At 67.8% G+C, this 55738-nt stretch carries 54 protein-coding genes and 2 tRNA genes (2 of these 56 only partly in view); 27 read left to right on the forward strand and 29 right to left on the reverse strand.

The genetic code is table 11. The annotated features are described in order from the left end of the window. On the reverse strand, nt 1–2105 hold the 5' portion of the coding sequence (gene hpnN / locus SCH01S_RS11930; RefSeq protein ID WP_046349035.1) for a hopanoid transporter HpnN. Its footprint begins 499 nt before the window's first position; the window shows 2105 of its 2604 coding nt (coding positions 1–2105); the start codon lies at nt 2103–2105; its stop codon lies off the left edge, out of view. 208 nt (nt 2106–2313) lie between these two features. On the opposite strand from hpnN, the gene hpnI (SCH01S_RS11935) reads away from it, so the two are divergent. Genes hpnI (SCH01S_RS11935) through SCH01S_RS11950 form a run of 4 tightly spaced genes read left to right on the forward strand, consistent with a single transcriptional unit; the run spans nt 2314 to nt 5802 of the window. Further along, on the forward strand, nt 2314–3486 hold the full coding sequence (gene hpnI / locus SCH01S_RS11935) for a bacteriohopanetetrol glucosamine biosynthesis glycosyltransferase HpnI (protein WP_046349036.1): 1173 nt from the start codon (nt 2314–2316) through the stop codon (nt 3484–3486). Beyond that, nucleotides 3483–4343 (forward strand): hopanoid biosynthesis-associated protein HpnK, encoded by an 861-nt coding sequence (gene hpnK / locus SCH01S_RS11940; RefSeq protein WP_046349037.1) that lies wholly within the window; start codon nt 3483–3485, stop codon nt 4341–4343. The genes hpnI (SCH01S_RS11935) and hpnK (SCH01S_RS11940) overlap by 4 nt, the downstream gene beginning before the upstream one ends. Nucleotide 4344: 1 nt before the next feature. Continuing rightward, on the forward strand, nt 4345–5325 hold the full coding sequence (locus tag SCH01S_RS11945; protein ID WP_084689541.1) for a lysylphosphatidylglycerol synthase domain-containing protein: 981 nt from the start codon (nt 4345–4347) through the stop codon (nt 5323–5325). Nucleotides 5326–5334: 9 nt separating this feature from the next. Next, nucleotides 5335–5802 (forward strand): DUF2141 domain-containing protein, encoded by a 468-nt coding sequence (locus tag SCH01S_RS11950; protein ID WP_084689542.1) that lies wholly within the window; start codon nt 5335–5337, stop codon nt 5800–5802. Here SCH01S_RS11950 and SCH01S_RS11955 read toward each other — a convergent pair. Then, the gene (locus SCH01S_RS11955; protein ID WP_052733921.1) at nt 5766–6779 is read right to left on the reverse strand and encodes an MlaA family lipoprotein; all 1014 of its coding nucleotides are present in this window, start codon (nt 6777–6779) and stop codon (nt 5766–5768) included. The genes SCH01S_RS11950 and SCH01S_RS11955 overlap by 37 nt on opposite strands. After that, a complete protein-coding gene (locus SCH01S_RS11960) occupies nt 6776–7369 on the reverse strand; it encodes an ABC transporter substrate-binding protein (protein ID WP_046349039.1) in 594 nt (197 codons plus the stop codon). Before SCH01S_RS11960 ends, SCH01S_RS11955 begins: the two co-directional genes overlap by 4 nt. Nucleotides 7370–7552: 183 nt before the next feature. Between SCH01S_RS11960 and ispH the strand changes: the two genes are divergently transcribed. Together ispH and hpnH are read left to right on the forward strand one after the other, a co-directional pair. After that, entirely contained in the window at nt 7553–8524 is a 972-nt protein-coding gene (ispH, locus tag SCH01S_RS11965; RefSeq protein ID WP_046349087.1) for a 4-hydroxy-3-methylbut-2-enyl diphosphate reductase, read from the forward strand. A gap of 7 nt (nt 8525–8531) precedes the next feature. Next, on the forward strand, nt 8532–9677 hold the full coding sequence (hpnH, locus tag SCH01S_RS11970) for an adenosyl-hopene transferase HpnH (RefSeq protein WP_046349040.1): 1146 nt from the start codon (nt 8532–8534) through the stop codon (nt 9675–9677). On the opposite strand, the gene SCH01S_RS11975 is transcribed toward hpnH, so the two are convergent. The 7 genes from SCH01S_RS11975 to hpnA are packed head-to-tail and all read right to left on the reverse strand — an operon-like array spanning nt 9652 to nt 17264. Then, nucleotides 9652–10302 (reverse strand): phosphorylase family protein, encoded by a 651-nt coding sequence (locus SCH01S_RS11975; protein WP_046349041.1) that lies wholly within the window; start codon nt 10300–10302, stop codon nt 9652–9654. The two genes, hpnH and SCH01S_RS11975, sit on opposite strands and share 26 nt — an antisense overlap. Further along, entirely contained in the window at nt 10299–12257 is a 1959-nt protein-coding gene (gene shc, locus SCH01S_RS11980) for a squalene--hopene cyclase (protein WP_046349042.1), read from the reverse strand. The genes SCH01S_RS11975 and shc overlap by 4 nt, the downstream gene beginning before the upstream one ends. Nucleotides 12258–12267: 10 nt before the next feature. After that, the gene (gene hpnE / locus SCH01S_RS11985; protein ID WP_245612250.1) at nt 12268–13506 is read right to left on the reverse strand and encodes a hydroxysqualene dehydroxylase HpnE; all 1239 of its coding nucleotides are present in this window, start codon (nt 13504–13506) and stop codon (nt 12268–12270) included. Between the two features lie 11 nt (nt 13507–13517). Next, nucleotides 13518–14357 (reverse strand): presqualene diphosphate synthase HpnD, encoded by an 840-nt coding sequence (hpnD, locus tag SCH01S_RS11990; RefSeq protein WP_046349044.1) that lies wholly within the window; start codon nt 14355–14357, stop codon nt 13518–13520. Continuing rightward, nucleotides 14354–15214 carry a squalene synthase HpnC gene (hpnC, locus tag SCH01S_RS11995; protein WP_217995434.1) on the reverse strand — a complete coding sequence of 287 codons (861 nt, stop codon included), beginning with the start codon at nt 15212–15214 and terminating at the stop codon, nt 14354–14356. The genes hpnD and hpnC overlap by 4 nt, the downstream gene beginning before the upstream one ends. Beyond that, the gene (locus SCH01S_RS12000) at nt 15178–16293 is read right to left on the reverse strand and encodes a glycosyltransferase (protein WP_046349089.1); all 1116 of its coding nucleotides are present in this window, start codon (nt 16291–16293) and stop codon (nt 15178–15180) included. Before SCH01S_RS12000 ends, hpnC begins: the two co-directional genes overlap by 37 nt. Further along, entirely contained in the window at nt 16290–17264 is a 975-nt protein-coding gene (hpnA, locus tag SCH01S_RS12005) for a hopanoid-associated sugar epimerase (RefSeq protein ID WP_245612253.1), read from the reverse strand. Before hpnA ends, SCH01S_RS12000 begins: the two co-directional genes overlap by 4 nt. 115 nt (nt 17265–17379) lie before the next feature. Here hpnA and hpnI (SCH01S_RS12010) point away from each other — a divergent pair, with 115 nt between their 5' ends. The 3 genes from hpnI (SCH01S_RS12010) to hpnK (SCH01S_RS12020) are packed head-to-tail and all read left to right on the forward strand — an operon-like array spanning nt 17380 to nt 20770. Continuing rightward, the gene (gene hpnI / locus SCH01S_RS12010) at nt 17380–18534 is read left to right on the forward strand and encodes a bacteriohopanetetrol glucosamine biosynthesis glycosyltransferase HpnI (RefSeq protein WP_046349046.1); all 1155 of its coding nucleotides are present in this window, start codon (nt 17380–17382) and stop codon (nt 18532–18534) included. Further along, nucleotides 18531–19955, forward strand: coding sequence for a hopanoid biosynthesis associated radical SAM protein HpnJ (hpnJ, locus tag SCH01S_RS12015; RefSeq protein WP_084689543.1), 1425 nt, complete (start codon nt 18531–18533; stop codon nt 19953–19955). The genes hpnI (SCH01S_RS12010) and hpnJ overlap by 4 nt, the downstream gene beginning before the upstream one ends. Before the next feature lie 23 nt (nt 19956–19978). Continuing rightward, nucleotides 19979–20770, forward strand: coding sequence for a hopanoid biosynthesis-associated protein HpnK (hpnK, locus tag SCH01S_RS12020; protein ID WP_245612254.1), 792 nt, complete (start codon nt 19979–19981; stop codon nt 20768–20770). Between the two features lie 12 nt (nt 20771–20782). Here hpnK (SCH01S_RS12020) and SCH01S_RS16535 read toward each other — a convergent pair whose 3' ends face one another. Next, nucleotides 20783–20935, reverse strand: a complete 153-nt coding sequence (locus SCH01S_RS16535; RefSeq protein WP_157032913.1) for a hypothetical protein — start codon at nt 20933–20935, stop codon at nt 20783–20785. A gap of 77 nt (nt 20936–21012) precedes the next feature. After that, a complete protein-coding gene (locus tag SCH01S_RS12025) occupies nt 21013–21312 on the reverse strand; it encodes a hypothetical protein (protein ID WP_046349048.1) in 300 nt (99 codons plus the stop codon). A gap of 74 nt (nt 21313–21386) precedes the next feature. On the opposite strand from SCH01S_RS12025, the gene SCH01S_RS12030 reads away from it, so the two are divergent. Continuing rightward, nucleotides 21387–21815, forward strand: coding sequence for an OsmC family protein (locus SCH01S_RS12030; RefSeq protein WP_046349091.1), 429 nt, complete (start codon nt 21387–21389; stop codon nt 21813–21815). Here SCH01S_RS12030 and SCH01S_RS12035 read toward each other — a convergent pair. Continuing rightward, nucleotides 21812–23071, reverse strand: coding sequence for a multidrug effflux MFS transporter (locus SCH01S_RS12035; protein ID WP_245612251.1), 1260 nt, complete (start codon nt 23069–23071; stop codon nt 21812–21814). The two genes, SCH01S_RS12030 and SCH01S_RS12035, sit on opposite strands and share 4 nt — an antisense overlap. Before the next feature lie 66 nt (nt 23072–23137). On the opposite strand from SCH01S_RS12035, the gene SCH01S_RS12040 reads away from it, so the two are divergent. The 4 genes from SCH01S_RS12040 to SCH01S_RS12055 all read left to right on the forward strand — a co-directional run bounded on the left by SCH01S_RS12040 (nt 23138) and on the right by SCH01S_RS12055 (nt 25848). Then, nucleotides 23138–23560, forward strand: coding sequence for a DUF3597 domain-containing protein (locus tag SCH01S_RS12040; protein WP_046349092.1), 423 nt, complete (start codon nt 23138–23140; stop codon nt 23558–23560). Between the two features lie 48 nt (nt 23561–23608). Beyond that, nucleotides 23609–24577 (forward strand): isopenicillin N synthase family dioxygenase, encoded by a 969-nt coding sequence (locus tag SCH01S_RS12045; protein ID WP_046349050.1) that lies wholly within the window; start codon nt 23609–23611, stop codon nt 24575–24577. 60 nt (nt 24578–24637) lie between these two features. Next, nucleotides 24638–24711, forward strand: a tRNA-Gln gene (locus SCH01S_RS12050). An 18-nt stretch (nt 24712–24729) separates the two neighbouring features. Next, a complete protein-coding gene (locus SCH01S_RS12055; RefSeq protein WP_084689544.1) occupies nt 24730–25848 on the forward strand; it encodes a DmpA family aminopeptidase in 1119 nt (372 codons plus the stop codon). On the opposite strand, the gene SCH01S_RS12060 is transcribed toward SCH01S_RS12055, so the two are convergent. From SCH01S_RS12060 to SCH01S_RS12080, 5 genes are all read right to left on the reverse strand, one after another. Then, complete coding sequence (locus tag SCH01S_RS12060) at nt 25845–26252, reverse strand: DoxX family protein (protein ID WP_046349051.1); 408 nt, start codon at nt 26250–26252, stop codon at nt 25845–25847. The two genes, SCH01S_RS12055 and SCH01S_RS12060, sit on opposite strands and share 4 nt — an antisense overlap. Before the next feature lie 25 nt (nt 26253–26277). Beyond that, entirely contained in the window at nt 26278–26967 is a 690-nt protein-coding gene (locus SCH01S_RS12065; protein ID WP_046349052.1) for a hypothetical protein, read from the reverse strand. Nucleotides 26968–27043: 76 nt separating this feature from the next. Continuing rightward, a complete protein-coding gene (locus SCH01S_RS12070; protein ID WP_046349053.1) occupies nt 27044–28243 on the reverse strand; it encodes a toxic anion resistance protein in 1200 nt (399 codons plus the stop codon). A gap of 102 nt (nt 28244–28345) precedes the next feature. Beyond that, the gene (locus tag SCH01S_RS12075) at nt 28346–28609 is read right to left on the reverse strand and encodes a hypothetical protein (protein WP_046349054.1); all 264 of its coding nucleotides are present in this window, start codon (nt 28607–28609) and stop codon (nt 28346–28348) included. 35 nt (nt 28610–28644) lie between these two features. Continuing rightward, complete coding sequence (locus SCH01S_RS12080) at nt 28645–28848, reverse strand: hypothetical protein (protein WP_046349055.1); 204 nt, start codon at nt 28846–28848, stop codon at nt 28645–28647. Nucleotides 28849–29013: 165 nt separating this feature from the next. Between SCH01S_RS12080 and SCH01S_RS12085 the strand changes: the two genes are divergently transcribed. Together SCH01S_RS12085 and SCH01S_RS12090 are read left to right on the forward strand one after the other, a co-directional pair. Beyond that, a complete protein-coding gene (locus tag SCH01S_RS12085; RefSeq protein ID WP_046349056.1) occupies nt 29014–30066 on the forward strand; it encodes a hypothetical protein in 1053 nt (350 codons plus the stop codon). Further along, the gene (locus tag SCH01S_RS12090; protein ID WP_046349057.1) at nt 30048–30842 is read left to right on the forward strand and encodes an agmatinase family protein; all 795 of its coding nucleotides are present in this window, start codon (nt 30048–30050) and stop codon (nt 30840–30842) included. Before SCH01S_RS12085 ends, SCH01S_RS12090 begins: the two co-directional genes overlap by 19 nt. Before the next feature lie 91 nt (nt 30843–30933). Here SCH01S_RS12090 and SCH01S_RS12095 read toward each other — a convergent pair whose 3' ends face one another. Further along, entirely contained in the window at nt 30934–31905 is a 972-nt protein-coding gene (locus SCH01S_RS12095; protein ID WP_046349058.1) for a Gfo/Idh/MocA family protein, read from the reverse strand. Further along, a complete protein-coding gene (locus SCH01S_RS12100) occupies nt 31905–32873 on the reverse strand; it encodes an MDR/zinc-dependent alcohol dehydrogenase-like family protein (protein WP_245612252.1) in 969 nt (322 codons plus the stop codon). Before SCH01S_RS12100 ends, SCH01S_RS12095 begins: the two co-directional genes overlap by 1 nt. A gap of 79 nt (nt 32874–32952) precedes the next feature. Here SCH01S_RS12100 and polA point away from each other — a divergent pair, with 79 nt between their 5' ends. Together polA and SCH01S_RS12110 are read left to right on the forward strand one after the other, a co-directional pair. Next, nucleotides 32953–35697, forward strand: a complete 2745-nt coding sequence (gene polA, locus SCH01S_RS12105) for a DNA polymerase I (RefSeq protein WP_046349060.1) — start codon at nt 32953–32955, stop codon at nt 35695–35697. A gap of 41 nt (nt 35698–35738) precedes the next feature. Next, nucleotides 35739–37259, forward strand: coding sequence for a lipopolysaccharide biosynthesis protein (locus SCH01S_RS12110; protein ID WP_046349061.1), 1521 nt, complete (start codon nt 35739–35741; stop codon nt 37257–37259). A 12-nt stretch (nt 37260–37271) separates the two neighbouring features. Here the strand turns inward: SCH01S_RS12110 and purH are convergent, their stop codons facing one another. The 4 genes from purH to SCH01S_RS12130 form a co-directional block, all read right to left on the reverse strand. Continuing rightward, nucleotides 37272–38837, reverse strand: a complete 1566-nt coding sequence (gene purH / locus SCH01S_RS12115) for a bifunctional phosphoribosylaminoimidazolecarboxamide formyltransferase/IMP cyclohydrolase (protein WP_046349062.1) — start codon at nt 38835–38837, stop codon at nt 37272–37274. 31 nt (nt 38838–38868) lie between these two features. Continuing rightward, nucleotides 38869–40599 (reverse strand): heparinase II/III family protein, encoded by a 1731-nt coding sequence (locus SCH01S_RS12120; protein ID WP_046349063.1) that lies wholly within the window; start codon nt 40597–40599, stop codon nt 38869–38871. Continuing rightward, nucleotides 40596–41258 (reverse strand): ribulose-phosphate 3-epimerase, encoded by a 663-nt coding sequence (rpe, locus tag SCH01S_RS12125; protein WP_046349064.1) that lies wholly within the window; start codon nt 41256–41258, stop codon nt 40596–40598. Before rpe ends, SCH01S_RS12120 begins: the two co-directional genes overlap by 4 nt. Nucleotides 41259–41322: 64 nt before the next feature. Then, nucleotides 41323–42570: an RsmB/NOP family class I SAM-dependent RNA methyltransferase gene (locus SCH01S_RS12130; RefSeq protein WP_046349065.1), complete on the reverse strand. Its 1248-nt coding sequence runs from the start codon at nt 42568–42570 to the stop codon at nt 41323–41325. 56 nt (nt 42571–42626) lie between these two features. On the opposite strand from SCH01S_RS12130, the gene SCH01S_RS16210 reads away from it, so the two are divergent. Then, the gene (locus SCH01S_RS16210) at nt 42627–42785 is read left to right on the forward strand and encodes a DUF1674 domain-containing protein (protein WP_084689545.1); all 159 of its coding nucleotides are present in this window, start codon (nt 42627–42629) and stop codon (nt 42783–42785) included. On the opposite strand, the gene SCH01S_RS12135 is transcribed toward SCH01S_RS16210, so the two are convergent. Together SCH01S_RS12135 and tsaD are read right to left on the reverse strand one after the other, a co-directional pair. After that, nucleotides 42782–43756: an NAD(P)H-dependent glycerol-3-phosphate dehydrogenase gene (locus SCH01S_RS12135; RefSeq protein ID WP_046349094.1), complete on the reverse strand. Its 975-nt coding sequence runs from the start codon at nt 43754–43756 to the stop codon at nt 42782–42784. The two genes, SCH01S_RS16210 and SCH01S_RS12135, sit on opposite strands and share 4 nt — an antisense overlap. Next, the gene (gene tsaD / locus SCH01S_RS12140; protein ID WP_046349066.1) at nt 43753–44838 is read right to left on the reverse strand and encodes a tRNA (adenosine(37)-N6)-threonylcarbamoyltransferase complex transferase subunit TsaD; all 1086 of its coding nucleotides are present in this window, start codon (nt 44836–44838) and stop codon (nt 43753–43755) included. The genes SCH01S_RS12135 and tsaD overlap by 4 nt, the downstream gene beginning before the upstream one ends. 167 nt (nt 44839–45005) lie before the next feature. Here tsaD and hemC point away from each other — a divergent pair, with 167 nt between their 5' ends. The 4 genes from hemC to queE are packed head-to-tail and all read left to right on the forward strand — an operon-like array spanning nt 45006 to nt 48099. Continuing rightward, nucleotides 45006–45917, forward strand: coding sequence for a hydroxymethylbilane synthase (gene hemC / locus SCH01S_RS12145; RefSeq protein ID WP_046349067.1), 912 nt, complete (start codon nt 45006–45008; stop codon nt 45915–45917). Beyond that, entirely contained in the window at nt 45914–46567 is a 654-nt protein-coding gene (locus SCH01S_RS12150; RefSeq protein ID WP_046349068.1) for a uroporphyrinogen-III synthase, read from the forward strand. The genes hemC and SCH01S_RS12150 overlap by 4 nt, the downstream gene beginning before the upstream one ends. A gap of 10 nt (nt 46568–46577) precedes the next feature. Beyond that, nucleotides 46578–47456, forward strand: a complete 879-nt coding sequence (locus SCH01S_RS12155; protein WP_046349069.1) for an MICOS complex subunit MIC60 — start codon at nt 46578–46580, stop codon at nt 47454–47456. Nucleotides 47457–47466: 10 nt separating this feature from the next. Then, nucleotides 47467–48099, forward strand: coding sequence for a 7-carboxy-7-deazaguanine synthase (gene queE / locus SCH01S_RS12160; RefSeq protein ID WP_046349070.1), 633 nt, complete (start codon nt 47467–47469; stop codon nt 48097–48099). 26 nt (nt 48100–48125) lie between these two features. Here queE and SCH01S_RS12165 read toward each other — a convergent pair whose 3' ends face one another. Together SCH01S_RS12165 and SCH01S_RS12170 are read right to left on the reverse strand one after the other, a co-directional pair. After that, entirely contained in the window at nt 48126–49355 is a 1230-nt protein-coding gene (locus SCH01S_RS12165) for a threonine synthase (RefSeq protein ID WP_174436040.1), read from the reverse strand. Nucleotides 49356–49395: 40 nt separating this feature from the next. Next, nucleotides 49396–50334: a DUF5996 family protein gene (locus tag SCH01S_RS12170; protein WP_046349096.1), complete on the reverse strand. Its 939-nt coding sequence runs from the start codon at nt 50332–50334 to the stop codon at nt 49396–49398. Nucleotides 50335–50444: 110 nt separating this feature from the next. On the opposite strand from SCH01S_RS12170, the gene SCH01S_RS12175 reads away from it, so the two are divergent. After that, nucleotides 50445–50518 (forward strand) — tRNA-Gly (locus SCH01S_RS12175). Nucleotides 50519–50597: 79 nt separating this feature from the next. On the opposite strand, the gene SCH01S_RS15910 is transcribed toward SCH01S_RS12175, so the two are convergent. Beyond that, nucleotides 50598–52883 carry a right-handed parallel beta-helix repeat-containing protein gene (locus tag SCH01S_RS15910; RefSeq protein WP_052733922.1) on the reverse strand — a complete coding sequence of 762 codons (2286 nt, stop codon included), beginning with the start codon at nt 52881–52883 and terminating at the stop codon, nt 50598–50600. 230 nt (nt 52884–53113) lie between these two features. Here SCH01S_RS15910 and SCH01S_RS12185 point away from each other — a divergent pair, with 230 nt between their 5' ends. The 3 genes from SCH01S_RS12185 to SCH01S_RS12195 form a co-directional block, all read left to right on the forward strand. Then, nucleotides 53114–53644, forward strand: a complete 531-nt coding sequence (locus SCH01S_RS12185) for an EF-hand domain-containing protein (protein ID WP_052733923.1) — start codon at nt 53114–53116, stop codon at nt 53642–53644. A gap of 139 nt (nt 53645–53783) precedes the next feature. Continuing rightward, nucleotides 53784–54506 carry a response regulator gene (locus SCH01S_RS12190; protein WP_046349071.1) on the forward strand — a complete coding sequence of 241 codons (723 nt, stop codon included), beginning with the start codon at nt 53784–53786 and terminating at the stop codon, nt 54504–54506. Further along, nucleotides 54503–55738, forward strand: the 5' portion of a protein-coding gene (locus SCH01S_RS12195; protein WP_046349072.1) for an ATP-binding protein. Its footprint extends 102 nt past the window's final position; the window shows 1236 of its 1338 coding nt (coding positions 1–1236); its start codon is at nt 54503–54505; its stop codon lies beyond the right edge, outside the window. The genes SCH01S_RS12190 and SCH01S_RS12195 overlap by 4 nt, the downstream gene beginning before the upstream one ends.

Raw genomic sequence — 55738 nt, forward strand, 5'->3', positions numbered from 1 at the left:
GGCAGACCCGTTGCACCGGGGGCGACCGTGCGCACGGCTGCGGTGAAGCGCGCCAGCACGCGATTGTCGTTGGTGTCGCCGCGCGGGAAGACCTCGACCAGGGCGCGGCCGTCGGGCGCGAGCCAGTCGCGCGCGATTTCGGGCGGCAGCGTCTCGGCGGAGACCGGAACGGCCTGCAACGACGCACGGATCTGATCCAGCATCGTCGTCAGCGGCGCGACGAGCACCGCCGCGGCGCGCGCCCGCGCCGAAGGACTCGCGCGGGCGAGCCGGTCGAGCGTGTCGGCAAGATGCCGCGCCGCCCGTGCGGGCCCATCCGTCCGTGCGCCGGCAACCTCTCGCAGCTGTGCCGACAGCGCGGTCAGTGCCGCGACCGTTTCCGCATCGCTGGGCGGCGGGACCATGTCGAACGGGTTCACCACCGGATCGAGCAGCAAGGCCGCGTCCTGGATCAGGGCCAGCTTTGCCGGCTGGGCACTCGGAACGAAGCTGTCGATCGAAATGGCGTCCGCCACTTCCGGCAGCTGCGACAGTCGGTCCGCGACCGTCCGCGCAGCCGTCCGATTTGGCGCAAGGACATTGATCGTGTTGGGCGTCCGCAGCGGATCCCGCATCAGATCGCCCAGCGCCCGCATCGCCGGACCGTCCGGGTTGCGCAGGTGAAGCGGATTGAAATCGAAGCGGACGAGCGGCAGCAGCGCGATGCTGACCGCCATTGCCGCGCCGAATGCCCAGAGCACCGCGCGACGGTTCCGGGCCAGCCAGTGGTCGACCGGCGCAGCGCCGGCGAAGCCGACCTCCTGCCGCGGCGCTGCGGGCGGAAGCAGCACCAGCATCGCCGGAAGCATTGTCACGCTGAGCAGCAGCGCCACGATCATTCCCATGCCCGCAATGACGCCGAGCTCGGCGATCCCGATATAGTCGGTCGGCAGAAAGGCCGCGAACCCGAGAAACACCGCGCCGGCCGCGAGCAGAAGCGGCGCGCCCAATGCTGCGGCCGCGCTTTCGAGCGCGTCGCCCGGCGCCGCTCCGGCGCGCCGCTCGGCATTGAAGCGGACGCTGATCTGGATCCCGAAATCGACGCCCAAACCCACGAACAAGGGAATGAACGCGACCGAGATCAGGTTGAGCGTGCCCACCGCGAGCAGGCCGAGCGCGGTCGTGATCGCCAGACCCGCCAGCGTGGTGGCGACAATCGCGGCCACGATCCTGCCCGACCTTGTCGCCAGCCAGAGGGTGGCGAGCAGCGCGATCGCCATCACGGCGCCGACCAGCCCGATATTCTCTTCGAGCGACGCGAATTCCTCGTCGGAGAGCGGCACTTCCCCGGTGACTTGAACCCGCACCCCGTGGGCGGCGTCCAGATGCAGCGCGGAGGCTGCGCTGCGGATGGCGGCGACCGCATTCTCGCCCGGCTGAAGCGAGCCGTAGTCGAGCCGCGGCTGAACCAGGATTAGTCGCCGCAGCGGCGCGTGCGTTCCGCCCTCGCGGGCTGCGAGCAGCTGCTGCCAAGAAAAGAAGGCCGGCTTGCCCGAAAGAGACGCGGTGAGTGCATCGTCAAGGCGCGCCAAGGGCTGCGCGATCTGCGCCAGCGAGGCCGACCCGTCCGCAACGCCGGTCAGCGCCGTCGACAACGCCGTCGCGATGCCGCGCAGCGACGGGTCGCGCGCCATTGCGCCGAGCAGCGGCTGCGCGTCGATCAGCGCCTGCGTCGTCTGCTGCACATCGGCAACCGATCCGAACAACAGGCCCTGCTGCGCGAAGAAGGGGCCGCCATCGGGTCGGCGCACCGCCTCGAAATCGCGCCGGTCGAGGGACAGCCGCTCCGACAGGCGCGCGGCGCCGGCTTCCGCCAGCTCGGGCGTCTGGCCGTCGACGATCACGACAATCGCATCGGTGAGTTGCGGGAAGGCGCGCTCGACCGCGGCTTCGTTGCGGCGCCATTCGATGTCGGGCGAAATCAGGGCGCCCGTGTCCGTCGTCATCGCAAAGCCGCGGGCCGTGTAGAGCACGGCAAGCGCCGCCAGCAGCAGGCATATCGTCAGCGTCGCGACCGGTCGTCTCGCTCCCAAGGCAACGAGCGTGCGGACCGGCCGCGCAATCATGCAGCGGTCAACGCCTTTGCGCTGACAAGGCGGGGTGGCGGCGGATCGAGCAAGGTGAGGATGATCAAACGAAACCCATCAACCGAAACACGCTCCGCATAACGCCTTTGTTCCGGTTGGTGAACCGCAGGCGATTATCATCTCCCGCCGCGTCTCCGCGCGCGCTAGTGATGCGGCACGCGTAGAGACGAAAGGCGGTCGCAGCCGAATGCCGGGCATCTCGCACATCCTGCTCTGGGCCGCCTGGGCGATCGTGGCGGCCGCGGCCGCATACCTGATGCTGGCCGCGGCCGGCATCGCCGCGCATCGTGCGCGGCGCGGGCCCGGCTGGGCTTCGCCGCCTGCAGTGACCGTGTTGAAGCCGCTGTGCGGGATCGAGGATGGCCTCGAAGCCGCACTCCGCAGCTTCCTGTCGCAGCAGGCCAATGCTTCCCTCCATTACGTCTTCGGGGTCGCCGATCCAGCCGACCCGGCGCTCGCTCTCGCGCGCCGCGTTGCCGCCGATTATCCGGGCTGCCGGATCGATTTCATCGTCGACCCGCGAACGCACGGCGCCAATCCGAAGGTCGGCAATCTGATCAACATGGCGGTCGTCGGTCTGGGCGAGGTGGTCGTCATGTCGGACGACGACATTATCGCCCCGCCCGGCAGCCTGCAGGCCCTGATCGACGGATTGGCGGTACCCGGCGTCGGCGCAGTCACCTCGCTGTATCGCGCCCGGCCCGGTGCCGCTGCCGGGGCGATCGGAAGACTCGGTGCCTTGTTCATCGACGGCTGGTTTCTGCCCATGGCGGTGCTGCATGCGCGGCTGGCGCCGCTGGCGGTGACCTATGGTCCGCTGACTGCGATCAGGCGCGACGTCCTGGAACGAGCCGGCGGGCTCGCCGCGCTGGCCGACAATCTCTCCGACGATGCGGAGCTGGGCCGCCTGGTTCGCGCCCAGGGCTGCACGATCGCCTTTGCGCCGATGGTGGTCGAGACGCTGGCGAACGACCGATCGCTGTCCGACCTGTTCAGCCACGAGCTGCGTTGGGCGCGCACGGTGCGCGGGCTCGATCCGATCGGCTATCTTGCCTCGGTGATCACCCATCCGGGCCCGATCCCGCTCTTGCTGGCCGTGTGCAGCCCGGGTCTCGCGTCCTTTGGCGCGCTGCTGGGATTGATCGGGCTGCGCTGGATGCTCGTCGGTCTGACGGCACGCCGCTTTGGCCGGAGTTTCGCGCCGCCGGGGCCGCTGACCTTGTGGGCGAGAGATCAGCTCTGCTTCGCCGTCTGGCTGGCCGGTTGCGTGGTGAAGCGGGTCGAATGGCGCGGGCGCCGCCTGACCGTCGGCAGCGGCGCTTTGCTCGAATCCGGGGCAAGGACCCGGCCCGTCGCATGACGCGTCGGCTGATCGTCACTGCCGACGATTTCGGCCTCTCGATGGAGGTCAACGAAGCCGTCGAGGAAGCGCACCGCAAGGGCATCCTGACCAGCACGTCGTTGATGACCGCCGGCCCTGCGGCCGAGGACGCCATTCGGCGGGCCAAGCGGCTGCCCGATCTCGGCGTCGGCCTGCATCTCGCTCTCTATGGCGCGCCGGCCCAGGCGCCTGCCGATGCGATCCCTTATCTCGTCACTCCTGCCGGCGATCTGGACGGACGCTCGACCGCGACAGGCGTGGCGATGACGCTCTCGTCGGCGGTTCGCCGCCAGGTGCACCGCGAGGTGGAGGCCCAGTTCCGGGCCTATCGCCTGTCCGGCCTGCCGATCGGCCATCTGGACGGGCATTGGCATTGTCACCAGCATCCGTGGATCTTGGGCATCGCGATCGAGGTGGGGAAGCCGCTGGGGCTGCGCACGATGCGCATTCCCTATGAACCTGTGCGCCCGTCCGTGCTGGCGGCGAAAGGCGAAGGGTGGGCCAGGCGGATCGCGCACGCCGCAAGCCACTGGTCGCTTGCCGCGCATATGCGGAGGCGGCTGAAGGTCAACGGCATGGCCTCGAACGACTGGTTCTTCGGCAAGAACGACGCGGGCCATGTCACGCCCGGCCTGCTCCAGCAGATGATCGCTGCCCTGCCCGAAGGGGTGAGCGAGATCGGGCTTCATCCGGCGACCGGGCCCTGGTCGGGCGATCACGCGCCTCCGCCCGATTGGCAGGCGAGCGGCGAGCTCGCCGCGCTGATCGATCCGGACACCCGTGCGGCGTGCGAGGCGAACGGCGTTCGCCTGTGCCGCTTCGACGACCTTGTCTGACATGAGCAGGAGCAGAGCCCGGCTTGCCGGAATGCTCGGCTGGGCCGCCGCTGTTGTCGCGGTCGCCGCCGGGATTGCCCTGTCGCCGGACGTCCGGGCGATCGCGGGCGGCGCTCTGCGGGAAATCACCGTCGAATCGGTGCTGGTGACGGTGCCGGTCCAACTCGCCTCCACCCTGATCTGTGCGGCAGCCTTATGGGTGCTGGGCCCGGGCGTGTCCTATTGGGGAAGCGTCGCGTCGCGCGTGCTGCGCGACGCGGGCGGCAACCTGCTGGTGATCGTGCCCGGGCTGGGGGAGTTGATCGGCGCCCGGTCGCTGGTGCTGTCGGGCGGCACAGCGCGACGCGCGCTCGTCGCCAGCGCGCTCGACGTGGTCGCGGAAACGCTGGCGCAGATACCGTTCATCTGCCTGGCCCTGATGGTCCTGCCGCGCCTCGGCTCGCATTGGGATATCGACCGCTCGACGCTGGACTGGCTGGCGATCGGGGTCGGCGCCGGGCTGGTTTTCGCGATCGCCATTTGGGCCTTGTCCCGGAGGAGCGAGCGGGGCCTTGCCGCGCGGCTGCTGTCCGCATTGGCGGCCCAGGTCGTTGCCGCCTGGCATGAGTGGCGGCAGCGGCACGGCGCGTTGCCGGCCGCCATCCTGCTTCACCTGATCGCCTGGGCGATGGGCGGCGTGCAGGTCTGGTTGAGCGCGCGCGCACTGGGGCTGCCGCTCTCGCTCGTGGACGCCATCATCCTCGAAAGCGCGGCCTATGCCGTCCGCGCGATCCTGTTCATCGTGCCGGCCGGTGTCGGCGTGCAGGAAGCGGGCTTTGTGGTGGCGGGATCGGCCTTCGGGCTCTCGCCGGAGCAGTCGCTGGGGCTCTCGCTGGTGCTGCGGGCGCGCGACGTTCTGCTTGGCGTGCCTGTGCTCCTTTTGTGGCCCGTTGCCGAATGGCGCGGCCAGAAGGCGGTTGGCGGGCCGGCCGGCGGCGGCTAAACCGTTGAAATGGAAAGTTGCTTGGCCGAAATCGGCACGATGTTACTTAAGCTCCTGCCGGTGATTCTGCTGATCGGTGCCGCGCCGGTGGGCGACCTGACGATCGACGTCGGCAATGTGCGCAACGGGAAAGGCCGGGTGCATGTCGATATCTGTCCGCAGGACCGTTTCCTTGCAGACGATTGCCCCTATTCGGGCGAAGCGCCCGCAACGCCCGGCGTGACCACGGTGACCGTCCGCGGCTTGCCTGCCGGCCGTTACGCGGCCCAGGCGTTTCACGACGAAAACGCCAATGAAAAGGTCGACCGGGCGTTGTTCGGCATTCCGAAGGAGGGCGTCGGCTTTTCCCGCAACGCGCACATCACCTTCAGCGCTCCCAAATGGCGCGACGCCGAATTCGATTTTGCCGGACACGATCAGAGGATCGGCTTCAGACTTCGTTATTTCCTTGGCGCCTCGGGCCCGCCCAAGAGCTGACGCGGCGGATCGCCCGGACTTGGCGTCGGGCTGGCCGCCGGATCGGCCAGTGGATCGTCGAGTTCCGGGCCTGAGGGAGCGGAGGGCTTCGGCGGCGGTGCGGCCGCGGCCGGGTCCATCAGCGGGTCCTGCAATTCGGGAACCTTGCCGGCGGCCGGATCGCGCAGGGGATCCTGCAGCTCGTCGAGCGGACTTTCCGCCGCCGATTTGCCCTTGAGTGCCGCGATTTCCCCGGCGCGGTCCTGCAGATAGACCGAGCGCAGCGTTGCATAGGGATCGACCGAGTCCTCGAGCAGCCTCTTGAGCTCCTCGTCCGATTCGGCGCGCAGGTCGAGCCCGGCGATCACCGCGCGGGGAATCTGGAAGCGGTTCCGCCTCAGCTCGCCGCCGACCGTGAGTGGAAGCACCAGCCCATCCGCCTGGCCGCCGACCAGGTCACGGAAATCGGTCGGTCCGATCAGCGGCAGATAGAGGTACGCCCCCGGCTTCACCCCATAAAAGCCCAGGGTGTCGCCAAAGCCATTGGGCCGATGCGGGAGCTTGATGCCCGGCGTCTTGGCCAGGTCGAGCACACCGCCGAGGCCCAGCGTCGAGTTGATCAGGAAACGGGTCGCCGTCTCGATCGCCTTGCCGGGCTTCAGCTGCAGCAGGTAATTGAGAAAGACGATCGGCTCCTGCAGGTTTGACAGGGCGTGGCGCAGCCCGGTGCGCACCGGCTTGGGCACCACGTCGCGATAGCCGAGCGCGGCGGGGCGGATGATTGCGCGATCCAGACCCTGCTGGATCTTGTACATGCGCCGGTTGAATTTCTCGTGCGGATCGCCCGGCGTGCGGGCGCGGCGAGCCGCCGGTTCGAGCGGCGGCGCCTCGGCTTCCACGGCGGATGGCATCGGTGCGGGCGGCAGCGTGACTGCCGGCTGCTGCTGCGGGGATGCGGCGAGCAGGGCTAGCGCCGGCAGCAGCGCGATGTGGATCACCCGCCGCTCTTGGCCGCCAGCGCGTTCAAATGGGCAGTCAACGCCTTCGCGCCGCCGGACGCCAGCACGCCGGCAAAGTCGGACCGCCGCGTCGCCAGCTGGCTGATCGAGTTCTTGTAGAAAACGTCGATGATCCGCCAGCCGTTCGTCTGCCGCAGCCGGTAGGCGATCGGGACCGGCGCGCTGCCCGAGCTGTTCAGCGTCGTTCGGACCAACCGGTCGCCGCCGCGTGCGTCGACCTGCGGCGCGATCGTGAACGTCTCGCCCGAATAGCCGTCGAAATTCTTCGCATATTGGGCGATCGTCAGCCTGCGGAAGGCAGCGACCAGCGCGGACTGTTCCGCTGCTGAGAATTTCGTCCAGGCGCTGCCGACCGTCAGCCTCGTCATCAGCGGCAGGTCGAAGCTGCGATCGATCACCGGAGCGATTCGCGCCGCGCGGCCGGCCACGCCGGCGCTCTTGCCGGCCTTCATGATCCCGAGCAGGCCGTCGTCCAACGCCTTCACGGTCGCTTGGGCGGGGTCGGAGGTCTGTGCGGAAGCCGCGGGCGCCAACAGGGCCACGGACAGGGACGCGATCAGGATACGCATACGAACACTCCCGTTGCTGGACGCAGGGCATATCGCCGTGGCGCCCAAGGGTCCACCTTGCAGGATAGGTCGCCACCCGAAGTGCCAATCCGGTTCGCATATTGGCGCTTCCGGAGCCGCCGCTGCCCCGCTAAATGATAATCATCACGGGCAAGATCGTGAGGAGGCCGACGCTTGACGGACATCTCTGACCCGGAAACTCCGCCGCTTCGCGTCCTGCTCGCCAACCCCCGCGGCTTCTGCGCGGGGGTCGTGCGGGCGATCGATATCGTCGAACGCGCTTTGGATCGGTACGGCTCACCCGTCTATGTCCGGCATGAGATCGTCCACAACCGCCACGTCGTCGAGAAGCTGCGGCGCAAGGGTGCCGTGTTCGTCGACGACCTCTCGGAGATTCCGGCCGGCGCGATGACGGTGTTCAGCGCCCATGGCGTGGCGCGCTCCGTCGTCGAAGAGGCGGCGACGCGCTCGCTGCCGGTGCTCGATGCCACCTGCCCGCTCGTCACCAAGGTCCATGTGCAGGGACGGCGATATGCGAAATCGGGGCGGACATTGGTCCTGATCGGCCATGCCGGCCATGCAGAAGTCGTCGGCACGATCGGCCAGATCGACGCGCCGATTCACCTGGTCTCGACCGTGCACGACGTCGCGGCGCTTCCGCTCGATCGCGATACGCAGATCGCATACATCACCCAGACGACGCTGAGCGTCGACGATACGCGCGGCATCATCGCCGCTCTGAACGAGCGGTTCGATGACGTGCAGGGGCCGAATGTCTCGGAAATCTGTTACGCCACCCAGAATCGACAGACCGCCGCGCGCGATCTTGCCCGCAGCAGCGACCTGCTGATTGTCGTGGGCGCGAAGAACAGCTCGAATTCCAGCCGCTTGCGTGAGATCGGCGACGAAATGGGCGTGCCCAGCTACCTGGTGGACGATGGCGACGGCGTCGACCCTGCCTGGCTCGACGGAGTCGCGACAGTCGGCGTGACCGCCGGCGCCTCGGCGCCCGACGAGCTCGTCGACAGCGTCATTGCCGCCCTCCGTGCGCTTCGACCGGTCGAGGTGGATCAGCTGGACGGCGCCGAGGAAAATATCAGCTTCAGCCTGCCCGCAGCACTTCGCGAGCCGCGGCAGGCAGCGGCAGCCGAATAGGAGAGCCATGAGCCTGCCCCTTTCCCAGGTCGCGCGGATCGGCGCCTATACGCTGAAGCAGCACATCAAGGGCGGCAAATACCCGCTCGTGCTGATGCTGGAGCCGCTGCTGCGCTGCAATCTCGCCTGCCCCGGCTGCGGCAAGATCGACTATCCCGATCCGATCCTGAACCAGCGCCTGTCGTTCGAGCAATGCATGGATGCGATCGACGAATGCGGCGCGCCGGCCGTGTCGATCGCCGGTGGCGAGCCGCTGCTGCACCGGGACATGCCGCGAATCGTTAAAGGGTACATCGCGAAGAAGAAGTTCGTGATCCTGTGCACCAATGCGCTGCTGTTGAAGAAGAAGATCGACGATTACGCGCCATCGCCCTTCTTCACCTGGTCGATCCACCTGGACGGCGACAAGGGCATGCACGACCATGCCGTCGATCTGGAGGGAACGTACGAGGTCGCGATCGAGGCGATCGAGCTCGCCAGGGCGAAGGGCTTCCGGGTCCAGGTCAATTGCACGGTGTTCGACGGCGCCGATCCGGCGCGGCTGGCGGCGTTCTTCGACGAAATGGAAAAGCGCGGGGTCGAGATCACGATCTCGCCCGGCTATGCCTATGAGCGTGCCGCCGACCAGCAGCATTTCCTCAATCGCGAGCGGACCCGGCAATTCTTCCGCGATGTGTTCCGAAGGGGCAATGGCGGCAAGGCGTGGACCTTTACCAACTCGCCGCTCTTTCTCGACTTCCTTGCCGGCAACCAGACCTATGAATGCACGCCCTGGTCGATGCCGCTGCGCACCGTCTTCGGCTGGCAGAAGCCCTGCTACCTGGTCGGCGAAGGCTATGTGCCGACCTTCGCGGAGCTGATGGAAGGGACGGACTGGGATCAATATGGCGTCGGCAAATACGCCAAATGCTCCGACTGCATGGTCCATTGCGGGTTCGAAGGCACCGCGGCGACGGACTCGATCCGGCATCCGCTGAAGATGCTGGCAGTGGGCCGCAAGGGCGTGCGTACGGAGGGTCCGATGGCGCCCGACATCGACCTGTCGAACGCGCGGCCGGCGGAGGATGTCTATTCCAGCCATGTCGAGCGCGAGCTGGCGCGGATCAAGGCGGAGGATCCGGAAGGGTTCAAACGGGCCCAGCGCGCCGCGTGATCTGATCCAGAGCCGAAAGCGCGCCTGCAGCCACGGAGAGGGTGCGGAACGCGCGCTCGGCATGAATCCCAGTGCGGATAAGTACCCGTAGCTGCGCCGGGTTCCTGAGGATGGAAGCCAGCACGGCGCCGATCGCGATGCCACCGTCCGAGCGCATCCCGACCAGCGCGGCCGGAGGCAGCGTCTCGTCAGCGGCATCGGAGATGGCGCGGACCACGCCGAACGCCAGCCCGTGCCGTTCCGCGACGCGCCGGGCGATGTGCGTCTCCATGTCCACTGCTACGGCGCCGGTCGTTGCGCGGAGCGCCTGCTTTGCGGCCGCGGTGACGACGATCGCACCGGAACCGGTGATTGGTCCCGCGACGGCGTGGGGCGGGGCGCGTCGGAGCTGCCCGACTGTCGCCGGGTCGCCGTCGATGACCAGATCGCCGGATCGCAGGTTAGGGGAAAGCGCTCCGGCCAGCCCGAATGAAAGGATCAGGCCAGGGCAGGATGCGGCCTGACGAGTAAGCTCCCGTTCGAGCCGCTCTCCATCGCCGCCGCCGACAATGACCGATGCGTCTGGGCAGGCTTTGCGAACAATCGCGGCCTCGCGCCGAAGGCCGCAGGCGACGATCAGCGTCACATGCCGAACCCGACGCGCGTCCCGTTGCTGCGCTTGAGATTGCGATAGCGGGCCATGGCCCAGAGCGGGAAATAGGCAGGGTAGCCATGATAGCGCAGGTAGAAGACCCGCGGGAAGCCGCCGCCGGTATAATGTTCCTGTCCCCACAGTCCGTCGTCCGACTGGTGCGCCTGGAGCCAGGCGATGCCGCGCGCGACCGCAGGAGACTCGACTTCGCCCGCGGCCATCAGCCCGAGGAGGGCCCAGGCCGTCTGTGAAGCGGTGGACGGCGCAGACGTGTGGCCGGTGCGGTCAAGGGCATAGCTTTCGCAATCCTCGCCCCAACCGCCATCGTCGTTCTGGATCGCCGCCAGCCAGGCGACGGCCTTGGCCACCATCGGCGTTTCGGGACCGATTCCGGCAGCGTTGAGCGCGCAGAGCACGGACCAGGTGCCGTAGATATAGTTCACGCCCCAGCGGCCGAACCAGCTTCCTTCCGCTTCCTGCTCGCGTTCCAGATAGGCGAGCGCGGCCGCCATGCGCGGGCTGTCCTGCGGCTCGCCCAACTGCGCCAGCATCGACACCACGCGTGCGCTGACGTCGGCGGTCGGCGGATCGAGCAGCGCGCCGTGATCCGCGAACGGCAGGTTATTGAGGTAATGATAGCTGTTGTCGGCGTCGAACGCGCCCCAGCCGCCGTCGCTGCATTGCAGGCCGACCGTCCAATCGGCGCCCCGCCCGATCGCTTCGTCATTGAGCGTGCCGAGCCGACCGCGCGCCCGGTCCATCGCCATCACGACCACGGCGGTGTCGTCGAGATCGGGGTAATGATCGTTGCGGTACTGGAACGCCCAGCCGCCCGGGCGCACAGCGGGGCGCGCCTCCGCCCAATCGCCCGCGACATCGAGCACCTGGCGCGGCTTGAGCCAGGCCAGCGCGCGATCGGCGGCGGCATCGTCGCCCGCCTCCATCATCGCATGCGCGGCGAGTGCGGTGTCCCAGACTGGAGAGACGCAGGGCTGGCAATAGGCTTCGTCGTCGCGGATCACGAGCAGCCGCTCGACCGATTCGCGGGCCATCGCGCGCGCGCGATGGCCGGGCGGATGGCCGAGCGCGTCGAACATCATCACGCTGTTCGCCATCGCCGGATAGATCGCGCCGAGGCCGTCGACGCCGTTCAGCCGTTCGGTCACCCAGGCGACGCAGCGGTCGATCGCGCGGGCCCGCATGCCCTTCGGCCAGAGACCGTCACCGGCCTTGAGCAGATGGTCGAGCGTGTTGAACGCGATCGTCCAGGAGCGCTTCAGGCCCGCCGCTTTGCTTCCGGTCCGGACGGGCCGGCCGGTGTAGAGCTCGTCCACCCGCACGCCGCGCGGGTTGCGCGCGACCGGCTTCAGCGTCGCCAGCACCAGCAGCGGCACCACCACCGTCCGGGCCCAATAGGATGTCTTCGACAAATGGATCGGAAACCAGCGCGGCGCCAGGATCAGCTCGGGCGGCATGGTCGGCACCGCGTCCCAAGGCCCGGCGCCATAGAGCGCGAGCTGGATACGCGTGAAGACGTTGCTCGCCGCAGCGCCTCCGGCTGCCAGCACCGCCGCCCGCGCGCGGGCCATGTGCGGCTCTCCCGGGTCGTCGCCGATCATCTTCAGCGCGTAATAGGCCTTCACCGTCGCGCTGACGTCGAACGCGCCGGCGTGGAACAGCCCCCAGCCGCCATGCTCGGCCGACTGGATGCGGCGCAGATAGCGGCCGATCTTTGCTTCCAGAACCGCGTCGACCGGCTCGCCCAGATAGTGGCGCAGCAGCACATATTCGGCGGGAATGGTGGCGTCGGCCTCCAGTTCGAACACCCAGTGGCCGTCGTCGCGCTGGCGGGAGGCGAGCGCCGATGCGGCACGCTCGACCGCGTGATCGACCGGGCCAAGCGGATCGGCGGCGCGTTCGGCCAGGGCGTCGTCGGCAACGGTCGACATGGACGCGAGCCTAGCCGAGCGCCGCGCCGGCTGCCAGCCGGGCGGCCGTCTCGCCCGATCGCAGCGCGCCTTCGATCGTCGCGGGCAGGCCGGTCGCGGTCCAGTCGCCGGCGAGGAACAGGTTGCGCCAGCGCGTCGCGGTCGGCGGCCGCTTCGCCTCTTGTTCAGGCGTGGCGGCGAAAGTCGCGCGCTTTTCCTTGACGATCTGCCAGCGCGGCATCGGCGCGTCGATCCCGTATGCGACCGAGATATCCGCCCAGAATTGCCGTGCGAGCGTTTCTCGGTCGATGTCGACCAGGCGATCGGCGGCGCTGACGGTCACGGAGATTCGGTCGGGAAAGGCAAACAGCCATTCGGCCGTGCCGCCGATCAGGCCCAGCATTGCCGGCGCGCCTGCGGGAGCGGGCACCGCGAAATGCGCATTGACGATCGCCCGGAATTCGTCAGGCGCCTGGAGGCCCGGCACCAGGGCCGTGGCTGCCCAGGACGGCACCGCCAGGATGACGGCTTCGGCGTCCCCGATCGCCTCGGGACCCCGCCCCCAGTCGAGTGACACGACGCGATCGTCCTGAAAGCCGATCCCGTGGAGGCGCCGGTTGAAGGTCACGGGCTGCCGTTCGGCGGCAAGCCAGTCGACGGCCGGGTCGACGAAGGCCGCAGCGAGCGTCGGCTCGGCGATGCGGGGCTGCATGGCACCGCCGCCCTTGACCAGGGTCTCGCGAAACAGGTTTGCAGCCAGTCGAGCCGAGGCTTCTGCCGGCGCGGTGTTCAGCGCCGCAAGCAAAACCGGCTGGGCGAAACGCGTCCAAACGGCCCCGTCGGTCGCGACGTGCGCGTCGATCCGGCCATCGCGCGCGGCCAAGAGCCGGGCGAGCGAGAGATATTCGCTCAGCTGGCTGCCCGGCAGCCGCCGGCCAGGCGACAGCACCCACCAGGGAATCGGCCCGGCATTGATCCGCACCGTCCAGCTTTCTCCGTTTGTCAGGTCACGAAAGGCGAAGGCCGCTTCGTCCGGGCCGGCCAGCGGCGGCGCCGCGCCCACTGCGGCCCGGAACCGGGCGACGGCCTGATTGCCCGACAGGACAAGGTGGTTTCCGTTGTCGATCGTCAGCCCCAGCTGCGGATCGTGATAGGACCGACACCTTCCCCCCGCGCGCGGGGCGGCCTCTGCCACTGCCACCGGGATTCCGGCGCGCACGAGAGCGACCGCTGCCGACAGTCCGGCAAGCCCGGCCCCGACCACGGTCACGCGTTCCGGCTTCAACGCGACAGGCTCAGCTTCAGCACGGTCCAGAACAGCGCCGGCTTGGACACGCGTACGCGCGTCCGCGGCAGCCGCCAGCCGATCGCCTCCATCCGCTTCAGGATGCCGGCGTAAACCGCGGCCATCAGATGGGGGGCGAGGAGCCGCCCGCGCGGCCGGTCGCGCAGGATCGCCTGTGCCGCTGCGAAATGCCGGTCCGCTTCCGCCGCGATGATCCGGGCGGCGGCGTCGATGCCGGAATGGCCGACCACTTCGGCTGGGGTTGTGATCGGCACTCCGGCCGTCGTCAGGGCCTCGTGCGACAGGTAGACGCGACCGATCGCGGCGTCCTCGTCGATGTCGCGCAGAATGTTGGTCAGTTGCAGCGCCCGCCCGAGATGGTGGGCAAGCGCAATCCCCGGATCGCGCTCCATCCCGAAGATCCGGACGGACAGCCGGCCGACCGCCGACGCGACGCGGTCGCAATAGAGGTCCAGCTCGGCCGCGGCGGGCCAGCGGATATCGCGTTCCACATCCATCGCCATCCCGTCGATCACGGCGTGGAAGTCGCCGCGGTCGAGCCCGAACCGGGCGACGGCGTCCGCGACCAGTGCCGCCTGGCCGGGCTCGCGCCCGCCATAAAGCGCATCGATATCGGCACGCCAGCGATCGAGCGCCCCGGCCCGCGCCGCTCGGTCTCCGGCCTGATCGTCGGCAATGTCGTCGACCGCGCGGCAAAAGGCATAGACCGCATACATCGCTTCGCGCTCGGCGCGGGGCAGCACGCGCATGCCGGCGTAGAAGGAGCTGCCGCTGACCTGCGCCTGGAGCGCAGCTGGAGTGGCCTTCGGATTCACCTGCGACGCCTCGCGAACAACTGGCCAAGCGCCGCCCCGCCGGCGAGCAGCACGGCCTCTACGGTACGATGGTGGACGCGCTCGCTCAAGGGATCGCGGGTCAGCAGCCTGGCGGTCAGGCTTTCGGCAAGCCGCTGAATGATGGCCACTTCCGCGGCAAGCCGGCGGTCGCGAATGCCGCCGGCAAACGGGGCACTGACCTCAAGCAGGGTGCGGGTCCGCGCCGCCGTCGCGACGATCGCGTCGCGCAATGCCGGCGTCGCGGCGGTCAGCGCCAGGTCCTCTGCCTCCGCACCGGACGCGGCGAGCATGTCGGCAGGGATGTAGATGCGATCGAGCGCGCGATAATCCTTCGCGCAGTCCTGCAGGTGATTGATGACCTGCAGCGCCGCGCACAGCGCATCCGACAAGGGCCAGGTCGCGCGGTCTTCGCCATGCACGTCGAGCACGAACCGGCCGACCGGCATCGCCGAAAGGCGGCAATAGCCGATCAGCGAGTCCCAGTCGGCATAACGGCGAACCGTCACGTCTTGGGTGAAGGCGTCGAGAAGCTCATGGGCATGGATCGGATCGATGCCGCGCTCGGCCATCGTCCGCGCCAGCGCGACCGCCTCGGGCGCGCCATCGCCGTCCAGACCGCGGCGCAGCTCACCCAACTTGTGCAATTTCTCGGACGGACTCAGGTCGGCCGCGTCGGCGATATCGTCGGCCACCCGCGCGAAGCGGTAAAACGCCATGATCGGCGCGCGATGCTCCGGCCGGAGCAGCTTCGACGCGACGGGGAAATTCTCGTCGCGATGGCCCTTGCCCGACCGGCCGGTCATCGCCCGACCGCCGCTTGCACGCGGCCCTTCCATAGGCCGCCCCGGCCGCGGTGATGCCGCCAGGCGGAAAGCACCGTGCACGCGCCGTAGAACACCGCGATCGCGGGCAGGGCCAGGCCCCAGGCTGGCGACCGCCTGTAGAAGCGCAGCATCGGCTGAAAAAGGGCCGCCATGAGCAGCCAGGCCAGCAATCCCGCCACGCGCGCAGTCCCCGAGCCGAGCAGCGCCAGCAGCGGCGGCGTCAGGAAAACGAACGCGAGGCCCGTCACGGTGCCGATCAGATTGAGCGGCGAGTAGCCGAGCTGGGCATAGGCCGATCGCGCGATCATCGCGGCGATATCGCTCCATCTCTCATAAGGCCGGATGCTGCGGGATCGGTCGGTCAGGCCAAGCCAGATCGGACCCCGGCGCTTCATCAGCGCACCCAGCGCACAATCGTCGATCAGGGCATCGCGAATGGCCGCGATCCCGCCGGCCTCCTCGAGCGTGTCGCGCCGGACCAGCATGCAGCCGCCGGCCGCCGCCGCGACTTTCCCCGGCCGGTTCACCCGCGCGAACGGATACAGCAGTTGAAAGAAGAAGACGAAGGCAGGGACCATCGCGCATTCGGGAAGGCTCTGGCAGCGGAGCTTCGCCATCAGCGAGACGAGGCGCCGGTCGCCCGATTCGGCGATGCCGACCAGCATCCGAAGCGTGTCCGGTGCGTGCTCGATATCGGCGTCGGTCAGCCACAGCAAAGTCGCGCCGCCGCTTGCCGCCACGCCTTGCGACATCGCCCACAGCTTGCCCGTCCAGCCGGCCGGCAGGGGAGGCGCCGACACGATCGTCAGCCGGTCCGATTCAAGCGCGCGCGCGGCGGCGGCGGTGCCGTCGCTGCTGTGATCATCGACAAGGATGATGCGGAACGGCCCCGGATAATCCTGCGCGGCGAGGCTGCCGATCGAGCGCGCGATCACCTCCGCTTCGTCGCGGGCGGGAACGACGGCGACCACGTCCGGCCACAAGGCGGGTGTCGCCGCCGGCGCAGTCTCGTCGCGTTCGCTGGTCCGCCAGAATCCGGTCGCCGCCAGTCCGATCCAGACGAGCAGCGCGAGCGCGCCGACCAGGCTCATCGGATTGCCCCCGCAGCGCGGAACCACCGGATCGCGTCCGCAATCGCCTCCCGATATGGTCGCGCGACATGCCCCAGCTCGCGTTCTGCCTTGGCGGAGCTGTAGAACATCGCGTGCTTCGCCATACGCAGCCCATCGAGCGTCAGGAATGGATCGCGGCCGGTGGCGCGGGCCCATTGCTCGTTGGCCCAGGCGAGCGGAAACAGCGGCGCGCGCGGCAAGCGCACCAGCGGCGGCCGGCGCCCCGCCAGATCGGCGATGGTTCGCAGCGTCTCTTTCAGGCTTATGTCCTGCCCGCCGAGGATATATCGCTCGCCGATCCGACCCCGTTCTAATGCCCGCAGATGCCCAGCGGCGACGTCGTCGACATGGACCAGGTTGAGGCCGCTATCGACAAAGGCCGGCATTCGGCCGTTGGCGGCCTCGACGATGATCCGGCCCGTTGGCGTCGGTCGCACGTCGCAAGGGCCGATCGGCGTGGAGGGATTGACGATGATCGCGGGGAGCCGCTGCTCGCGCACCATGGCCTCGACCAGCCGTTCGGCGACCACCTTGCTGCGCTTGTAGGCGCCGACGACCTCGTCTTCACGGGCCGCGCGCGTCTCGTCGGCGGCTCTCCCCTCGCGCGGCAGCAGCGTCGCCACGCTGCTGGTATAGACGATCCGCTCGACCTGCGCGGCCGACGCGGCTTCCATCACGTTTCGTGTGGTCTCGCGGTTGTTGCGGATGATTTCCTCGGGGTCGGCCGCCCAGATCCGGTAATCCGCCGCCACATGGAAGAGGTAACGGACCCCCGCCATCGCCGTCGCAACGGCAGCGGGATCGCGCAGGTCGCCCTCGACCAGTTCACCGGGGAAATCGGCCAGGTTCGCCCGCGCGCTCGTTGCCCGCGCCAGGCCGCGCAGCGGGTATCCCGCCGCGGCGACCGCACGCGCCACGGCCGAGCCGACGAAGCCCGACACTCCCGTCACCAGCACCAAGCCCGCGTCGCTCACGCACCAGGACTAGCCGCTCCCAGCGTTCCCGTCACCGGGGCGTGTCGATTGCCGCTGCTCTTGCCGGTCGCGCTCGACTAAGACCCGGCAGATGGTGGCACTTCATGCGGCCGGCTGGCTGCTTTTGGTCCTGGCGGCGCTCGGCAGCCTCTACACGCTCGCCGCCGCATTCGTGATGCGGCGCTTCTTCGCGGCGCGCGATCGCCTGCCCGCGCGCCGGTCCGACGCCGTGACGATCCTGAAGCCGCTCCACGGTGCCGAACCCTTGCTCGGGGACAACCTGGTGACCTTCGTTGAGCAGAACCATGACGGCCCGATCCAGATGCTCTGCGGGGTCCATGGCGCCGCCGATGCGGCGCTGGCAGCCGCTCAGAGTCTGCGCGTCGTGCAGCCCGATCGGCGGATCGAGACAGTGATCGATTCGCGCACGCATGGCGCCAACGGCAAGATCGCCAACCTCATCAATCTGGAGCACCGCATCGCCCATTCGATCGTGGTGCTCAGCGACAGCGATATCGTTGCAGGACCTGATTACCTCGCGCGACTGCTGGCTGCGCTTGGTGCGCCGGGCGTGGGCGCCGTGACCTGCCTGTACCGCGGCCGCGGCGATGCCGGCTTCTGGTCGCGGGTGGGCGCGGCGCAGCTCAGCTATCAATTCCTGCCGGGCGCAGTGTTTGGTGTGGCGACCGGAATGGCCACGCCCTGCATGGGATCGACGATCGCGCTCAGGCGCGAGACGCTGGACCGGATCGGCGGATTCGGGCGCTTCGCCGATGTGCTGGCGGACGATTATGCGATCGGAGAGGCAGTGCGGGCGCTCGGCCTCACGGTCGCGGTGCCGCCGATGCTGGTCGTCCACGCATCCGTGGAGCGCAGCTTCGGCGAGCTTTGGAAGCACGAGCTGCGCTGGAACGCGACGATCCGCGGGATCGGCGCGCTGCCCTATGCGGCCAGCGTGATCGCCATGCCGCTGCCGCTCGCGCTGATCGGTGCGCTGCTGTCGCCGGGGATCGGCGCAGCCGCGATCTGCGCTGCCGCACTGGCCGCGCGCCTTATCCTCAGACGTGCAGTCGACGAACAAGCGGGCGCCGTCACCGCGCCGGCCTGGCTGCTGCCCGTTCGCGACCTGCTGACGTTCGCCGTGTTCCTCGCCGGCTTCTTCGTTCGCTCGGTTGATTGGCGCGGGGATCGGCTTAGAATGCGTGATCGCGGCACGATCGAGGCCGAAGCGGAGCTGTCCGGATGATGCGTACCTTGTTTCTGCAGGCACCCTCGTTCGACGGCTATGACGGCGGCGCGGGCGCGCGGTATCAGATGAAGCGGGAAGTCCGCTCGTTCTGGTACCCCACCTGGCTGGCCCAGCCGGCCGCTCTGGTCGAGGGCTCGAAGCTGATCGACGCGCCTGCGCACGACCTGACCTGGGACGATATCAAGCATGAGGTGGACGAGCGCGATCTCGTGATCCTCCACACCTCGACGCCGAGCTTTCGACAGGACGTGCACACGGCAGAGCTGATCAAGGCGCGCAATCCGAACGCGATGATCGGCCTGATCGGCGCCAAGGTCGCGGTCGAGACGCAGGCATCGCTGGAGGCGTCGCCCGCGATCGATTTCGTCTGCCGCAACGAGTTCGATTTCACGATCAAGGACGTCGCCGACGGCGTGCCGCTCGCGCACGTCGCCGGGATCAGCTGGCGCAATGGCGAAGGGCAGATCGTCCATAATCCCGACCGCGCGGTGCTGGAGGACATGGACCAACTGCCGTTCGTCTCGCCGGTCTACAAACGCGACCTGACGATCGAGAAATATTTCGGGGGCTATCTCAAGCACCCCTATGTCAGTTTCTACACCGGGCGCGGCTGCAAGAGCCGCTGCACCTTCTGCCTGTGGCCGCAGACCGTGGGGGGGCACAACTACCGCACGCGGTCGATCGGGCACGTGATCGAGGAAGTGAAGTACATCCAGCGCGAAATGCCGGAGGTGAAGGAGATCTTCTTCGACGACGATACGCTGACCGACAACCGCCCGCGCGTCGAGGCGCTGGCGCGGGAACTCGGCAAGCTGGGCGTCACCTGGTCATGCAATGCCAAGGCGAACGTGCCGTACGAAACGCTGAAGGTGATGAAGGAGGGGGGCTGCCGCCTTCTCCTCGTCGGTTATGAAAGCGGCAACCAGCAGATTCTGCACAACATCAAGAAGGGGCTGCGCGTCGACGTCGCGCGGCAGTTCACGCGGGACTGCCACGCGCTCGGCATCGTCATTCACGGCACTTTCATTCTCGGGCTGCCCGGCGAGACGCTGGAGACGATCGAGGAAACGATCGAATATGCCAAGGAGATCAATCCGCACACGATCCAGGTGTCGCTGGCGGCGCCCTATCCCGGCACCTTCCTGTACAGGCAGGCGACCGAGAATGGCTGGTTCGACGGCAGCGACCACCTGCTGACCGACGGCGGCAACCAGATCGCGCAGCTGTCCTACGATCACCTTCCGGCCAGCGTGATCTTCGACAAGGTCGAGGAATTCTACAAGCGCTTCTACTTCCGCCCGCGCAAGATCGGCGCGATCGTCGGCGAAATGATCCGCGACTTCGACATGATGAAGAGGCGCTTGCGCGAAGGCGTTGAGTTCTTCGACTTCCTGCGCCGGCGGAAGGAAGCCGCCTGAGCGACCCGGCCAAGCCGCGGCTGATCGTCACTGCCGACGATTTCGGCGCATCCCTTGCGGTCAACGAAGCGGTCGAACGGGCGCATCGCGACGGCTTCCTGACCGCTGCCAGCCTGATGGTGACCGGGACTGTTGCTGCCGATGCCGTCGCGCGCGCCGGGACGATGCCGTCGCTGGGAGTCGGCCTGCATCTCGTCCTCGTCGAGGGGCGGCCGGCGCTGCCGCCTTCCGATGTGCCGATGCTGGTCGACGAGACCGGCGCGTTCTGTCGCGACATGGCGCGGCTTGGGCTCGCGATCTTCGCCAACCCTTCCGCCCGGCGCCAGCTCTATGCGGAGATCGAGGCGCAATTCACCCTGTTCGCGGCGACCGGGCTGCCGCTCGATCACGTCAACGCCCACAAGCATTTCCACGTCCATCCGACGATTGCGTCGGCGATCCTGGCGATCGGCCCGCGATACGGGATGAAGGCAATGCGGGCGCCTGTCGAGCGCGGTCGCGGTGGTGCGCTGGTCCGGCTTTGGGCGACGCTGCTTCAGCGCCGCTTGCGTCGGGCGGGTATGCTGGTTCCGGATCAGATCGTCGGCCTGGCCTGGTCGGGCGCCTTCGACCGCGATCGCATGCGCCGCGCCCTGACGAGCCTCTCACCCGGCTTGACGGAAATCTACACCCATCCGGCCGCTGAAGACGTCTACCCCGGCAGCGCGCGCGGCTACCGCTATCGCGACGAATTGGCGGCTCTTGTTGACCGGGATTTGGGCACGCTCGCGCGGCACGGCAGCGAACTCGGCAACTTCACCGCGTTCATGCAGTGAACCGCTCCCGGATCAGTCTTCGCGCACGCGTCCGCTGAGCTTGCCGACGGCGCCTTCCCAGTCGCTCCGGCTGGCTGCGCGGCGGCGGGCCAGCAGGGCGATCAGGCACAGGCCGCCCACTGCCTGCAACAGGCTCAGCAGGTCGGGCAAAGGAAGCTGCGTCATCCGGCGCTTGTCGCAGCCTCTGGTTAACCGATTGGCTCATAAGCTCGGTTAACGCGGGGCTGGCGGCCGGCCGCGCGTCAATAGTCGCCGTCGAGATCGTCTTCGCCGAGCTCCGCATCGACGTCGCCGTCCAGGACGTCGTCGCCCAGATCCTCTGGCGACAGGATCGTCATGCCGAGCGCGTCCACCTCTTCCGGCATGAACTCGGCCTGGCGATCGTCCTCGACATAATCCTCGCCGCGGTCGCGGGTCATGTCGGTCAGCACGTCGCCGTCGGACGGGCCGCCGCCTTCATATTCATGCACTTCCGCGCGCTGCGAATCGTCCAGGCCTTCCATCTCGCCGTCCGTTGCCTTGGCTTCCACCCGCCCGTCCATCGTCTTTCCTCCATTGCGCCTGTGTGCAAAAACGAGGGGTCCCGAACCGAGGTTCCAGCCTAAGGAGAATGACCATGCCGACCCGCACCGCGACGGCCCGCTACGATGGCTTCGGCAAGGACGGCCAAGGCCACCTGACCACCCAGTCCGGCGTTCTGGCCGACCAGCCCTACGGCTTCGGCACCCGCTTCGGCGACGAGCCCGGCACGAACCCGGAGGAGCTGGCGGCGGCAGCGCATGCCGGCTGCTTCACGATGGCGCTGAGCTTCGCGCTCGCCGGCGCCGGCTACAGTGCCGGCCGGCTCGAAACCAAGGCGGCGGTCACCCTCGACAAGGACGGCAGCGGCTTCACGATCACCAAATCCGCCCTCACGCTCACCGCAAAGGTGGACGGGATCGAGGAGTCGGAGTTCGCGCGCATTGCAGCCGAAGCAAAGGCGAATTGCCCGATTTCGAAGCTGTTCAACACTGAAATCACGCTCGAGCATAAGCTCGAAGCCTAGCTACGTCCGAAGAGCTTCCCACGTTCGGCAAAGGCGACAGCGGCGATCGCCGCCAAGCCGGACAGCGTGAAGCCGGTATAGAGCGGGACGGTGCTGCCGTTGAAGGCGGCGCCGATCGCCGCCCCGATCGAAATGCCGCCGATCGTCTGGATAAGCCCCTGGACGCTGGAAGCGGTGCCGGCCAGCCGGCCCATATGCTCCATCGCGATCGCGCCGAAGTTCGCGCCCGCAAGCCCGAAGCAGCTCATCATCAAGGCCTGGAGCACGGCGAAGGTCAGCACCGTTTCCAGCCCGGCGAGCGCCAGCGCCAGATGCAATGTCGCGAAAACCGTGTAGCCGATGACCGCGCGGTGCGACACGGCTCGCGCCCCGAACCGCATCACGATCCGCGAGTTCAGAAAGGCCGCGGCCGCCATCGTCGCCGCCATCGCCGAGAACACCGGCGCGAACAGGTTGACCGCGTGGAACTCGCTTTCAAAGATCTGCTGCACCGACAGCAGGAAGCCGAACAAGCCGCCTTGCAGCGCGGTCGAGCCGATCGTGTAGCCGAGCGCCAGCCGGTCCATCAGCACGAAGCGGAAGCCCTCACCAATCCGCCGGACGCTCAGCGGCAGGCGGTTTGCGGGATCGAGTGTCTCCGGCAGCCGGATTGCCGACCACAGGAAGGTCAGCAGTCCGGCCGCGGTCAGCACGTAGAAGATCCACCGCCACGGCGCGATCCAGAGGATCAGCTGTCCGAGATTGGGCGCGGCGATCGGCACGACCATGAACACGATCGTGACCAGGCTCATCACGCGCGCCATTGCGTTGCCGACGAAGCGGTCGCGCACGATCGAGGTCGCGAGCACGCGCGACGAGGCGGTCGCCACCCCCGCCGCGACGCGAGCGGCGAGCAGCAGCGGAAAGGTCGCCGCGACTGCGGCCGTCAGGTTGCAGATGACGCCGAACGCGAGGCTGATCAGCAGCACCGGCCGCCGCCCGAATCGGTCCGAAAGCGGCCCGTGCACGATCTGCGCGGCGCCAAAGCCGAACATGAAGGCCGAGATCACCCATTGCCGGTCGTTCGGATTAGCGACGTGCAGGCTGTGGCCGATCGCGGGCAGGGCCGGCAGCATCGTGTCGATCTGCAGCGCCGTCATCGCCATCAATGCGGCGATCAGCGCGACGAATTCGCGAAAGCCGACGTCGTGTCGAGGCGGTGTCGGCGCATGCATCGCGGCCAGATGGCGTGCGCGGCGGCAAAGCGAAAGAGGCACGCGCCGAATTCGCTGAACCAGCCGGTGCGCTCGATCATTCTAGTACGACTGATCGAGGAGGACGGCATGAGCATTTTCGGCAAGATTAGGGACGCGATTTTCGGCCATGCCAAGGCGCAGCAACAGGCGCCGCAATCCGCCCAGGCCCAACATCCCGCCATGCCCCAGATGGGAAGCGCGCCGGCGCAACCGGCACCCGCCCAGCCGCAGCAGCAGCCCGCGCCGCAGCAGCCGGTCGATGTCGAGGCCGTGCTTTCCGACATCGCCGCTCACAAGGGTCAGCAGCTCAATTGGCAATCGTCGATCGTGGATCTGATGAAGCTGCTGGACCTCGATCCGTCGCTCGAGAACCGCAAGGAGCTCGCGACCGAGCTCGGCTACCAGGGCGAGAAGAACGGCAGCGCCGAGATGAACATCTGGCTGCACAGGCGCGTGATGGAAGAGCTGGAGAAGAACGGCGGAAAGGTGCCGGCGTCGCTGAAGGCCTAGAGAAATACCGCACTTGGGAAGTCGCGAGGGCTGAACTAAAGAGCAGCGATGCTCGATACAGTTTCTCCCACCATTCCCCCGCTTTCGCTCGCGCGGCAGGCGGACGATCCGGACGGCTTCGCCCAGGATTTCGGCGCGTCGTTCCAGCGCTTCGGCTTTGGCGTGATCAAGGATCACGGCATCGACCAGGCGCTGATCGATCGCGGCTGGGCGCTGACCAAGGCGTTCTTCGACCTTCCCGCAGAGGTGAAGGCCAAGTATCATCTGCCGGGCAAGGCGGGCGCGCGCGGCTATACGCCGTTCGGGATCGAAACCGCCAAGGGCGCGACCGAGAACGACCTGAAGGAATTCTGGCACGTCGGCCGCGAACTGCCCGCCGGCCACCGCTTCGGTGATGTGATGCCGCCGAACGTGTGGCCCGACGAAGTGCCGGGGCTGAAGGAGACCTTCCTGGCGCTTTACGCCGAGTTCGATCGGGTCGGCGCGAAATTGCTGTCGGCGATCGCGCGCTATCTGGGCCTTGCGCCGGACTGGTTCGTCGAACCGGTCAAGGACGGCAACAGCGTGATGCGGTTGCTCCACTATCCGCCGGTCTCGGCCGATGCGCCGGGCGTCCGCGCGGGGGCGCATGAAGACATCAACCTGATCACCTTGCTGCTCGGCGCCGAAGAGGCCGGGCTGCAATTGCTGGACCGCGACGGCCGCTGGCTGGCGGTCGCTCCGCCGGAGGGCGCGCTGGTCGTGAATGTCGGCGACATGCTGCAGCGGCTGACCAACCATGTGCTGCCCTCGACCACGCACCGGGTCGTCAATCCGCCGCCGGAACGCCGCGGGACGGCGCGTTATTCGATGCCGTTCTTCATGCACCCCGCGCCCGATTTCGTGATCGATACGCTGCCGGGCTGCATCACGCCGGACAATCTCAACCGCTATCCGGAGCCGATCAGCAGCCAGGAATATCTGAACCAGCGCCTGCGCACGCTGGGCCTGCTGAAGGACGACGGGGTGGCGGGCTAGGGTCCGGACCCTAAGGCGTTGACACTCGCCGCCTTAAAACCTAAGTCGCCCGCCTCTCGGTGCCCCGTCGTCTAAAGGTAAGACTACGGACTCTGACTCCGTCAATCGAGGTTCGAATCCTCGCGGGGCATCCAGTTCGGCGGCGGGGCGCGATGATCGGGAAAACGCTCGGACTTGCGCTGGGCTTGACGCTCTCCACCACCGCATCGGCCAATTCCCGCGCGCGTGACGCTGGCGTGACAGTCGGCATCCTTTCGCCGGGTCCCCTCAATGCGATCACCGACGTCGCCGGAGTTAAGGTCGGGCAGGTGACGCTCATCGATGACAAGCACATCCACACCGGCGTGACTGCGGTGCTGCCACATGGCGGTAATCTGTTCCAGGACAAGGTGCCGGCCGGCTTCTTCGTCGCGAACGCGTTTGGCAAGTTCGCGGGCTCGACCCAGGTGGTGGAGTTGGGCGAGATCGAAACGCCGATCCTCCTCACCAATACGCTGAACGTGCCCGAAGCGATGGCGGCGGCTGTCGAATGGACGCTTGCCCAGCCCGGCAACGAGCAGGTGCGATCGGTCAACGCGGTCGTCGGTGAGACCAACGACGGCTTCCTGAACGACATTCGCGGCCGCCACGTCACCATCGCCGATGCCCGTCGCGCGATCGAGACGGCGCAGCGCGGCCCGGTCGCGGAAGGCAATGTCGGCGCCGGCACCGGCACCGTCGCGTTCGGCTTCAAGGCCGGCATCGGCACGTCTTCGCGCCTGCTCCCGACCTCGCTTGGCGGCTGGACGGTCGGCGTGCTGGTGCAGGCGAATTTCGGCGGCGTGCTGACCATCGCGGGCGTGCCCGTCGGCGTGAAGCTCGGGCGCTATGATTACAAGGAGCAGGTCGAGCAGAAGAAGGCCGACGGCTCGGTCGTCGTCGTAATCGCAACCGACGCGCCGCTGTCCGATCGCAACCTGCGCCGGCTGGCCGAACGTGCCTTTGCCGGGATCGCGCGGACGGGCTCCAGCTTCTCGAACGGTTCCGGCGACTATGCGGTTGCCTTCTCGACGGCTGCGTCGGTGCGCCGCACGCTGGAGCGTCGCGCCGCCGCGTCTGCGGTCGAGGATCTGCCGAACGACCGCATGTCGCCGCTGTTCCAGGCCGTTGCCGAAGCGAGCGAGGAAGCCGTGCTGAACGCGCTGTTCGCGGCGCAGACGGTCGAAGGCGATCAGGGCCGCATCGAGGCCCTGCCGCTCGACCGCGTGCTGCCGATGCTGAAGGGCCGCTAGGCTTCGCGGACGGCGTGTCGTCCGCGCATCGCGTCCAGGCTCCACGCGCCGCCGCCGGCTGCGGCCAGGTAGAGGAACACGAAGCAGAACAGGATCGCGGCGTCGCCCATGTTGATCGCCGGCCAGAAGCTCTTCGGCGCGTGGGCCATGAAATAGCCGATGGCCATTTCGCCGGCGCAGATGAACGCGACCGGCCGCGTGAACAGTCCGAGCACCAGCAACGCGCCGCCGATCACTTCGATCAGGGCCGCAACCGTCAGCAGCGCCGGGAGCGGATCGGGCACGCCGGGCTGGGGCGCAGGAAAGTGGGCCAGCTTCATCAGCCCATGTTCCATGAACAGCAACGCGGTCATGATCCGCAGCACCGACAGCATGCGTGGTGCCCAGACTCCCCAACGCTCCATATGCCCCTCCCTCGCTAGCGGCGCTTCACTCCTCCGCGCCTCTGTATTTGAGCTCAAGATACTTGCCCTGGGTGGCGAGCTTGTCGAGGTCGCCGCTCGCCAGCTGCTGCGTCATCCGTGCGAGCTCGCTTTCGACCACGCGCAGCCCTTCGACGAGCTGCGCGTCCGGTCCCTGCCGGCGGAGCTGTTGCGGGACGCGTTGGTAGCCACGGACGAGCTCGGGCAATTCCTCGCCCACCAGCCGGCGCACTTCCATTGCCGCCGGCTCGCGCTCGTCGAGATGCTGGACGCACGGCGCGAGGCCGTCCAGCCGCACGCCGATCTGATCGATCAGCCGGTTGGCGGGCGCAGGAAGGGCCGGGCGCTGCGTGTCCAGCCACTGTTCGGTGCGGTTCGGCAGCGCCTTCAACGGCACTTGCGGCAGCTGCTCGGCCCGCGCTTCCGGCTCGGCGGTGAACAGGATCGTGCCGACCCAGGAGAGCACGATGCCCAGCGCCACCGCCATCACGCCGGTGCCGCCGATCGGGCCGATGATCAGCCCCCACGCGACCGCCGCGACCAGGATCGCGAGCGTCAGCAGGAACATGCGCCGCATCATGCGGACCGCCCGCTGCTTGCGCCGCTCCCGCCTGCGCCGCGCCGCCGCGCGTCCTTCGGGTGATGCGCGGCGGATCAGCTCTTCGGCCTTGGAGATGATGAGGTCGGAGTCGATCATGGGCTACCAATACCCGTTCGCTTCGAGCGAAGTCGAGAAGCGGTTCTCGACAGGCTCGAACCGAACGGCAGCAGGTTTAGCCGACATCGAGCGCCTGCAGCGGCGAGCTCTGGCTCTGCTCGGCGCCTTCGGCTCGCGCGATATAGCCGCGCGACTTTTCGACCTCGTTGGTCAGGGCATTGACCGTGGTCTTCATCGATTCCAGCGCCTTCACTTTGAAGGTGTCGATCGAATCCATCGTGTCATAGACGTTCTGGAACGCACGGCTCAGCACTTCCAGCGGGATTGTCGAGGACGCGGCCTGCTCGTGAATTCGCGCGGTCTGCGTCTTCAGCAGCTTGCCGGTCGAATCGATGATGTTCGCCGTCGTGGTGTTGAGCGCGGTGATCTGCTCCAGCACCAGCTTCTGGCTGGTCAGCGCCTGCGCGACCGTCACCGCCGTACGGAGCGCGGAAACCGTGGTGGTGGACGCGCGATCGACGCCCTTGATCAGCTCGACATTGTTCTTCTTCACGAGGTCGAGCGCCAGATAGCCCTGCACCGTCACCGCCATCTGGGTCAGCAGGTCCTGGGTTCTCTGCCGGACATAGAACAACGCGCTCTCGCGCACCGCCTTCGCCTTGGCCGGGTCGGTCGCGTCCAGCTCGTTGGCTTTGTCTTCCAGCTTCTCGTCCAGGGCCTTGGACATATGGATCATCTGCTCGAGCCGCCCCATCGCGGCCCAGAGCTTCTGCCGCTCGACCGAGATCGCCGCATTGTCCATCAGCAGCTCGTCCTTGCCTTTAGCAAGGCGGCCCAGGATCGCCGCGATATGGCCCTGGGCGGACTGATAGCTGTCGAAATAATTGCGCAGCTTCGACCCGAACGGGATGATGCCGAACAGCCGCCGCTTGGTGAACAGATCGCCCTTTGACGAAGGGTCGAGATCCTCGATCGTGCGGCGCAGCTCGGCGAGGTCGGTGCCGACGCCGGTTTCCTGGTCCATCGCGCGCACCGGCCGGTCGAGAAAGCGATTGCTCTCACCCGCTGCGGCGCGGATTTCCTTTTGGCCAAGGGCGGTGATCGAATCGACGCGCTTGCCGAACTCCGGGCTGTTCACGTCCTGCGCGATCAGATCGTCGACGAACTGGTCGACGCGCTTCTCGAGTTCCGTCTTCTGCTTGTCTTCGAGCGGGACCAGGCCGGCGGCCTTTTCCGGAGCGACGGCAGCGACGGGGTCGGGCGGCGTCAGAACAAGCCCGCTCTCTTCGACAGTGGTCGTGGCGGTGGTGGCCATTAATTCGTCTCCTGCCCCTTGCGGGTTCGGAGATTAGACGCGCGCGGTCGCGGTTCAAGCGGGTTTCGGCATCACGTGCGTGTTTTATGTCGATAATACGGCTTATCGGCTCGAATTGCTCTGCGCCGCGGCCGCCGCATTCATCGCCTGCTGGGTGGAGGAGCCAGGCTGGCCGGGAGCGCCGGTGGCGCCGTTCTCACGGATTGCATCGGCCCGGTTTTCAAGCACTGCCGCCGCCTTGGGCGTGCTCTGGTCGGCGGCATTGTCGAGCGCGTCAGCCTGAGCATCGGCCGATGAACGGTTTGTCGAACTGCCGGAACAAGCGGCGAGAACCAGCAGCGCGAGCGCGGGAGCAGCGTATCTCATGTCCCGCTGAACGCAGCGGGGCGAGCCGAGTTGCCTTAAAGTGCGAATCCGCCGCCGATGGTGCTGTACATGACCCAGCCGGACAGCAGCAGCGACAAAGTCAGCGAAAAGGCCATCAGGCCCCAGCCGAACAACGTCACGATCCGCGGATTCTCGCGGTTCGCGCGTTTGTTGCTGCTGATGCTGGCGAGCACGAAACTGGCCAGGACACCGTAAGTAAAGGCTGCGATTTCAAACATCTTGCCGTGAATCCCCCCCGGACTCTGGATGGATTTGCCCTACGCGGCAGCCGACCCACCCGCAAGGCAGGCACGGGCCGATTTGCGGCGAGCCGAGCCTTTTTGGCGGAACAAGGTTAATGTCTCGTGATTGAGCCGGACGGCTTTCCGCGCGTTGGGCCAGGCATGATATGGAACGCGCTGGCGCTGGTGGGCGGGTTGGCGATCACCGCGGCGACCTTGTTCGACGTGTTCGCGACCGTCGTGGTGCCGGGCCGCGTGGCGGGCCCGATCAACGTGTCGCGGCTGTTGCGCACGATGCTGTTCCGCTCCTGGCGCGCGGCGCTGAAATACGCCACCGGCAAGCCTCATCCACGCATGGACAGCGTGTTCGGCGCAATGCTCCTGCTGAGCGTGCTGCTCGTTTGGATCACGCTGACACTGCTGGGCCTCAGCCTTGCCGCTTGGGCCTTGAGAGCGTCGTTCGTGCCGGCGATCTGGAGTTTCGGTGATGCCGCGTTCCAGATCGGCTCGGCGATGATGACATTGGGGTTGAGCAGTCAGTCGGCCGGGGGCTGGGCGCGTCCGCTGGTCGTCTGGTCGGGGCTGTGCGGGCTTCAGATCATCACGCTGACTTTGTCCTTCACCGTCCAGATCCAGACCGCGCTGCGCGATCGGGACGCGCTGGTGCTGAAGCTGGCGAGCCGGGCAGGCACGCCGCCGTCGGGCATCGCGCTGCTCGTCACCACCCGCGAGCTCGATGCGAATGGTGGCCTGCCGCGACTCTTCGATCGATGGGAGGATTGGGCGTCGATGCTGCTCTACACCCATGCCGCGCACCCCGTGCTTGCCTATTTCCGGTCGGACAAAGGGGTCATCGACTGGCTGACCTCCCTCGGTGCGGTGCTCGATGCGGCGTCGGTCACGCTGGCGATGGTCGATGACGCGCCGACCGGCAATGCCCGCCTGCTTCATGCCAGCGGCACGCGCGCGATCCGCGAATTATGTCGCGCGTTTCGGCTTGATCCACGAGAGGAGCCTGAGCTGAGCGACGAGGATATCGCTCTTGCAATCAAGCGCCTCCAGCACGCCGGCTACACGGTGCCGCCCGGTCGAGAGGCGAGGCTGCGCGACTTTCAGCGCGCCTATCGTCGCGAGTTCGCGGCGCTCGTCCGTCATTTCGGGGTGGACGCGCCGGCCTGGGTCGGCGAGCAGAGGGAATGCGCAGCGTCCGCCTGATCGGCCTTCCGACCGACATCAATTCGAGCTTCCTCCGCGGCCCCGCCGGGGCGCCGGCGCATATCCGCGCGGCCCTGTTCTCCGACATGGGCAATCTCGCCACCGAGCGTGGACCGGAGCTGGTGGCCGATATCGCCGTCGAGGATTCAGGCGATCTGCCGCTCGACGAGAGTGCAGCCGACGATGCGAGAATCGAAGAAGCGGTCCGCTGCGCCTGCGCGGAGGGCGCGGTGCCGATCCTGCTCGGCGGCGATCATGCCATCACCTATCCCGTGCTGCGCGGGATCGCGGCGGTGCACGGGCCGGTCAACATCCTCCACTTCGATGCGCACCCGGACCTGTATGACGAGCTCGGCGGCAACCGCCGTTCGCATGCCTCGCCGTTCGCGCGGATCATGGAAGAGGGGCTGGCGACACGGCTGGTCCAGGTCGGCATCCGCACACTGAATGCGCATCAGCGCGAGCAGGCGCGACGCTTCGGCGTCGAGATCGTGCCGATGCGCGACTTTTCCGCTGGCGCCGTGCCGGTCCCGCCGGGGCCGCTTTACGCTTCGATCGACCTCGACGGCCTCGACCCGGCCTGCGCGCCGGGCGTGTCGCACCACGAACCCGGCGGACTGACGGTGCGCCAGCTGCTCGACGTGCTCGCGCGGGTGCGGGGGCCGCTGGTCGGCGCCGATGTGGTCGAGCTCAATCCCGATCGCGACATCAACGGCATGACCGCAGCAGTCGCAGCCAAGCTGGTCAAGGAACTGTGCGGCCTGGCCGCCGGGTAACCCCTAACCCGTTCGTTTCGAGCGCAGTCGAGAAACGCTAGCTCAGAGCCAACCGCTTCTCGACTGCGCTCGAAGCAAACGGGTGTTTTGATTAGCGCCCATAAATCCGATCCAGCACGTCGGCCACGTCGACAAACCGCTCGGCGTCAGCCGAAAACCGCTCGCCCGCAGCCAGCCGCCGCGCCCAGTCGGCCGCGGCCCGGCCGCCCCAATCATCGGGCGGGCTGGCCAGCACTTCGGTCGCGGTGCCGCGCCAGCGTTCGGCGGTGAAGTCGAAGAAGGACCCGTTCTCGTTGCGAAAGCCGGCGCCCTGGCCTTCGCCGTAGAAGCTGGCAGTGATGATCGCATCGCGTCCGGCCGGTAGGTTCCAGGAGCAGGCGAGGGTGATGACGCGCCCATCGGCAAGCGTGAGCGTCGCCACTGCATAATCCTCGCACTCGCCGGGGCCGAGCGGTCGCCCTTTCGCCAGCAGGCGCGCCTGCACGTCCGCAACGTCCGGAAAGTCGAGCGCCCACAGCGCGAGATCGACAAGGTGCACGCCAAGATCGATCACGCAGCCGCCGCCGGATTGGGCGGGATCAAAGAACCAGCTTTTCCCCGGGCCATAGGCATTGTGAAAGACGAGATCGACCGCGCTCACCCGGCCAAGTTCACCCCCCTGCACGAGCGCGCGGATGCGGCGCATCGCTTCGGTGTGGCGATAGGAGAGGTCGAGGCCGAGCAGCCGGTCCGCGTTTCGCGCCGCCTCCACCACCGCGCGGACTTCGGCGGCGGTGCGGCCGAGCGGCTTCTGGCAGAAAACCGCCACACCTGAATCCAGCGCCCGGATCGATTGCTCGGCATGGAGTGCGCTGGGCGTGGCGATGACGATCCCGTCCAGCCCCTCGTTCAGCAGTCCATCGAGACCGTCGACTCGCTTCCCGCGCGGGGCAAGCTGCGCCGCTTCCGCCGCCATCTCGTCCGACGGATCGGCGTAAGCAACGGCCTCGATCGCGCCTGTCTCGATCATCGCCTGCATCCGGTGCCGGCCGATCCAGCCGGTCCCCAGGAATCCCACCCGCATCAGAACGTCACCAACGCCTTGATGAAATTGCCGGGGCGGTCGCGGGTCGCGTCGAGCGCCTCGCCAAGCCGGTCGAGCGGGTAGCGGTGCGTGTAAAGCTTCGACGGATCGAGCCGTCCGGACGCGACCGCGTCCACCGCCTCGCGAATGCCGGCGATATAGGCCTGCGGATCGCGCTCATGCGCGTTGATCACGTCGATCCCGCGCCAGTTCCACAGCCACATATTGACCTGCCGCGGCCCATCCTGGTGGTAGCCGGCGACGATCAATTTGCCGCGTTCGGCGGTCAGCTCGGCGGCAAGGTCGAGCGGCCATTGCTTGCCGACCGCCTCGATTGTCCGTTCGCAGAATTTACCGCCGGTCAGCTCTTTCACGCGCTCGATGATCGCCTGGTGGTCGTGCATCTGGATCGTCTCGGCCGCGCCCATGTCGCGCGCGACCTGCAGCGATTCCTCGCGGCGGGAAATCGCGATCACGCGCGCGCCGGCGTCCGTCGCGAGCCGTGTCAGCAGCGCGCCAAGGAAGCCGATGCCGACGATCGCGACCGTTTGTCCGGCATGAATGTCCGCGCGCCGGAATATATTAAACGCGCAGCCGAGCGGTTCGCCGGGAAACGGAGCATCGGCCAGCTCGGGCGGCAGCTTCACCACGGCATCGGCCTCGGCCACGTCATACTCAGCGTAGCTTTTGTAGGAGAGCGCCGCGACGCGGTCGCCGACCGACAGCCCCGTCACGCCATCGCCGACCGCGTCGATCGTGCCCCAGCCTTCATGGCCAAGGTCGCCGGGCTTGGTCGGGAACTCCATCCAGTCGGGCCCTGCCCAGGGCGTCAGGTTCGACGCGCAGACGCCGCAGCCCTGCAGCTTGACCCGCACCTGCCCCGGTCCGGGCTCGGGCATCGGCGCTCGTTCGACTTCGATTCGCCCCGGCCCGGTCAGCACCGCGGCGCGCATGGTGTTCGCTTGCAAGCTCAACTCCCGCTTCTGTTCCGATCCTGAAACATCAGGCGGCTGGCGTGAGTTCCGAGCAGTCGCTATCTCGCAGCCCATGCCTCATCTCTATCTGGTCGACGGATCCGGCTACATCTTCCGCGCCTATCACCGGCTGCCGCCGCTGACGAACAAGCATGGCGAGCCGGTCGGCGCCGTCTACGGCTACACGACGATGCTGTGGAAGCTGGCCGAGGAGCTCAACAAGGCCGACGGGCCGACGCACCTGGCGGTCATCTTCGACCACTCGGCCAAGTCGTTCCGCAACGACATGTACGACCAGTACAAAGCCCACCGTCCCCCGCCCCCCGAAGATCTGGTGCCGCAATTCCCGATGATCCGGGATGCCACCCGTGCTTTCTCGCTGCCGTGCCTGGAAGAACCGGGCGTCGAAGCGGACGACCTGATCGCGTCCTATACGAAGGCGGCGCTGGCGCAGGGGTGGCAGGTGACGATCGTCAGCTCCGACAAGGACCTGATGCAGCTGATCGAGCCGGGGCTCGACCTCTACGACACGATGAACAATCGCCGGCTCGGCGCCGAGGCAGTGATCGAGAAATTCGGCGTGCCGCCCGGTCAGCTCGGCGAAGTGCTCGCGCTGATGGGCGATAGCGTCGACAATGTGCCCGGCGTGCCCGGCGTCGGCCCGAAGACCGCGTCGAAGCTGATCGCGGAACATGGCGACGTGGAGGCGGTGCTGGCCGCCGCGCCGTCGATGAAGCCAGGCAAATTGCGCGATAACCTGATCGAGCACGCCGAAAAGGCACGGCTGTCTCGCGAGCTGGTGAAACTCAAATGCGATGTGCCGCTCGGCCATCCGCTCGAGGAAATGGAGCTGCAGGGCATTCCCGAACCGCCACTGCGTGCGTTCCTGGAGCATCACGGTTTCAAGTCGCTGCTGATGCGTCTCGGCCAGGTCGCGGACGAGGTGCCCGAAGCCGAATCGAGCATCGAGCTGCCGCCCGATCCGCCCTGCGACCATGACGGGTATGAGACGGTGTTGACGGTCGAAGCGCTCGACCGCTGGATCGCCGCGGCAACGGCGCAGGGCTTCGTCGCCGTCGATACCGAGACCGACAGCAAGGACCAGATGCACGCCGGACTGGTCGGCGTCAGCCTGGCGCTGGAGCCGAACAAGGCCTGCTACATCCCGCTCGGCCATGGCGGCGGAGACCTGCTGGGCGGGGACTTTCCGGCCCAGATCCCGTTCGACACGGCGGTCGCGAAGCTGAAACCGCTGCTGGAAAATCCGGCGGTCCTGAAGATCGGGCACAACATCAAATTCGATATGTGCGTGCTTGCGCGCCACGGCGTCCGCATCGCGCCGTACGACGATACGATCGTCATCAGCTTCGATCTCGACGCGGGTCTACACGGCCACGGCATGGACGAGTTGGCGGCCACGCACCTCAATCACAGCTGCATCGCGTTCAAGGACGTGGTCGGCACCGGCAAGAACCAGCTCGGCTTTCATCAGGTCGACCTGAATTCCGCGACCCGCTACGCCGCCGAGGATGCGGACGTGACGCTGCGCCTCTGGCGCCGGCTGAAACCGCGCCTGTCCGCCGACGGCGCGACGAACGTCTATGAACGCGTCGACCGGCCGCTGATCCCTGTCGTGGGCGCGATGGAGCGGGCGGGCATCAAGGTCGACCGTGGATATCTGTCGCGCCTATCCGGCGATTTCGCCCAGCAGATCGGCGCTATCGAGGCCGACATTTTCGCTATTGTCGGCACGCCCTTCACGATCGGCAGCCCGAAGCAGCTGGGCGACATTCTCTTCGAGCAGATGGGGCTGAAGGGCGGCCGCAAGGGCAAGTCGGGCGTCTATTCGACCGACGTGAACGAGCTGGAGCGGCTGGCGGCCGAGGGGGTCGAGGTTGCCCGGCGCGTGCTCGACTGGCGGCAGCTGACCAAGCTCAAATCGACCTACACCGACGCGCTGCAGCAGGAAATCAGCCCGGAAACGGGCCGCGTCCATACCTGTTATTCATTGACCGGCGCGCAGACCGGGCGCCTGTCATCGACCGAGCCCAATCTTCAGAACATCCCGATCCGCACCGAGACCGGCCGGCAGATTCGCGACGCCTTTGTCGCGGAGCCGGGCAACGTCATCCTGTCGGCCGACTATAGCCAGATCGAACTGCGCATCGCAGCGCACATGGCAGACGTGCCGCAGCTCCGCGCCGCGTTCGCTGCCGGCGAGGATATTCACGCGCTCACCGCGACCGAGCTGTTCGGCGAGGTCAACCGTGACACACGCGGGCGTGCGAAGACCATCAACTTCGCGATCCTCTACGGCATCTCGCGCTGGGGCCTGGCCGGCCGGCTGAGCGTAACCGTCGAAGAAGCGCAGGTGATGATCGACCGCTATTTCGAACGCTTCCCCGGCATCAACCGCTACATAGCCGAAACGCTGACGACGGTGCGCGAGCGCGGCTATACGACCACCCTGTTCGGGCGGAGGACACATTTCCCGCGCATCAAATCCAAGGTCCAGCACGAGCGCCAGGGCGCCGAGCGCGCCGCGATCAATGCGCCGATCCAGGGCACCAGCGCCGATATCATCAAGCGCGCGATGGTGAAGATGGGGCCGGCGCTCGAAAGGGCCGGTCTGCCGCACGTGCGCATGCTTCTCCAGGTGCATGACGAGCTCGTGTTCGAGCTGCCGGAACGTGATGCCGAGGCGGCAAGCACTGTCATTCGCGACGTCATGGCGTCGGCCGCGGAGCCGGCGGTCAAGCTCAGCGTTCCGCTGGGGGTGGAGATCGGCCACGGCGCGAGCTGGGGCGCTGCTCACTAAGGTTATGGGCACTGGGCACGAACCTGTCTAAGCACGGCCCAATGGGGGAAACCGACGCGCCGGCCAGCGATATCGCAGACCTTGCCAAGGGCGGCCGCACGAACATGCTCGGCTTCCTGCTGCGACTGGCGGCGCGAATCCCGTTCCTGTTCATTGCGGGACGCATGTACGGGCCGGCGGCGCTCGGCCGCTTTGCTTATGCGATCCTGGTCATCGAATTCGCGGCCCAGCTTGCGACTTTGGGGCTGAAGCGCGGGCTCGCCCAGCAGCTGTCATCGACCGAACGGCCGCACGTCTGCGTGGTCTGGGACGGGCTGCTGGTCGCTGGCGCGGCCTCAGCGATTGCGGCCGCAATCCTGGCGGCTGTCCCCGAACTGATGTTTCCGAACAGCGGCGTCAACGGCCTCGACCGCCTGTTGCCGCTGACGATCTTCGCCCTGGCCTGGTCCGATGTTTCGCTGGCGGCGCTCGCCTACCGCCACAATGTCGCCGCGACCGTGCGTGCCCGGGCGGTGATCGAGCCCTGGACGATCAGCATCGCGGCCGGCGCGCTCTATTTCTACTCGACCAGGGACGGGCTGATCCTGTCCTACGTGCTGTCGCTGATCGCGGCGCTCGTCGCGTCGATCATCCCGCTGGTCCGGAGCTATGGCTGGCCGCGCGGCTGGTCGCCCCGCCCGATCGCGCTCTTCGGCCTTGCCCGTCGCAACGCCCCGCTTGCCGCAGCCGACGCGATTGAGTGGGCGACGCGCAACGTGGACCGCGCGATCATCGGCCTGTTCTTCCCGCCGGCAACGGTCGGCATCTACTGGGTCGCGCAGCAGATCGCGACCTTGCCGCAAAAGTTGAAGACCAGCTTCGATCCGATCCTTGGCCCGGTGATCACGCAAAGCCTGGCCGAGGGCGACAAGGCCGCGGTTGCAGCGCAGGTGCGGCAGGTCGGTTTCTGGATCATCGCTGCCCAGGCGGGCATCGCGCTCGCGCTCACGATTCCTGGCGAAGCGGTGATGGGCTTGGCCGGCCCGCAATTCGTCAGCGGCACCGGCGCGCTCGCGTTCCTGATGATCGCCGAGGTCGTGGCGGCAACCGCGGTCGTCTCGGAATCGGCGCTGGTCTATGTGGCGCGCCACCGCAACCTGATGATCTCGCTCGCGACGATCGCGATCCAGATTGCCCTCAGCTTCGCGCTGATCATCGGCATGCGCGAGGCTGGTTTGCCGCCAAACGTGCAGGCGGTCGGGCCCGCGATCGCGCTTCCCCTCGCGCTGGGCTTCGCGGCGGTGATGAAGGCGCGGCTGTTGTCGAAGCTGCTCGACGCGCCGGTCTCTCCGTGGCGCTGGGCGCTTGTCTGGGCGGTCGCTGCGGGCACAGTCGTCGGCTATCTGGCAACCCACATTCCCGAATGGAGCGAGCTGCTGATCGGCATGCCGGCGATCCTGCTCAGCTACGGCGCGGTGATCTGGATGAAGGGCTTCACCAGGGAAGACCGGGTGCTGTTCCGGCTGAAGAACGGCGAAAAGCCGACGCTGCCCGCACCGGGAGAGGCGCGGCAGGCGCGGTGATATAAGCCTGGCTCAGTGCCGGAAATGCCGGATGCCGGTGAAGACCATCGCCAGCCCCGCCTCGTCGGCCGCTGCGATCACGTCCGCGTCGCGGATCGAGCCGCCCGGCTGGATCACCGCCGTCGCGCCGGCTTCGACAGCAGCCAGCAGGCCGTCGGCGAAGGGGAAGAAGGCGTCTGACGCGACCGCTGATCCAATCGTGCGCGGCTGCGGCCAGCCGGCCTTCTCGGCTGCGTCCTTCGCCTTCCATGCCGCAATTCGGGCCGATTCGAGCCGGTTCATCTGCCCGGCGCCAATGCCCGCCGTCGCGCCGTCCCTGGCATAGACGATCGCGTTGGACTTGACGTGCTTGGCGACGGTCCAGGCGAACCGGCAATCGGCGAGCTCCTGCTCGGTCGGCTGCCGCTTCGTCACGACTGTCAGCTCGCCGATCGCACCATTATCGCGCGACTGGACCAGCATCCCGCCCGCGATGCTCTTCAGCATCAGGCCCGGCCGCTTCGGGTCGGGCAGTTCGCCGCAGAGAAGCAGGCGGAGGTTCTTCTTGCGCGCGAAGGCCGCCCGCGCTGCCTCGTCCGCACCGGGCGCGACCACCACTTCGGTGAAGATCTCGGTGATCGCCTCCGCCGTCGCGCCGTCCAGCGGCCGGTTGCAGGCGATGATACCGCCAAACGCGGAGACGGTATCGCAGGCGAATGCGGCCTTATAGGCCTCCAGCAAGGTTTCGCCGGTCGCGACGCCGCAGGGGTTCGCGTGCTTGACGATGACGACGGTCGGCGGGCCATCACGGAATTCCGCGACCAGCTCCAGGGCCGCGTCGGCATCGTTGAAATTGTTATAGCTGAGTTCCTTGCCCTGCAGCTGCTCGGCCTGAGCGACGCCGCGCGCCGACGGACCGGCCGGCAGGTACAGCGCCGCCTTCTGATGCGGGTTCTCGCCATAGCGCAGCTCCTGCCCGCGCTTCAGCGGCACCGACAGCGTGTCTGGGAACATCTGCCCCTGGTCGGCAAAGGCGAACCAGGAGGCGATCGTCGCGTCATACTGCGCGGTCAGCGCGAACGCCTTGGCGGCAAGCTGCTTGCGTTCGTCGAGACTGGTCGAACCCCTGGCAACCACTTCATAATCGGCCGGATCGGTGACGATCGCGACGAACGCGTGGTTCTTGGCAGCCGATCGCACCATGGACGGGCCGCCAATGTCGATATTCTCGATCACTTCATCGCGCCCGGCACCGCGCGCGACGGTCTGAGCGAACGGGTAGAGGTTCACCACGACCAGGTCGATTGCGCCGATGCCATGCGCGTCCATCGCCGCGACATGCTCGGGATTGTCGCGTACGCCGAGCAGCCCGCCGTGCACGTTCGGGTGCAGCGTCTTCACGCGCCCGTCCATCATCTCCGGAAAGCCAGTCAGGTCGGAAATGTCGCGAACCTCCAGCCCCGCATCGCGAAGCGCCTTCGCCGTGCCGCCGGTTGAGACCAGTTCGACCCCCTTAGCGGCGAGCGCCCGGCCGAGTTCGGCCAGGCCGGTCTTGTCGGAAACGGAAAGAAGCGCGCGGCGAATGGGGATATCGGTCATGGGCGCGCCTTAGCGGCGCGCTCCCGGCTTGTTAACCCGCCCGCTTGAACAGCCAGCTGACGCTTGCGCCCCCCGGCGGAGATTCGGCGGAAATCACCAGCTGCTGCGTCTCGCGCGGGCGGCCGGTGCCGTCGACCCACAGGCTTTCCTCGGTGCCGAGCACGCCGCCCTTGCAGCGGAATTGCCACAGCGGGCCGTCATCGATCCGGAGCAGGGCACCCTGGCTGTCGGCGGTGAGCGTCACTTCGACCTCCGGCGCCAGATGGAAGCGGATCGCGAACGGCGCCGCGCGCTTGCGGCGGCCGGCGGGGAGCAGCATGTCCTCGCCCGAAAGCTGGCGCCCGTCGACGCTGAGCGCGAGCTGGCGGCGGTGGAGCAAGCCGTAGCGGCGGACATAGCCGTCATGGCTCGCCTCGATCCGGCTGCCCGATTCGAGCTCCTGCCGGTCAATCTCCACTTCGACTACGCCGCGGCCTAGGCTCCCGTCCGGATGCACGGCGGTCGAGTTCGCATCGGCGACGATCAGCGTCGAATGGGCGGCAGTCGCACGGAGCGCGTCGGCAAGCTGCGCGGGCAGCATCGCGCCGGGATTGCGCGCCCCGCCACAGCTGACGACCAGCCGGTGCGATCCGTCCGACATTTCAAAAGCCAGCGTCGACGCGCAACCGCCGCTCGCCGCACGCGATGCCGGCGGGGGCGCAGCGTCCATCGAGATCACGGTCGCGCCGCCGGCAAGGCGCTGATACCCCCACTGCCGCGCCTGCCGCAGCGGGCGCGCGCGAACGCCCGAAGCTTCGACAACCGCCTCGATGCGCCCTTGATCGAACGGCAGCCCACCCTGCCAGCTCGCCAGTCCGCCATCGCCGTGCGTGACACCGAGCAGGGCCGGCACGGCGCGTGCCAGCGTCGTCTCGACCGCCGGAAGCACTTCCTGGCGTCGCGAATCATAGGCCGCGCGGAGGAGGCTCAGCAGCCCGATCGCTTCCAGCAGCGCCGCGGGGGAGCGGCAGATCAGCCCGCCATCCTCACCGAACGTCTGGCCAAGCGCGCGCGTCAGCCCGGCCTCCGCGAAAACGCGGCGCGGATCGCCGCCCGGAATCAGCAGCCCGGCGGCGATCAGCCCGGCCCAGGCGGCGACGCGGCCAAGCCCTTCCGGCGCCTTGTCTGCAGCGCGGTCGAGGTGGCGGGCGCCGCGCGCAAGCGTGTTCAGCACGACAGAGCGATAGACGAGATCGCGGCTCGACAGGATCAGCGGCGCGTGCGCGGTCCAGTAGAGGATGCGTTTGCCCCACAGGTCCGCGCGCCAGACGATGCCGCCGACATGCTCGGCATGGGCGGCGAGCCAGCGGCTCATGATTGCTTCGGCGACCGGCGCGCCCTGCTGACGGGTGCCGGCCGTCGACAGGTCGCGCAGCCAGGCAAAGCTGTGCAGATATTCGACCATGCCCGGCGAGCCTTGAAGCGCACCGAAGTTCAGCTCGCGGATCGCGATCCGCTCGCCGCGCCAGGTGATCCAACCCTGCAGCAGTGCCTGCCCGGCCTTCAGATCGCCGATCACCGGATCGTCGGGCGCCGCGAGCAGCTTCAGCGGAAAACGGCCGCGCAGCCGCAATTTGTGCAGCGGCGTGCGCCAGGCCAGCCGCTGTAGCCTTTCGGCGATGCGCTGCGACAGCGAGATTCCGCGATCGGTATCGACGCGAATGAGCCGCTTGCCCTGCTCGATGCCATCCGCGCCCGGGTCGATCGGCTCGTGCTTGGTCATGACCCTCTCAAGGCTCTGATGTTCTCGGCATAGGCGGACGGGCCGCCCTTGAACGTCGCGGTGCCGGCGACGAGCACGTCGGCGCCGGCAGCGATCGCGCGCGGCGCGGTCGTGCGGTCGATGCCGCCATCGACCTCAAGGTCGATCGGCTTGCCCAGCTTGTCGATCTGCTTGCGGATCGCCTCGATCTTGCGGAGTTGGCTTTCGATGAAGCTCTGGCCACCGAAACCGGGATTGACGCTCATCACCAGCACCAGGTCGATCTCTTCCAGCACATAGTCGAGCATCTTGGCCGGCGTCGCGGGGTTCAGCGACACGCCGGCGCGCTTGCCGAGGCTCTTGATGCGCTGAATCGTGCGATGGAGGTGCGGGCCGGCTTCCGGGTGCACCGTGATCGTGTCCGCGCCGGCCTCCGCGAACGCGTCCAGATAGGCGTCGATCGGTGAGATCATCAGGTGGACGTCGAACGGCTTGGTCGTGTGCGGGCGGAGCGCCTTCACCACCATCGGCCCGATCGTGATGTTGGGCACGAAATGCCCGTCCATCACATCGACATGGATCCAGTCCGCGCCCGCGTCGTCGATCGCGCGGACTTCCTCGCCCAGCCGCGCAAAATCGGCGGAGAGGATCGACGGGGCGATGCGGACCGAGGCTTGCACGGACACTAGCCCTAGTGGCTCCGCGCACGCGTTTGAAGCGTGAGGTCGCCTTTATCCACAATCCCTAACGTTTGAAGCGCGCAATGAAGAAACCGTCGAGCGCGCCTTTGTCGGCGAGCATGGTTGGGAGGGTGCGGACATAGCCGCTCGGGTGCGGCGCGATGCCCTCCGGCAGTTCGTCCGATGCGACCGGATCGAGCGTGAGCTCTGGCGCATGATCGAGATGTAGTTCGCCTTCGTCCGGCTCCAGCGAGCAGGTCGAGAAGACGAGCGTGCCGCCGGGCTTCAGCCAGCCGGAGGCGCGCGCCAGCATCGCGCGCTGCAGCTCGGCCATTTCGGCGATCACCTTCGGGCGGACGCGGTACAGCACGTCCGGGTGGCGGCGGAAAATGCCGGTCGCGCTGCACGGCGCGTCGAGCAGGATCGCGTCCACGGGGGCGGACGGCTCCCACTGCATCACATCGGCTTCGATGACCTCGGCAGAAAGGCGGGTGCGCTGAAGGTTCTCGCGCAGTCGTTCGAGGCGATTCGCCGAGCTGTCCACCGCAGTCACGCGCCAGCCGGCGCTCGCCAGCTGGAGCGTCTTGCCGCCCGGCGCTGCGCACAGGTCGAGCACGGCACGGCCATCGCCGGGTCCGAGCAGCCGGGCCGGAATCGAGGCGGCCAGGTCCTGCACCCACCATTGCCCCTCCGCGAAGCCCGGCAGCTCGGCAACCCGGCTCTGGGTGAAGATGCGGGCGTGTCGGTCGGCCAGATGCTCGCCCGCGAAGGCCTGCGCCGCGTCGGCATCGGCAAAGCTGAGGTCCAGCGGCGGAGGGGCGGCGAGGGCGCTCCGGGCGGCATCGACCATGTCGCGGTCCCAGGCGGTGAGCCACCGCTCCGCAACGCCGCGCGGCAGCGACGGCGAGGCGGGGAGCGTCACCTTGCGCCGCATCAGCGCGCCGAACACGCCGTGCACCAGCCGCCGCGGGCCGCCGTCGACCAGCGGCAGCACTGTCGAGATCGCGGCATGCGGCGGCGTGCCGAGCGCGAGCGCCTGGACCAGCGCGATCCTCAGCGCAAACCGCGCCTTCGCGTCGGGCGGCAGCCGCTGCTGCGTCGCCGAATCGATCAGCGCGTCGAGGTCGGGCAGGCGCCTGAGCGTCTCGGCCGCGATCGCGTGCGCGAGGCCGCGGTCCTCGGGCTTGGCGAGATCGCCCGCAGCCCCGCCCAGCGCGGCTTCGAGCGGCAATCCACGGCGCAATACCGCGTCGAGCAGGCGCAGTGCCGCGCGGCGGGCGTCGACGCCGGGAGGGGAGGCTTGCGGTTTCATGCTTGTTCGCGCGGCTCCCTGCGCCCATCTGGCCTGCAAGACAAGGAGCCGTTCCGATGGGCCAGCGCCCCGCGCATGTGAAGCCGCCCAAATATCTGAGCCCGAACCCGCCCGTGCCGCGGCCGGAGCCGGTCAAGCGCGAGGACGATCCCCTCGGCCTCGACCCCACCCGCTATGGCGATTGGGCGCTCAAGGGAATCGCGGTCGACTTTTAGGCCTCGGCCCGGATCGGCCGCGACAGCAGGCCGCCGATCACGTCGTCCACGGCCGCCTCGCCGCCGAGCAGGGCGCAGACAGCGTCGACCACCGGCATGTCCACGCCCACCTCGCGCGCCGCCTGTTGCAGCACCGGCGCGGTGAACGCGCCTTCCGCGACCGACTTGCGGTCGGCGAGCAGGTCCGCCGCCGCGCGGCCTTGGCCGATGCCAACGCCCAGCGAGAAATTGCGCGAGCTGACCGACGAGCAGGTGAGGACGAGGTCGCCCAGGCCCGACAGGCCCGCCAGCGTCTCCGCCCGCGCGCCTTTCGCAAGCCCGAAGCGCGTCATCTCGGCAAAGCCGCGGCTGATCAGCGCCGCGCGTGCGTTCTGGCCGAGGCCGCGCCCCTCGACGATCCCGCACGCGATCGCGAGCACGTTCTTGACCGCGCCGCCGATCTCCGCGCCGATCACGTCCGTCGACAGATAGGGGCGGAAAAAAGGGCGGGCGATCGCCTCCGCCAGCAGCCTGCCGCGCGCTTCGTCCCGGCAGGCGAGCGTGACGGCGGCCGGCAGTCGTGCCGCGACTTCGTGGGCGAAGGTCGGGCCCGACAGCACTGCGATGGGCGCATCCGGATGCGCTTCCGCCGCGACTTCCGACATCAGCTTGCGGGTGCCTGCTTCCAATCCCTTCGAGCACAGGATCAGCGGCCGGTCCGTTTGCGGCAGCTCCCCCAGCAGCGCGCGCAGATACTGGGCGGGCGGCACGACGAGCAGGATCGAGCAGCTGGCCAAATCGGCGAGCGACGCGGTCGCGCGGATCGCCGGAGACAGCGGCACGCCGGGCAGGAAGACGATGTTCTCCCGCGCGCGGTTGATGCCGTCGACCACATCGGACTCGCGTGCCCAGAGCAGCACCTCTTCGGTTTCCGCTGCGACCTGGGCAAGCGCGGTGCCCCAGGCGCCGCCGCCGATCACGCCGATCGTCATGCCTTCACTCCCGCGCCGCGCGCCGGCGCCGCATCCGGATCGAGCGGCCACCGCGCGCGCGCCGGCGTGTCAAGCGGGTCGGTGAGCCCGGCCGCGAAGCGTTCGGCGCCTGCCCAGGCGATCATCGCCGCATTGTCGGTGCAGAGCCACAGGGGCGGCGCGACAAAGGGCAGGCCCTGCTCGGCCGCCAGCTGTTGGAGCGAAGTGCGGATCGCGCCGTTCGCCGCGACGCCGCCGGCCACGACGAGCGCCCTAATCGCTCCCCGTTCGCTTCGAGCGCAGTCGAGAAGCGTGTCTCGACTTCGCTCGACACGAACGGCTTCGATGGCTCTTCTCGTCCGGTCCACCAGGCAATCGACCACCGCCTGTTGGAAGGACGCGGAAATGTCCTCGCTCGACCAGCGGCCAGCATCGCGCGCGCGGCCGACCGCGCTCTTCAGTCCGGCGAAGGAGAAATGCGGATCGGCGGTGCCGACCAGCGGGCGGGGCAGCGGCACGGCTTTCGGATCGCCGCTTCGCGCCGCTCGCTCGACCGCCGGGCCGCCGGGAAAGCCGAGGCCGAGCAGCTTCGCGGTCTTGTCGAACGCTTCCCCCGCAGCGTCATCGATCGTCGTCGCGAGCCGCCGGTAACGGCCCACGCCCTCGACCAGCAGCAGCTGGCAGTGACCGCCGGAGACAAGCAGCAGCAGATAGGGGAATTTGAGGTCGGGCGACGCGAGCCGCGGGCTGAGCGCATGGCCTTCAAGGTGATTGACCGCGATCAGCGGCTTGTGCGCGGCGAGCGCCAACGCCTTGGCGGTGACCAAACCAACCATCACCCCCCCGATCAGCCCCGGCCCGGCGGTCGCCGCGATCGCATCGGCGTCGTCCAGCGACTTGCCGGCGTCGGCGAGTGCCCCCTCGACCAGCGGCATCAGCGCCTCGACATGCGCGCGTGCGGCGATCTCCGGCACGACGCCGCCATAAGGCGTGTGCTCTGCCTCCTGTCCCGCCAGTCGATGCGCCACGATCTCGCGCGTGTCCGTCACCAGCGCGGCGGCGGTCTCGTCGCAACTCGATTCAATGCCCAGGATCAATGCCATTGCCCGCGCTCTAGCGTCGATTCCGCGCAAGCGGAAATCCCGCTTTGATCTCGCACGAAGAGCACGAAGAACACGAAGGGGCCTTCTTTGTGTGCTTCGTGCTCTTCGTGCGAGCAAATTGGGTTTTCCGCTTCGCGGACGTCAGTAGCGACGCTAGACGGCCCCCCATGGAACGCATTCTCCGCCTCGGCACGCGCGGGTCGCCGCTGGCGCTGACGCAAGCGCATATGGTGAAGCGCGCGCTTGAGGCCGCGCATGGCTGGCCCGACACGGTAATCGAGATCGTGCCGGTCAAGACCAGCGGCGATCGCATCCAGGATCGTCCGCTTGCCGAAGTCGGCGGCAAGGCGCTCTGGACCAAGGAACTCGACCTGGCTCTTGACGACCGCCGGATCGACTTTGCAGTCCACTCGATGAAGGACGTCGAGACAATTCGCCCGGCCGAGATCGTGATCGCGGCGATGCTGCCGCGCGCCGATGTCCGCGACCGGCTGATCGGGGCCGAGTCGATCGATGCGATCCGTAAGGACGGCCGCGTCGGCACCAGTTCACCGCGACGAAGCGCGCAGCTGCGGCGGTTGCGGCCCGATCTGGAAATCGTGCTGTTCCGCGGCAATGTCGACACGCGGCTGTCCCGCCTCAATCTCGGCGAGGCGGACGCGACGTTGCTCGCCGCTGCCGGGCTCGACCGGCTTGGTCGGGCCGATGTCGGCGTGCCGATCCCGATCGAGACGATGCTGCCGGCGCCGGCGCAAGGCGCGGTCGGCATCGAGGCACGCCGCGACGACTTTGAGGTGCGGGAGTGGCTGGCGGCGATCGATGATGCGGCGACCAGCGCCTCTGTGCATGCCGAGCGCGCGTTGCTGGCTCGACTGGGCGCGGACTGCGGGTCACCCGTCGCGGCGCTGGCCATCCCGGCCGAGAGCGGAATGCGGCTGCAGGCCCAAATCCTTTCGCCCGACGGCAGCGAATCGGTGGAGGACGCTGCACTGATCGGCACGCCGGAAGATGCCACAACGCTCGCGGCCGCGCTGCTGGAACGCGCCTCCGCCACGCTCCGCGCCCATTTCAGCGGATGACCCGCCCGGTCCTCGTGCTTCGGCCGCAGCCAAGTGCCGATGCGACCGCCGCCCGCGCGGCGGAACGAGGGCTCCGCGCGGTTGTCGCGCCGCTCTTCCGGATCGTGCCGCGCGACTGGACCATGCCGAAAATGGCCTGCGACGCGCTGCTGATCACCAGCGCGAATGCCGCCGGCGCGCTGGATGACCGGCTCGACCGGAGAACGCCCGTCTATGCCGTCGGAGAAGCGACCGCAGCCGCGGTGCGATCCGCAGGATTCGAGTCGGTAATCGCCGGCCCGGGACACATCGATGGGCTCGTCCCGATCGCGGCTGCGAACGGGGTGCGCTCGCTGCTCCATCTGGCCGGCGAGCATCGCACGGCTTTCGATCCGGCTGGCTTGCGGATCGAAACGCGCACTGTCTACGCGGCCGAGCCCGTCGCTCCGCCGCCGGCTTTCGCCGCGGCGCTACTGGACGGCGCCGTGGCCCTGCTTCATTCCGCGCGCGCAGCCCGGCGCTTCCGAGAACTTGCCGGCCCTGGCCACCGGATCGCGGCGATCAGCGATGCCGTGATCTGCGCGGCAGGAGAGGGCTGGAAAGCAGGCGTGGTGGCGGACCGGCCGACCGACGACGCACTGCTGGCGGCGGCCGCGCGGCTGTGCCAATGATGCGGCCAGGATGAGCACCGACTACACCACGCTCGAAACCCGGCCGGCGCGAAGCCGTCTGCCGATCGTCATCGGCCTCATCGCCTTTGTCGCAGGGCTGGTGCTTGCCGGCTGGCTGCTGTCGCGCTGGGACACCGCGCGCAATTGGTTGCTCGGAACGACGACGCCGGCCGCGGCGAGCGCGCCGCCGGCGCAACCGGCGCGCGTCGCCCAGACGACACCGATGGTCCCCGCACCGCCCCCGTCTTCAATGGACCCCAACGCCACGGCGGCGCTCGGCCAGCGCGTGGGCGAGATCGAGACGCGGATCGACCGGGTCGCCGAGCGGGCCAATGCCGCGGGCGACAATGCCGCGCGCGCCGAAGGCCTGCTGATCGCATTCGCCGCCCGCCGCGCGCTCGAACGCGGCCTTGGCCTCGGCTATATCGAAGCGCAGCTGCGCGAACGGTTCGGAGCGACCCAGCCGCAGGCGGTCGCGACGGTGATCGCCGCGTCGCGCGATCCGATCACACTCGAGGAGCTGCAGCTCGGCCTTGACGATCTCGCGCCGTCGCTGACCAGCGGCACCAGCGAGGAGGGTTGGTGGGCATCGCTGAAGGGGGAGCTTGCGAACCTGGTTGTCGTGCGCAAAGCGGGCCAGCCCTCGCCGGTGCCTGCTGAACGCCTGCGCCATGCGCGGCGGCTGCTCGAAGGGGGGCAGGTCGAAAAGGCACTGGTCGAGGTCGCGCGGCTGCCGGGCCGGGCAAAGGCCCAGAATTGGATGCGCGCCGCCCGGCTCTACATCCAGGCGCGGCAGGCGCTCGACGTGATCGAGACCGCCGCGATCCTGACGCCGCGTGCGCCGGTCACGCCGCCGCCCTTGCTGCCGGAACCCCCTCCCACCATGTGATCGCGGGCCGATGGCCTATTCAGTCAAGGAAATCTTCTACACGCTCCAGGGCGAGGGGCGGAATGCCGGGCGCGCCACGGTGTTCTGCCGCTTCGCCGGCTGCAACCTGTGGTCCGGCCGCGAGCAGGATCGAGGGGCGGCGGTCTGCACCTTCTGCGACACCGATTTCGTCGGAACCAATGGAACCGGCGGCGGCAAGTTCCGGGATGCTGAAGCGTTGGCGGCCGCAGTCGATGCCGAATGGCAGGGCGACGGCGGCCGCAAGATGGTCGTGCTGACCGGGGGCGAGCCGCTGCTCCAGGTCGATCCTGCGCTGGTCGAGGCGCTTCATGCCCGCGGTTTCGAGATCGCAGTCGAGACCAACGGCACGTGTCCGCCGCCGCCCGGTATCGACTGGCTCTGCGTCAGCCCCAAGGCCGACGCGCCGCTCGCGGTGGCCGGCGGCGACGAGCTGAAGCTGGTCTATCCGCAAGCTGCGGCGATGCCGGAGCGATTCAGCGACCTGGCGTTCGATCACTTCCTGCTGCAGCCCATGGACGGCCCCGCGCTGGCCGAAAACACCGCCGCCGCGATCGCCTATTGCATGGCCCACCCCAAATGGCGCCTGTCGGTCCAGACGCACAAGGTGATCGGGATCCGTTAGTTTGCGCCTCCTCCCGGCCGGGAGAGTTACAGCGCGTCGAAATCGATCGGCTGATGACGGTCGAGGTCGTTTTCGACAGGCGGCATCGGGTATTTGAGGCCCGTCGCGCAGTTGAACAGCACGACCTCGTCGTCCACGCCGACCAGGCCGTCCGCGAGTGCCTCGCGATAGGCCGCGAGCGTTGCGCCGCCCTCGGGGCAGAGCAGCAGCCCGTCCTGCCCCGCCGCATCCGCGACGGCCTGCAGCGTCGCCTCGTCCTCGACCGCGAGAGCGGCGCCGCCACTCTCGCGAACGGCCTTCAGGATCAGGAAATCGCCGAGGGCCTTGGGCACGCGAATGCCGGCGGCAACCGTGTGCGCATTCTCCCAGCGCTCGGCATGATCGGTGCCCTCGTCGAACGCCTTGACGATCGGCGCGCAGCCGGCCGCCTGCACCGCGAACATCTTCGGCCGCTCCGATCCGATCCAGCCCAGCGCCTCCAGCTCGTCGAACGCCTTCCACATGCCGATCAGGCCGGTGCCGCCGCCCGTCGGATAGAAGATCGCGTCGGGCAGCTTCCAGCCGAGCTGCAGCGCCAGCTCCAGCCCCATCGTCTTCTTGCCCTCGATCCGGTACGGCTCCTTCAGGGTCGACAGGTCGAACCAGCGGCCCTGGCGCGTGCCTTCGGCGACGATCGCGCCGCATTCGTCGATCAGCCCGTTGACGCGCCACACGCGCCCACCCTGCAGCGCGATCTCGCGGACATTGGCCTCGGGGGTATCTTCGGGGCAAAGGATCACCGTCTCGATCCCGCAGCGGCTCGCATAGGCGGCGAGCGCAGCGCCGGCATTGCCGTTGGTCGGCATCGCGATCCGCTTGACGCCCAGCGCCTTCGCCATCGACACGGCCATCACCAGCCCGCGCGCCTTGAACGAGCCGGTCGGCAGCCGCCCTTCATCCTTGACCAGCACGTTCGCCCCGCCCGAGCGCGGGATCGGGATCAGCGGCGTCTCGATCTCGCCCAGGCTGACGATGTCCTCCTTGCGCCGCACCGGCAGCAGCTCGCGCCAGCGCCACATGTCCGACGGGCGCGACTCGATCGCGTCGCGGGACAGCTCGCGCCCGATCCGCGCCAGGTCATAGCGCACCAGCAGCGGCTTGCCCGCTTGGGACAGCTGCTGAAGCGTGTCGGCCGGGTAATGCTCGCCGGTCGCCGAGCATTCGAGATTGGTGACATAGGTGGGCCGCTCGGCGGTCAGGTTTGCATCGCTACGCATGGAGTCGCTTTGACGCGCCCGTGCCGGCTTCGCAAGCGGCTCAGCCGCCAATCGGGCGCGGCACGCCGGGACGGCCCAGCGGGCATTCGAGGGCCGCACGATCCCAGCGGCCGCAATCCGCCGCCGCGGCATAGCTGGCCTCAAGGAACTCGAGCAGCACCGCCTCGGGCTCCGGCGCGCGTCTCACGGCGTCGTAGCGCAAGACGAATTCGCCGAGCGTCTCGTCGTACGCAGCGCCGCCCGGCATCGGCCGATCGCGGAAGGCGGGCGGTTCCGGATAGGCGTAGGAATAGAAGGCAGCGTGGGGAAAGGCGCCATTGCCCGGCCAGAACCCGGCGCTGCTGACTTCGTGCGAATAGGCTTCTCGGGTGACGCGGTCGGGGAGACCGGGCACCCCGCCCGGATGCATCGGCGCCTTGCGGCCGGAGAAGCGCGTCACCGCCAGATCGAAGCTGCCCCAGAAGAGATGCACCGGACTCGCCTTGCCGATAAAGCCGCTGCGGAACAACCTGAGCACGCGATCGACGCGCACAAGCGCCTGCCAGAAGCGCCGGGCGGCGTCGGCGTCGTAGCTCGCGTGGACATCGTCCTTCCGGAAAGGGATCGGATCCGCCACCTCGTTCGGCACGGCGTAGATTGAGACTTCCACGCCAAGCGCGGCCAGTGCCGCCATTACCTCGTCGTAGAACTGGGCGACTGGTATCGGCCGAAGCGCGAAGCTCTGCACGTCGCCCCCGCTGCTGCGGCAGACGAGCCGATGGTCGATGAAGTCGAACTCGATATCAACCGCCAGCGCGCCCGCCGGAATGAGCGATGTCGTGAGCCCGCGCGCGGAAACGTAGAGCGGCACCTGCCAGCCATGGTTGAGCCACGGCGTCAGCGCCAGCCGCACCTTGCCGACGATCTGCGTCCAGAGCTGCAAGGTTTCAGCCGTGTCTTGCCAATCGGCGAAATCGAGCTCGGGCCAGCCTCCATCCATCTGCCACGTCCTTTCAGCCCGAATGTCGCATGCGGACGACAAAACGTCGCCCGGATTCGGCGCCATGTTGACGACGAAGCCGCCGTCGTGGCACTGGGCCGCCGCATTCAGCGGGTATAGCTCAATGGTAGAGCACTAGCCTTCCAAGCTTGTGATACGGGTTCGATCCCCGTTACCCGCTCCAGTCGCCGACCAATAAAGTTGGTTGGAGTGACCTACTGCTCGCGGCGCATCGCGTCCAATGCCGGTTCGACCCCGCTCATTCAGGCAAAGATGAAATCCTGTGCCGTGAGCGCAGAGAGCTGGACGTGGTTCAGGGTGGCGCTGTTGCTCGCGTCCAGGGTGAAGACGACGTCGTTCCCCTGCTGCACCGCATGATTCATCATATCCTGAAAGCTGGAGAAGGTTCCGGCGAGAAAGCGCACCGTGTCTCCCGGGGCCGCGCCGTTGCCTGCAAAGTCGGCGACCGTATCGTGGCCGAATCCAGGGCCGAACACGAAGGTGTCGTTGCCCTGATCGCCGAACAGCACGTCGTTGCCGCCATAGGCCCAGATCGCGTCGTTTCCGGCGCCGCCATGGATCGTGTTCGCCGCCGCATTGCCGACAATGGTGTTGTTCAGCTCGTTGCCGGTCAGGTCGATGGCATAGGTCGACGCTGATCCCATGGTGCGCAGCAACTCGACTTCGCTGCCGCCGGTCAGCGTATAGCTCGCCGTGGCAATCACCGTGTCGTTGCCGCCGCCGGCCAATTCCTTGACCAGGTCCTGGGCATTATCGACGAAATAGGTGTCGTTGCCGCCATAGCCCCACATCGTATCGGCGCCGGCAGCGCCATCGATCCGGTTGTCGGCGGCATTGCCGACGATCGTGTTGTGCAACTCGTTGCCGGTCAGGTCGATGGCATAGGTCGAGGCCGATCCCATCGTGCGCAGCAACTCGATCTCGCTGCCGGCGGTCAGCGTATAGCTCGCGGTGGCAATCACCGTGTCGTTGCCGCCGCCGGCCAATTCCTTGACCATGTCCTGGGCATTATCGACGAAATAGATGTCGTTGCCCCCATAGCCCCACATCGTATCGGCGCCGGCAGCGCCGTCGATCCGGTTGTCGGCGGCATTGCCGACGATCGTGTTGTTCAGCTCGTTGCCGGTCAGATCGACTGCATAGGTCGAGGCTGATCCCATGGTGCGCAGCAGCTCGACTTCGCTGCCGGCGGCAAGCGTGTGGCTTACAGAGGCAATGATCGTGTCGTTGCCGCCGCCGGCAGCTTCCACGACGGTGTCGCTGCTATGGGCGACGAAATAAGTGTCGTCGCCGGCATAGCCGTACATCGCGTGCGGACCGGTACCGCCGTTGATCGGGTCGGCCGTCAGCGTGTTGTTGCCGGCATCGCCATGGATTGTGTTGGCCGACTGGGCGTCTCCCGCGTCGGCGGGCGGCAGCGGGGCCGGGACCGGGGCCGGAATGGGCGACGGCGGGGCGCTGGTGGGGAGGTGGTAGCCGACGCCTGAGGCGATCAGGTCGAGCTCGCTGGTCGGATTGACGAGGTTCGGCACCTGGGCCCGGGCGGCGGGATCGAGCTTGAAGTTGACGTTGCCGTCCTGGAACAGGCCGGTGACGTTTGCGGTGATGATGTTGTCGGTGATGTTGTGCTGCAGCGCCACGTCGGTGCTGTTCTGCACGTTGATCCAGAAGGATTTGACGTCGGTCGACTTGGACAGGACGGTGTTGTCGAGAACCTGCGCTCCGGTGACGCCGTTCAGGTAGATCCCGTTATAGGCGTCGTTGGAATAGAGGACGTTGTTCTGGATCAGGACGTTCTTGTAGCCATAGGACAGCGGGTCGGACATGAAGATGCCCTGCGTGCCGGTCTGGTCGATGCCGCTGAAATAGGTCTGGAAGATCACGTTGTCCTTGATCGTGATATTGGTCTGGCCCTTGGTCTGGCCAGTGTTCCAGAACTGGATCGCGTCGGAGTGGTCGCCGAGAACCTGGCGGAAGTCGCCGATGTGATTGCCTTCGATTGACAGGCCGTCATTGGCGATCGAGATGATGCCGTCGGATCGGATCAGGGTGACGCTGTTGTCCTTGATCGTGGTGTTGGTGCTGTTCTGGAGCACGAGGCCGCGATACAGTTCCTCGAACCGCGAATTGCTGATGTTGAGCCCGCTCGCGCTCGTCACGGTCAGGCCGACGCCGTCGTTCGACGGATCGCCGTCCTGGGACCCGTGGAAGGCCATGCCGTTCAGCTTGATGTCGCTCGAGGTCTTGATCCAGGACAGCTGGGTATAGGTCGGCTCGCCCGCGTTGAGCGCCCGGCCGACGTCCAGCCCGACAAAGCTGATGTTCTTGGCATTGGCCACGAACAGGCCATCCAGATGCGCGCCGCTGCCCGGGTTCGCCGCCTCGATCGTCAGCGTCGACGCATAGGTGCGGTTGAAGATGGACACCGCGCCATAATTGCCGTCGGCCAGCACGATCCGATCACCGCCTGCCGCGCTCGCAATCGCCGACGTCAGCTCCGTCGCATTGGAAACATTGAAGGTGGTCATCCCAATCCCCGTTCAAAGGCCGGCGGTGCGGCGTGTCGGGGCGGGCATTAAGAATTGTGGTTTAAGACCGTGGCTAACCGAAACTTCGGAATCTACGGTAGGCCGGCGAGGGGCCCGGCGCCCGGGCGATGCCTCGTTTCTCCGCGACAAATCGCGACAATATCGTTCCGCCTTCGACAAACTCGCGCGACCGTTGCGGGTTAGACCGGCAGCGTCGGAGGTGGAGAATTATGGCGACGGCTTTGATGATGTCGGCTCTTGGCGCGCTGGCGCTGACCAGCGGGATCGCGCTCGCCGCGGGCCAGCCGCATGACATGGGCGATCACCCGATGGGCGACCTGACCCGCGCGCAGGCGATCGCGATGGCGAACGGCCATTTCGACCGCATGGACGTCAACAAGGACGGCAAGCTCGACCGCGCCGACCGCGAGGCGATGCATGCCAGAATGGCCGCCGAGATGTTCGACCGCGCCGACGCCAATCACGACGGCATGATCAGCCGTGACGAATGGAATGCCGGCGCCGCCAAGCTTGCCGAAATGCGCGAACATGGCGGCCCCGGCATGCACGGCCGTCCGATGATGCGGCACATGGGCATGATGGCGGATGCCGACGGCGACCGCGCAATCACGCGCGAGGAATTCCAGAAGCGTGCGCTCGAACATTTCGACCGGGTCGACGCGAACCACGACGGCACGATCAGCGCGGCGGAGCGCGAGCAAGCTCACGCCGCGATGCGGGAGCATTCCGAGCGCAAGTAGCGCGCTCCGGGTGCCTCCGTCCGGCGCACCGCGTCTTTTCCCCTGTGGCGCGGCCGCCGGAGAGCCGGGGCGGACGAGGTTGACCCTGCCTCGTCCGCCCTTTCCTTTCCTTTCCAAGCCTGCTTGGAAAGGATGACCTATGGACGAAAAGCCGCACATCCTGCTTGTCGACGACGAGCGCTCGATTCGCGAGCCGCTCGCGACCTATCTGAACCGCAACGGCTTTCGGGTGACGCAGGCGGGGGACGCGGCGCAGGCGCGCGAGCGGTTGCACGGCTATGCGATCGATCTCGTCATCCTGGACGTGATGATGCCCGGCGAGGATGGGCTCAGCCTCTGCCGCCATATCCGCGAGACCTCCGAGCTGCCGGTGATCCTGCTGACCGCGATGGCGGAGGAGACCGACCGCATCGTCGGCCTCGAAATGGGCGCGGACGACTATGTCGTGAAGCCGTTCAGCCCGCGCGAGCTGGTAGCGCGCATCAAGGTCGTGCTGCGGCGCATCGGCCGTGGCGGCGGCACCAAGCTGCGCGCCCCTGAAACGGGCAATTACGCCTTTGCCGGCTGGGTGCTGAAGGCAGGCGAGCGCGGGCTGGTCGATCCCGACGGCGTGCAGGTGCCGCTGTCGACCGGAGAGTTCAACCTGATGCTCGCCTTTGCGACCCATCCGCACCAGGTGCTGAGCCGCGACCAGCTGCTTGACCTTGCCTATGGCCGCGAAGCGCACGCGTTCGACCGGGCGATCGACAATCACATCAGCCGATTGAGGCGCAAGATCGAGGCCGACCCGAAGACCCCGGGGCTGATCAAGACCGTCTGGGGCGGTGGCTATACGCTGGCCGCCGACGTGACGCGGCTTTGAGGCGCTTCTGGCCCAAGAGTCTCGGCGCGCAGCTTGCGCTGCTGATGGCGCTGGCATTGGGCGTGGCGCAGGCGGTCAATTTCGTGCTGCTGCTCCAGGCGACCAAGCGCCAGACCTATGTGCAGACGGCGACGCTGGCGATTGCCCGGCTTGCCGAGACCGTGCAGCGGACCCGCACCGGCGCGACGACGCCGGCCATGCTGCGCGGGTCGATCGCGTCCTCCGCCACCCCGATCCGGCCGGACATGGAGCTGAAGCCGGATGTCGCCACGTTCGCGCGCGAAATGCTCGGCCAGGTCGGCATCCGCGTCGGCGACATCGAAGCGGCGGAAATCCCGGCGCGGGAGTTCCAGGTCCAGGTCGACGACAAGGGCCGGCTGCTGCGCCAGTCCGCGGTGCTGCAACGCCGGGTGATCGTCGTATCGGCCGAGATCGCGCCCTCGCGTTGGGTGACGACCGCGGCGCCGCTGCCGCCGCTTCACGCCGGCGTGTTCGGCGGCCTGATCTTCCAGACCTTCGTGCTGTACGGCTTCATCCTGCTGACCGTCCTCTGGGTCGGCGGACGGCTGGCGCGGCCGCTCGCCGAGCTGCGCGACGCCGCCGAGCGCTTCGACCGGCGCAGCGCCCCTGCGCCGATCGCCGAGCAGGGGCCCTCGGACATTCGCCAGCTGATCGCCGCGTTCAACGCGATGCGCACGCGCATCACGGCGATGCTGGACGAGAAGGACCGGATGTTGGGCGCGATCGGCCACGACCTGCGCACGCCGCTGGCCTCGATGCGCGTGCGCACTGAGCTGATCGAGGACGACGGCGAACGGGCGCGCATGGCCGCCACGATCGACGACATGAACAAGACGCTCGACGACATATTGTCGCTCGCCCGGCTCGGACGGCCGAGCGAGCCCGAGCAGCGGGTCGATCTGCCGGCCCTGGTCGAGAGTGTCGCCGAGGAATTCGAGGACCTTGGCGCCGACGTCACGGTGGAAGAGGTCGACCGTCTGGCCGTGCCGATGCGGCCGAACCTGGTGAAGCGGGCGGTCCGCAACCTGATCGAGAACGCGCTCAAATATGGCGAGCGGGCCCGCGTTCGCGTGGTCCCGGAAGATGCATGGGCCGTGGTGGAAGTCGACGACGAAGGCCCCGGCATCCCGCCGCAAGACATGGAACGCATGTTCGAGGCGTTCACGCGCCTTGAAACGTCGCGCAGCCGCGACACCGGCGGCGCCGGCCTG

The sequence above is a fragment of the Sphingomonas changbaiensis NBRC 104936 genome, assembly GCF_000974765.1.
Lineage (GTDB): Bacteria > Pseudomonadota > Alphaproteobacteria > Sphingomonadales > Sphingomonadaceae > Sphingomonas_B > Sphingomonas_B changbaiensis.

Bases quoted from the DNA above. Each gene is read 5' to 3' on its own strand.
- SCH01S_RS12150 (WP_046349068.1), top strand. From the start codon at position 45,914: ATGACCCGCCCGGTCCTCGTGCTTCGGCCGCAGCCAAGTGCCGATGCG.
- hpnI (WP_046349036.1), top strand. From the start codon at position 2,314: ATGCCGGGCATCTCGCACATCCTGCTCTGGGCCGCCTGGGCGATCGTG.
- queE (WP_046349070.1), top strand. From the start codon at position 47,467: ATGGCCTATTCAGTCAAGGAAATCTTCTACACGCTCCAGGGCGAGGGG.
- SCH01S_RS16535 (WP_157032913.1), bottom strand. From the start codon at position 20,935: ATGACGCAGCTTCCTTTGCCCGACCTGCTGAGCCTGTTGCAGGCAGTG.
- hpnI (WP_046349046.1), top strand. From the start codon at position 17,380: ATGGTGGCACTTCATGCGGCCGGCTGGCTGCTTTTGGTCCTGGCGGCG.
- SCH01S_RS11945 (WP_084689541.1), top strand. From the start codon at position 4,345: ATGAGCAGGAGCAGAGCCCGGCTTGCCGGAATGCTCGGCTGGGCCGCC.
- SCH01S_RS12065 (WP_046349052.1), bottom strand. From the start codon at position 26,967: ATGATCGACTCCGACCTCATCATCTCCAAGGCCGAAGAGCTGATCCGC.
- SCH01S_RS12090 (WP_046349057.1), top strand. From the start codon at position 30,048: ATGCGCAGCGTCCGCCTGATCGGCCTTCCGACCGACATCAATTCGAGC.
- SCH01S_RS12025 (WP_046349048.1), bottom strand. From the start codon at position 21,312: ATGGACGGGCGGGTGGAAGCCAAGGCAACGGACGGCGAGATGGAAGGC.
- SCH01S_RS12110 (WP_046349061.1), top strand. From the start codon at position 35,739: ATGGGGGAAACCGACGCGCCGGCCAGCGATATCGCAGACCTTGCCAAG.
- SCH01S_RS12000 (WP_046349089.1), bottom strand. From the start codon at position 16,293: ATGAGCCTGGTCGGCGCGCTCGCGCTGCTCGTCTGGATCGGACTGGCG.
- hpnC (WP_217995434.1), bottom strand. From the start codon at position 15,214: ATGGAAGGGCCGCGTGCAAGCGGCGGTCGGGCGATGACCGGCCGGTCG.
- hpnH (WP_046349040.1), top strand. From the start codon at position 8,532: ATGAGCCTGCCCCTTTCCCAGGTCGCGCGGATCGGCGCCTATACGCTG.
- SCH01S_RS12060 (WP_046349051.1), bottom strand. From the start codon at position 26,252: ATGGAGCGTTGGGGAGTCTGGGCACCACGCATGCTGTCGGTGCTGCGG.
- SCH01S_RS12155 (WP_046349069.1), top strand. From the start codon at position 46,578: ATGAGCACCGACTACACCACGCTCGAAACCCGGCCGGCGCGAAGCCGT.
- SCH01S_RS12045 (WP_046349050.1), top strand. From the start codon at position 23,609: ATGCTCGATACAGTTTCTCCCACCATTCCCCCGCTTTCGCTCGCGCGG.
- SCH01S_RS12120 (WP_046349063.1), bottom strand. From the start codon at position 40,599: ATGACCAAGCACGAGCCGATCGACCCGGGCGCGGATGGCATCGAGCAG.
- SCH01S_RS12130 (WP_046349065.1), bottom strand. From the start codon at position 42,570: ATGAAACCGCAAGCCTCCCCTCCCGGCGTCGACGCCCGCCGCGCGGCA.
- SCH01S_RS12135 (WP_046349094.1), bottom strand. From the start codon at position 43,756: ATGACGATCGGCGTGATCGGCGGCGGCGCCTGGGGCACCGCGCTTGCC.
- SCH01S_RS12185 (WP_052733923.1), top strand. From the start codon at position 53,114: ATGGCGACGGCTTTGATGATGTCGGCTCTTGGCGCGCTGGCGCTGACC.
- hpnK (WP_046349037.1), top strand. From the start codon at position 3,483: ATGACGCGTCGGCTGATCGTCACTGCCGACGATTTCGGCCTCTCGATG.
- SCH01S_RS12095 (WP_046349058.1), bottom strand. From the start codon at position 31,905: ATGCGGGTGGGATTCCTGGGGACCGGCTGGATCGGCCGGCACCGGATG.
- tsaD (WP_046349066.1), bottom strand. From the start codon at position 44,838: ATGGCATTGATCCTGGGCATTGAATCGAGTTGCGACGAGACCGCCGCC.
- SCH01S_RS12190 (WP_046349071.1), top strand. From the start codon at position 53,784: ATGGACGAAAAGCCGCACATCCTGCTTGTCGACGACGAGCGCTCGATT.
- SCH01S_RS12030 (WP_046349091.1), top strand. From the start codon at position 21,387: ATGCCGACCCGCACCGCGACGGCCCGCTACGATGGCTTCGGCAAGGAC.
- purH (WP_046349062.1), bottom strand. From the start codon at position 38,837: ATGACCGATATCCCCATTCGCCGCGCGCTTCTTTCCGTTTCCGACAAG.
- SCH01S_RS12075 (WP_046349054.1), bottom strand. From the start codon at position 28,609: ATGAGATACGCTGCTCCCGCGCTCGCGCTGCTGGTTCTCGCCGCTTGT.
- SCH01S_RS11960 (WP_046349039.1), bottom strand. From the start codon at position 7,369: ATGCGTATCCTGATCGCGTCCCTGTCCGTGGCCCTGTTGGCGCCCGCG.
- SCH01S_RS15910 (WP_052733922.1), bottom strand. From the start codon at position 52,883: ATGACCACCTTCAATGTTTCCAATGCGACGGAGCTGACGTCGGCGATT.
- hpnJ (WP_084689543.1), top strand. From the start codon at position 18,531: ATGATGCGTACCTTGTTTCTGCAGGCACCCTCGTTCGACGGCTATGAC.
- SCH01S_RS12070 (WP_046349053.1), bottom strand. From the start codon at position 28,243: ATGGCCACCACCGCCACGACCACTGTCGAAGAGAGCGGGCTTGTTCTG.
- SCH01S_RS16210 (WP_084689545.1), top strand. From the start codon at position 42,627: ATGGGCCAGCGCCCCGCGCATGTGAAGCCGCCCAAATATCTGAGCCCG.
- SCH01S_RS12170 (WP_046349096.1), bottom strand. From the start codon at position 50,334: ATGGATGGAGGCTGGCCCGAGCTCGATTTCGCCGATTGGCAAGACACG.
- SCH01S_RS12080 (WP_046349055.1), bottom strand. From the start codon at position 28,848: ATGTTTGAAATCGCAGCCTTTACTTACGGTGTCCTGGCCAGTTTCGTG.
- SCH01S_RS11950 (WP_084689542.1), top strand. From the start codon at position 5,335: ATGGAAAGTTGCTTGGCCGAAATCGGCACGATGTTACTTAAGCTCCTG.
- SCH01S_RS12040 (WP_046349092.1), top strand. From the start codon at position 23,138: ATGAGCATTTTCGGCAAGATTAGGGACGCGATTTTCGGCCATGCCAAG.
- SCH01S_RS12085 (WP_046349056.1), top strand. From the start codon at position 29,014: ATGATATGGAACGCGCTGGCGCTGGTGGGCGGGTTGGCGATCACCGCG.
- SCH01S_RS12165 (WP_174436040.1), bottom strand. From the start codon at position 49,355: ATGCGTAGCGATGCAAACCTGACCGCCGAGCGGCCCACCTATGTCACC.
- SCH01S_RS12055 (WP_084689544.1), top strand. From the start codon at position 24,730: ATGATCGGGAAAACGCTCGGACTTGCGCTGGGCTTGACGCTCTCCACC.
- shc (WP_046349042.1), bottom strand. From the start codon at position 12,257: ATGTCGACCGTTGCCGACGACGCCCTGGCCGAACGCGCCGCCGATCCG.
- hemC (WP_046349067.1), top strand. From the start codon at position 45,006: ATGGAACGCATTCTCCGCCTCGGCACGCGCGGGTCGCCGCTGGCGCTG.
- polA (WP_046349060.1), top strand. From the start codon at position 32,953: ATGCCTCATCTCTATCTGGTCGACGGATCCGGCTACATCTTCCGCGCC.